This window comes from Brevirhabdus sp. (genome assembly GCF_052826345.1).
Genome location: NZ_JBRBUA010000085.1, coordinates 1 through 49,072, shown reverse-complemented (window position 1 = coordinate 49,072; position 49,072 = coordinate 1). Strand labels below are relative to the sequence as shown.

The following is a 49,072-nucleotide window of genomic DNA, read 5'->3' as shown; positions in this document are numbered from 1 at the left end:
AGCCCAAGCGCGCGACCGAGGATCTGGATCTCGGCCCGCTGGTCGAAACCCATATGACGCGCTGCATCTCCTGCACCCGCTGCGTGCGCTTCACCACTGAGGTCGCGGGCATCACCCAGATGGGCCAGACCGGCGCGGCGAGGATGCGGAGATCACCAGCTATCTGAACCAGACGCTCGATTCGAACCTGCAAGGCAACATCATCGACCTGTGCCCGGTGGGCGCGCTGGTGTCGAAACCCTATGCCTTTACCGCCCGCCCGTGGGAGCTGTCGAAGACGCAGACCATCGACGTGATGGATGCGCTGGGATCGTCGATCCGCGTCGACACCAAGGGGCGCGAGGTCATGCGCATCCTGCCGATCAACCACGACGGCGTGAACGAGGAATGGATTTCCGACAAGACGCGCTTTGTCTGGGACGGGCTGCGCCGTCAGCGGCTGGACCGGCCCTATGTACGCGAGGGCGGCAAGCTGCGCCCGGCCAGCTGGCCCGAAGCGCTGGAAAAGGCGGCGGCGGCGCTGAAGGGGGCCACGAAGGTTGCCGGGCTGGTGGGTGATCTGGCCCCGGTCGAGGCCGCTTTCGCGCTGAAGCAGATGGTCGAGGGGCTGGGCGGTTCGGTCGAATGCCGCACCGATGGCGCGATGCTGCCCGCGGGCAACCGTTCGGGCTATGTCGGCACGGCGACGATCGCCGATATCGACGAGGCCAGGCACATCCAGCTGATCGGCACCAACCCGGCCGTCGAGGCCCCGGTGCTGAACGCGCGCATCCGCAAGGCCTGGCTGAAGGGCGCCAATATCGGGCTGATCGGCGCCGCCGTGGATCTGACCTATGATTATGCCCATGGGGGCACCGACCGCGCCGCGCTCGACAAGATGCTCGACATGGAATTCGGCAAGGTGCTGGAGGAGGCGTCGATCGTCATCGTGGGGCAGGGCGCCTTGGTCGGTGCCGATGGCGAGGCGGTTCTGGCGAGGGCGATGAGCCTGGCCGAACGCACCAAATCCAAATTGCTGGTCCTGCACAGCGCCGCCGCACGCGTGGGGGCGATGGATGTGGGCGCGGTGACCGAAGGCGGCATTGCCGCGGCGCTCGACGGGGCGGATGTGGTCTACAACCTCGGGGCCGATGAGATCGACCTCGCCGAGGGGCCGTTGGTGATTTACCAGGGCAGCCACGGCGACCGCGGCGCGCATCGGGCCGATATCATCCTTCCCGGCGCCGCCTATACCGAGGAACAGGGGCTTTTCGTCAACACCGAGGGCCGCCCGCAGCTGGCGCTGCGCGCGGGCTTCGCCCCCGGCGAGGCCAAGGAAAACTGGGCCGTGCTGCGCGCCCTTTCGGCGGAACTGGGCGCGACGCTGCCCTTCGACAGCCTGATCGCCCTGCGCCGCGCGCTGGTCGAGGCGCATCCGCTGCTTTCGATGATCGACGAGGTGCCGGAAAACGGGTGGCAACCGCTGGAGATCGCCCGGGATGGCGCGGCAACGGGAGATTTCGCCGTTGCGGTCCATGATTTCTACCTGTCGAACCCGATCGCGCGGGCCTCCGCCCTGATGGCGGAGCTGAGCGCCGCCGCGAAGGCACGCGCCGCCCGCGCAATGGCTGCGGAGTAACGGGGATGCGGCAGGACAGGCGCAGAGGGGGCGGGTGGCGTATGGCCGGGCTGGGCCTTGCCGGGGCCGCCACGCTGGCCGCCTGTGCGCCGTCCGGCGGGGCCACGACGGCCGAAAGACGCGCCGCCGCCAGCCGCAACCTGTCGAATGTCGAATTCGTCGGTGTGAGCACCCGGATGATGGACCGCGAACTGGTCAACCTGCGCGTCGGCACGCGCGGCACCCGCGACGGCACCTTGGCAGAGGCCTATGCACGGTGCGCCGCGGCGCAATATGCGTTGATCCGCGGATATGATTTTGCACGGCACGTGCGCACAAATCTGTCGAAAGACGGTGGTATTTGGACGGCGGATGCTGTTTACACCATCTCGCCCGGCTACCCCGCGGGCGCGGTTGCGCTCAACGCCGGCGATGTGGTTGCAGACTGCAAGAGAGACGGGATACCCACGGTATGAGGACCTATGGCTGATTTCTTTTCCACAGGACTGGGCATCGCCCTGATCATCGTGGCGCAATCGCTGGCCGTCATCGGCTTCGTGATGATCTCGCTCCTTTTCCTTGTCTACGGCGACCGCAAGATCTGGGCCGCCGTGCAGATGCGGCGCGGCCCCAACGTGGTGGGCGCCTTCGGCCTGCTGCAATCGGTGGCCGACGCGCTGAAATACGTGCTCAAGGAAATCGTGGTGCCCGCCGGTTCCGACAAGGTCGTGTTCCTGCTGGCGCCTTTGGTTGCCTTCGTGCTGTCGATCATGGCCTGGGCGGTCATTCCCTTTTCCGAGGGCTGGGTGCTGGCCGACATCAACGTGGCCATCCTCTATGTCTTCGCCGTTTCCTCGCTGGAGGTCTACGGCGTGATCATGGGCGGCTGGGCGTCGAACTCCAAGTATCCGTTCCTCGGCTCGCTGCGCTCGGCCGCGCAGATGATCAGCTACGAGGTCAGCATCGGCCTGATCATCGTCGGTGTGATCCTGTCGACGGGGTCGCTGAACTTCAGCGACATCGTGCGTGCGCAGGACGGCGATCTGGGCTTCTTCAACTGGTACTGGCTGCCGCATTTCCCGATGGTGTTCCTGTTCTTCATCTCGGCGCTGGCGGAAACCAACCGCCCGCCCTTCGACCTGCCCGAGGCCGAGTCGGAGCTGGTGGCGGGGTATCAGGTGGAATATTCCTCGACCCCCTTCCTGCTGTTCATGGCGGGCGAATATATCGCCATCTTCCTGATGTGCGCGCTGATCACGCTGCTGTTCTTCGGCGGCTGGCTGTCGCCCATCCCGGGCCTGCCCGACGGCGCGCTGTGGATGGTGGGCAAGATGGCGTTCTTCTTCCTGATGTTCGCCATGGTCAAGGCGGTGGTGCCGCGTTACCGCTATGACCAGCTGATGCGCGTGGGCTGGAAGGTCTTTCTGCCGCTGTCGCTGGCCTGGGTCGTTCTGGTCGCCTTTTTCGCCCATTTCGGGGCCTTCGGCGGCGCCTATGCCCGCTGGGCCGTGGGGGGCTGAAATGGGCTTCAACTATGCCAGTTTCCTGCATCTCGCGAAAATGTCGCGCAGGTTCACCCCTGCGGGACGTACGTTGATGCTGGGACGGCAGAAATTCGACATGCGGGCGAACCGCTGGGTCGACCGCACCCATTTCACCCGCGCGCTCAGGGCGGCGGGGATCGAGGGCGACGTGGTCGAGTATGCGCAGGACGACCGTTATTCCGAGACCGTGTTCCGCAAGCTGGGCCTGGGGGAGGTCGAGACGCTCGACGCTTCCGGCTTCGAGGGGGCCGGGATCGTCTGGGATCTCAACGACCCGGTGCCCGACGAGCTGAAGAACCAGTTCGGCCTGATCGTGGACGGCGGCACGCTGGAGCATGTGTTCGATGTGGCGCAGGCAATGGACAACGTGGCCGAGATGCTGATGCCGGGGGGGCGGTTCGTGTCCTTCACGCCGTTCAACGGCTATCCCGGTCACGGCTTTTACCAGTTTTCCCCGGAACTTGTCTGGACCTATTGGAAATCGACGCGCGGCTTCAGCGTCCACGCCTGCCACGTCGCCGCGCCCAAGGGATGGTATTCCAGAGAGCTGACCGATACGCGGGAGGCGGGGCAGCGGATCCAGTTCGACATCGGCTCGCCCTTGCTGGGGCGTCTGCCCTCGGCACGGCTGCTGATGTGCTACGAGGTTGAAAAGCCCGAGGGCGCCGCGAAAAGCGGCAAGGCCTTGCAGAGCGATTATGAAAAACGGTGGGCTACGGCATGACTCAGATCGACTACACCCGCGCCGCGAAATACTTTTTGCTGTTCGACTTTCTCGGTGGCCTGAAACTGGGGTTCAAGTATTTCTTCCGTCCCAAGGCGACGCTGAACTACCCGCATGAAAAGGGCCCGCTGAGCCCGCGGTTCCGCGGCGAACACGCCCTGCGGCGCTATCCCAACGGCGAAGAGCGCTGCATCGCCTGCAAGCTCTGCGAGGCGATCTGCCCCGCGCAGGCCATCACCATCGACGCCGAGCCGCGCGAGGACGGCAGCCGCCGCACCACGCGCTACGACATCGACATGACCAAATGCATCTACTGCGGCTTCTGCCAGGAAGCCTGCCCGGTGGATGCCATCGTCGAGGGTCCGAATTTCGAGTTTTCGACCGAAACCCGCGAAGAGCTTTACTACGACAAGGCCAAGCTGCGTGCGAACGGCGACCGCTGGGAAGCAGAGATCGCCCGCAACCTGGAAATGGATGCCCCCTACCGATGAGCAGCGCGAAGAACCCTTTCGACCAGATGATGGCGATGAGCCAGGACTGGCTGCGCCAGATGAACCCGGCGCTCGAGAGCTTCACCCCCAAGGGGTTCGAGGCGATGTGGCCCACCATGCCCAAGGACATGATGGAAACCATGATGGGCAAGACCTTCAATCCCGAGGGGCTGGATTCCAAGACCAAGATGCTGTTGACGCTGGGCGGGCTGACCGTGCTGGGCGCCCAGGCCGAGGCGCAGCTGCGCCTGACCGTGCGCCACGCGATCGAGGCGGGAGCGTCCAAGCAGGAAATCGCGGAAACCATCGCATTGATGGGGGTCTTCGGCGGCATTCCGGCCATGACCAAGGCGATGGAGCTGGCCCGCGAAGTGATGGAGCCGGAAGGGGAGAGCAAGGCATGAGCGTCGCGGACCTGGCATTTTACCTGTTTGCGCTGACCGTCGTGTCGGCCGGGCTGATGACGGTGCTGTCGCGCAACCCGGTGCATTCGGTGTTGTGGCTGATCCTGGCTTTCCTGTCCTCCGCGGGACTTTTCGTGCTGGTGGGGGCGGAATTCGTCGCCATGCTGCTGGTCATCGTCTATGTGGGCGCGGTCGCGGTGCTGTTCCTGTTCGTCGTGATGATGCTGGACGTCGATTTCGCCGAGCTGCGCGCCGAGATGGCGAAGTTTCTGCCCATCGGCCTGCTGATCGGCATCGTGCTGCTGATGGAGCTGGGGCTGGTCTTCGGCAGCTGGACCTACGCGGACAATGCGCTCGATCTGCGCCAGGCGGTCGCGCCCGCGCTCGAGGCGCGGCAGAACACCTCTTCGCTGGGGCTGCTGGTCTATACCAAATATGTCTATCTGTTCGAAATCGCAGGGCTGATCCTGTTGGTGGCGATGATAGGCGCGATCGTGCTGACGCTGCGCCACCGCACCGACGTCAAGCGCCAGAACGTTCTGGCGCAGATGTACCGCGATCCGGCCAAGACGATGGAGATGAAGGACGTGAAGCCGGGGCAGGGGCTGTAGCCGCCGCGCCGGTTGACGGGGCGTCGGACAGGGCGCCGCGATGCAGCGGCCGGGCGGGCCGCGTCGACGATGAAGACACGGGAAAAAACCACGGACGCCGCAGGGCGTGAGGGACAAGACAGATGATCGGACTTGAACACTATCTGACAGTCGCCGCGGCGCTGTTTGTCATCGGCATTTTCGGGATCTTCCTGAACCGCAAGAACGTCATCGTCATCCTGATGTCGATCGAACTGGTCCTGCTGGCGGTCAACATCAACTTCGTCGCCTTCTCGGCTTATCTCGATGACATGGTGGGGCAGGTGTTCACGCTTTTCGTGCTGACGGTCGCGGCGGCCGAGGCGGCGATCGGGCTGGCGATCCTCGTGTGCTTCTTCCGCACGCGCGGCACGATCGCGGTCGAAGACGTCAACGTGATGAAGGGATAGGCGGCGATGGAAACGATCATCCTCCTCGCGCCGCTGGTAGGCGCGCTGATCAGCGGTTTCGGCTGGAAGTTCATCGGCGAGAAGGCCGCGACCTGGACCGCGACCGGCATCCTGTTCCTGTGCGCCGTGCTCGCCTGGATCGTCTATCTGCGGTTCGACGGCGTCACCCAGCAGATCAGCATCATGCGCTGGATCGAGTCGGGCACGCTCGCGACGGACTGGGCGATCCGGCTGGACCGGCTGACCGCGATCATGCTGATCGTGGTCACCACGGTGTCCAGCCTCGTGCACCTCTACAGCCTGGGTTACATGGCGCATGACGAGAATTTCCGCGAAGGCGAGGTCTATCGTCCCCGCTTCTTCGCCTATCTGTCGTTCTTCACCTTCGCGATGCTGGCGCTGGTGACTTCCGACAACCTGGTGCAGATGTTCTTCGGCTGGGAAGGCGTGGGCGTCGCCTCCTATCTGCTGATCGGGTTCTACTACCGCAAGCCTTCGGCCAACGCGGCGGCGATCAAGGCGTTCGTGGTGAACCGGGTCGGCGATTTCGGTTTCGCGCTCGGCATCTTCGGGCTCTACTTCCTGGTCGACAGCATCCAGTTTTCCGACATCTTCGCCGCGGCCCCCGATCTCGCGACCCGCGACATCACTTTCATCGGCCTCAGCTGGAACGCGGCAGAGCTGATTTCCCTTCTGCTGTTCATCGGGGCGATGGGCAAGTCGGCGCAGCTTTTCCTGCACACCTGGCTTCCCGACGCGATGGAAGGCCCGACCCCGGTGTCGGCGCTGATCCACGCGGCCACCATGGTCACGGCCGGCGTCTTTCTGGTCACGCGCATGTCGCCGCTGATCGAATTCGCACCCGACACCAAGACGATCATCGTGATCATCGGCGCCAGCACCGCCTTTGTCGCGGCGACGATCGGGCTGGTGCAGACCGATATCAAACGTGTCATCGCCTATTCGACGATGAGCCAGCTTGGCTACATGTTCGTAGCGGCGGGCGTCGGCGTCTATTCCGCGGCGATGTTCCATCTGGTCACCCACGCGTTTTTCAAGGCGATGCTGTTTCTGGGGGCCGGGTCGGTCATCCATGCCATGCACCACGAGCAGAACATGATGAACTACGGCGGGCTGCGCAAAAAGATTCCCTATACCTTCTGGGCGATGATGATCGGCACGCTGGCGATCACGGGCGTGGGCATTCCGATGACGGAAATCGGTTTCGCGGGCTTCTTCTCCAAGGATGCGATCATCGAATCGAGCTGGGGCGCCAAATCGGCGGTGGGCAATTACGCCTTCTGGATGCTGGTGCTGGCCGCGGCGCTGACCAGCTTTTACAGCTGGCGCCTGATGTTCCTGACCTTCTTCGGCACGGCCCGGGGCAATCGGCACACGCATGAGCACGCGCATGAAAGCCCTGGGTCATGCTGATCCCGCTGGGCGTTCTGTCGCTGGGCGCCGTTTTCGCCGGCGCGCTCTGGGCGGAGGCATTTTTCGGCAAGACCGAGGAGGTCAGCAAGTACTTCGGCGTGCCCGTGCCCGAAAGCATGGCGCAGGCAGGCGGGGCCGAGGGCGCGGCCACGGTATCGGCGGTCGACCATGCCGCCGCCGGGACCGGGGGTGTCGATGCCGGGGCAGATCCTGCGGATACGGGCCATGCGACGGCCGCCGACGCGACCGGCGACGCCGCCGGGGCGGAAGGCGGATTCGCGGCGCCGGGTCAGGGCGCGATCTACACCGGGCGCGAGAACACGGTGATGGACACCGCGCATCACGCGCCGGTCTGGGTGAAGATCAGCCCGTTCATCGCGATGCTGCTGGGCTTTCTGCTGGCGTTCCAGATGTATATCCGCAGGCCCGATCTGCCGGGCAAGCTGGCGCGCAATCAGGAACATCTGTACCAGCTGCTGCTCAACAAGTGGTATTTCGACGAGATCTACGACTTTCTGTTCGTGCGTCCCGCGAAATGGCTGGGCAGTTTCCTGTGGCGGCGCGGCGATGGCGATACCATCGACGGCACCATCAACGGCGTCGCGCTTGGCATCGTGCCGTTCTTCACCCGCCTGAGCGGCCGAGCGCAGTCCGGCTACCTGTTCCACTACGCATTCGCGATGGTCATCGGCATTGTCGCCATGATCACCTGGTTTGCGATCGTCTGAGGGTCTGACATGGACAATCTTCTTTCCATCATCACCTTCATCCCGCTGCTGGCGGCGCTGATCCTGGCGCTGTTCCTGCGGGGCGACGACGCGGCCGCGCAGCGCAACGCCAAGTGGCTGGCGATGATCGCCACTTCGGTGACCTTCCTGGTGTCGCTGTTCCTGCTGGCAGGGTTCAACCCCCAGGATCCGGGCTTTCAGTTCGTCGAGGAAGCCGAATGGCTGGGCGGGTTGAAATACAAGATGGGCGTCGACGGGATCTCGATCCTGTTCGTGATGCTGACGACCTTCCTGATGCCGCTGGTGATCGCGTCCTGCTGGGACGTGAAATACCGCGTCAAGGATTACATGATCGCCTTCCTGCTGCTCGAAACGCTGATGCTGGGCGTGTTCTGCGCGCTGGATCTGATCCTGTTCTACCTGTTCTTCGAGGCCGGGCTGATCCCGATGTTCCTGATCATCGGCATCTGGGGCGGGGCGAACCGGATCTACGCTTCGTTCAAGTTCTTCCTCTATACCTTCCTGGGTTCGGTGCTGATGCTGGTCGCGATCGTGGCGATGTATGTCGACGCGGGCACCGCCGACATTCCGACGCTGCTGACCCATCAATTCGGGTCGCAGACCTTCAGCCTGCTGGGCATCCAGGTCGTGGGCGGGATGCAGACGCTGCTTTGGCTGGCGTTCTTCGCCTCCTTCGCGGTCAAGATGCCGATGTGGCCGGTACACACATGGCTGCCCGACGCGCATGTCCAGGCGCCGACGGCCGGGTCGGTGGTGCTGGCGGCGATCCTCTTGAAAATGGGCGGCTACGGGTTCCTGCGGTTTTCGCTGCCGATGTTTCCCGTCGGGTCCGAGGTCATGGCCCCGCTGGCGCTGTGGCTGTCGGCCATCGCCATTGTCTACACCTCGCTGGTGGCGCTGGCGCAGAGCGACATGAAAAAGCTGATCGCCTATTCGTCGGTGGCGCATATGGGCTATGTCACGATGGGCATCTTTGCGGCCAACCAGCAGGGCATCGACGGCGCAATCTTTCAGATGCTCAGCCACGGCTTCATCTCGAGCGCGCTTTTCCTTTGCGTGGGCGTGATCTACGACCGGATGCACACGCGTGAGATCGACGCCTACGGCGGGCTGGTGAACCGGATGCCCGCCTATGCGATGATCTTTCTGCTGTTCACGATGGCCAACGTCGGCCTGCCGGGGACCAGCGGGTTCGTCGGCGAATTCCTGACGCTGGTGGGGATCTTCCAGGTCAATACCTGGGTCGCGCTCTTCGCGACGTCGGGCGTGATCCTGTCGGCGGCCTATGCGCTTTGGCTGTACCGCCGGGTGGTGCTGGGCGATCTGATCAAGGAATCGCTGAAGTCCATCACCGACATGACGCGACGCGAACGCGCGATCTTTGCGCCGCTGGTGGTGATGACCCTGTTGCTGGGCGTCTATCCCAGCCTTGTCACCGATATCATCGGGCCCTCGGTCGAGGCGCTCGTGTCCAACTACCAGACCGCGCTGCTGGAAGGCGGCGATGTTCAGCTGGCAAAACACTGAAGGCCGAAGCGATGTTCCAGATCGATTTTTCCACTGTAATGCCGGAGGTGGTTCTGGCGGTCTTCGCCATGCTCGCGCTGTTGGGCGGGGTCTATACCGGCAAGGACCGGGCAGCACCGGCAATCCTGTGGATCAGTGCGGCGGTGATGATCGCGATGGGACTGTGGCTGGGCGCGTCGGGCACCGCCACGCGGGAGGCTTTTCAGGGGGCCTTCATCGACGACGGTTTCGCGCGGTTCGCGAAGGTGATCATCCTGATCTCGAGCGCCATCGTCCTGTTGATGAGCCAGCCCTACATGCAGCGCAACGACCTGCTGCGGTTCGAGTATCCGATCCTCGTGGTGCTGGCGACGGTCGGCATGATGCTGATGGTCTCGGCGGGCGATCTGATGTCGCTCTACATGGGGCTGGAGCTGCAATCGCTGGCGCTCTACGTGGTGGCCTCGCTCAACCGCGACAGCGCCCGGTCGACCGAGGCGGGGCTGAAGTATTTCGTGCTGGGCGCGCTCAGCTCCGGGTTGCTGCTTTACGGGGCGTCGCTCACCTACGGCTATGCGGGCACGACGCTGTTTTCGGGCATCATCCAGACGGCGGGCGCCGGGCAGCTGCCGCTGGGGCTGATTTTCGGGCTGGTGTTCCTGTCGGCGGGGATGGCGTTCAAGGTCTCGGCCGCGCCGTTCCACATGTGGACGCCCGACGTCTACGAAGGCGCGCCGACGCCCGTGACCGCGTTTTTCGCCACCGCCCCCAAGGTGGCGGCGATGGCGCTGTTCGCGCGGCTGGTGCATGACGCCTTTGGCAACGCGGTGGCGGAATGGTCGCAGATCATCGCCTTCCTGTCCGTCATCTCGATGTTCCTGGGCGCGATCGCGGCGATCGGGCAGCGCAACATCAAGCGGCTGATGGCTTATTCCTCGATCACGCACATGGGCTTCGCGCTGATGGGGCTGGCCTCCGGCACGGTCGAGGGCGTCAAGGCGATGCTGATCTACATGGCGATCTACGTCACGATGAACATCGGCACCTTTGCCTTCATCCTGTCGATGGAACGCGACGGCGAGGCGGTGACCGACATCCGCAGCCTGAACCAGTATTCCAAGCACCAGCCGCTGCGCGCGCTGGCGCTGATGGTGCTGATGTTCTCGCTCGCGGGGGTGCCGCCGCTGGTGGGCTTCTTCGGCAAGTTCTATGTGCTGACCGCCGCGGTCAACGCGGGCTTGGTCTGGTTGGCGGTTGCGGGCGTCGTGGCCTCGGTCATCGCGGCCTATTACTACCTGCGCATCGTGTTCTTCATGTATTTCGGTGAAGAGGCCGAGAAGCTCGACTCCGCCATCTCTCCGGTCAACTGGGCGGCGCTGATGCTGTCGGCGGGGATCATGGTGGTCGGTGTGATCAACCTCTTCGGGGTCGAGGGGCTGGCCGCCGCGGCGGCTGAAACGCTTGTCCAGTAAGCCCGGCGGCGTTCACTGGCCGGACGGCGTAGATCGCCGCATCCTGGCCGAAGTCGACAGCACCAACGCCGAGGCCGCGCGCGTCGCGGCCGATCTGCACCGGCCCACCTGGATCCTGGCGCTGCGCCAGCTTGCCGCGCGCGGGCGGCGCGGCCGGGCCTGGGCGAATCCGCCGGGCAATTTCGCGGCCACCCTGGTGATGCGCCCGGCCGAGGCGCCGGACCGCGTCGCGCTGCGCTCCTTCGTGGCGGCGCTGGCGTTGGATCAGGCGCTGGCGGAGGTTTCGGGCAGGCCGGAGGTATTCACGCTGAAATGGCCCAACGATGTGTTGCTGAGCGGCGGCAAGGTCGCGGGCATCCTGCTGGAAAGCAGCGGGCAGGGCGGGCGCGTCAGCCATCTGTCGGTGGGCATCGGCGTCAACCTGTTGAGCGCCCCGGCCCCCGATGCGGTCGAGCAGGGCGCGACGTCGCCCGTGTCGCTGCTGTCGGGCACCGGCGCCGAGGTCACCCCGCAGGACTTTCTCGATCATCTGGCGCCTGCCTATGCCGCGTGGGAGGCCCGTTTTGCCAGCGAGGGGTTCGCGCCGATCCGGGCCGCCTGGATGGCGCGCGCCGCGCGTCTGGGGCAGGTGATCCGCGCGCGCACGATGCGCGAGCAGTATGAGGGCGTGTTCGAGGGGATCGACCCCCAGGGCGCGCTGCTGCTGGCCGCGGCGGACGGCCGACGCAGCATTTCCGCCGCCGACGTGTTTTTCTAGGGAGGTGCGCCATGCTGTTGGCCATTGACTGCGGCAATACCAATACCGTGTTTTCCATCTGGGACGGCACCCGTTTTCTGGCGACCTGGCGCACGGCCACCATGCACCAGCGTACCGCCGATCAGTATTTCACCTGGCTGTCGTCGCTGATGATCTTCCAGAAGCTCGAAGCGAAGATCGATCAGGCGATCATCAGCTCGACCGTGCCGCGCGTGGTGTTCAATCTGCGGGTTCTCTGCAACCGCTATTTCGACTGCCGCCCGCTGGTCGTGGGACGGCCCGACTGCCTGCTGCCCGTCGACGTGCGCGTCGACGCGGGCACCGCGGTGGGGCCGGACCGGCTGGTCAATACGGCCGCGGGCTTCGATCTTTACGGTGGCGATCTGATCATCGTGGATTTCGGCACCGCGACCACATTCGATGTCGTCGACGACGACGGCGCCTATATCGGCGGCGTAATCGCCCCCGGCGTCAATCTCAGCCTGGAGGCGCTGCACCAGGCCGCCGCGGCCTTGCCGCATGTGGATGTGACACGGCCCGAAAAGGTGATAGGGACAAACACGGTCGCCTGCATCCAGTCCGGTGTGTTCTGGGGATATGTCGGGCTTATCAACGGAATCATAACACGCATCCGCGAGGAACGGGATCGACCGCTGAAGGTCGTGTCCACCGGCGGGCTGGCGCCGTTGTTCAGCCAGGGCGACGCGCTATTTGACGTATTTGAAGATGAGCTGACAATGCACGGACTGACCGTGATACACCAATACAACAAGGAAAACGGCAACTTATGAGCAGCAACCGCCTGATTTACCTCCCTCTCGGCGGCGCCGGCGAGATCGGGATGAACGCCTATGTCTACGGATACGGCCGCGCCAACAAGGAACGGCTGATCCTCGTGGACCTGGGGGTGACCTTCCCCGACATGGATGGCACGCCGGGCGTCGACCTGATCATGCCGGACATCGGCTGGTTGATCGACAATCGCGACCGGCTGGATGCGATCTTCATCACCCACGCGCATGAAGACCACGTCGGGGCCATCGGACTGTTGTGGAACAAATTGCAGGTGCCGGTCTACGCGCGGCCCTTCACCGCGAATATCGCGCGCCGCAAGCTTGAGGAACAGGGCCATGATCCGGCCATCGTCCAGGTCATCGACAGCTATCCCGACATGGTGGAACTGGGCGACCTGAGCGTGGGATTCATGCCGGTGCCCCATTCGATTCCCGAGGCCTCCGGGGTGGTGATTGACACACCCGCGGGGCGTGTGGTCCATACCGGGGACTTCAAGCTCGACGCGACGCCCGTGCTGGGCGATCCCTTCGTGCCGGAAATGTGGGAAGAGGTCGCGAAGCCCGGCATCAAGGCGCTGATCTGCGATTCCACCAATGTGTTCTCTCCGCTGCCCGGCCGGTCCGAGGCCAGCGTCGGCCCCGAGATCCAGAAACTGGTCGCAAGCGCCTCTGGCATGGTGGTGGCGACGACCTTCGCCTCGAACGTGGCGCGCCTGCAGACGCTGGCACGCGCCGGAATCGACGCGGGGCGCAGCGTGGTGCTGCTGGGCCGGGCGATGAAACGCATGGTCGGCGCGGGTGTCGAGAGTGGTATCCTGACGGATTTCCCGCAGACGCTGCAACCCGAGGACGTTCGCGATATCCCGCGCGAAAACCTGATGCTGATCGTGACGGGCAGCCAGGGCGAACGCCGGGCGGCCTCGGCCCAGCTGGCGCGGGGCAAGTACCGCGGCATAAGCCTGAAAGAGGGCGATCTGTTCCTGTTCTCGTCCAAGACGATCCCGGGCAATGAGGTCGGCGTCGGGCGCATCGTGAACGCGCTGTCGGAAATGGGCGTGGATGTGGTGGACGACAGTTCCGGGCTGTACCACGTGTCGGGCCACGCCAACCGCCCGGATCTGGAACAGGTGCACGCGATGATGAAGCCGCAGATGCTGATTCCCATGCATGGCGAGCACCGTCACCTGCGCGCCCACGTGCAGCTGGGCGGGATGCGCGATATTCCGGGCGCGATCGCGCCCAACGGCACCATGCTGGATCTGGCGGGACGCCAGCCGAGAGTTGTCGACCACGTCGAGACGGGACGCACCTATCTGGACGGAAATGTTCTGATCGGGGCGCTCGACGGGGTGGTGCGCGACAGGATGCGCCTGGCGCTCAACGGATCTGTCATGGTCAGCGTCATCATCGACGAGGATGACGAGGTCACGGGCGACGCCTGGGCGGAGACCAAGGGCCTGCCGGAGAAGGGCAAGCACAAGAGGCTGCTGGCGGACGAGATCGAAGAGGCGGTGAACGACGCTCTGGGGCGCGCCAAGCGGAAGGTCATTTCCGACGACGACGCGATCGAGGAAATGGTCCGCCGCGCGACGCATCAGGTCAGCATGGATCAGGTCGGCAAGAAGCCCGAGGTCACCGTGCTGGTCAGCCGTCTGGTCGCCGAATAGCAGCCCCCGCGCCGCCGGGTTTCGGCGGCGCAGCCACCCTCGGGAAACCTGCGTCAAACGAACAGCGCCTGCCGGGTCATGTCCTGGCAGGCGCTGTCGGTTTTGGCGAAGGGGGGCGCGGCAAGCCGCGCGGCATCTCAGCTGGCTTTACGGTCGATAAAGCTCTTGGTGATGAAATCGGGCACATGGTCGCCCATTCCCACCACGCCGTCCTGATGCCTGTTGTCCTGGCGGGATCTGTCGTTCTGTCCTGCGCCACCACGGCCCGAACGCGCGGGCTGGGCGCGCTCATCCGGCTTGTTCTCATCCGTCTTGCGCGTTTCCGATTTGCGCCTGCCGGTCTTGCGTTCGTCGGTCTTGCGCTCGTCGGTCTTGCGCTTCTCGGTCTTGCCTTCGGCTGGGGCACTCTGATCGTCGCGCTTGCGGCTGTCGGATTTCCGGGCAGCGGCGGCTTCGGATTTTTGCCGTGCGGCGCTGTCGTCGGCGTCCTGCGCATCGGCGGCAGCATCGGGGCGTTCGGCGGTTGCCGCCTCGTCGCGCGACTTGCGCGCCGAGGACGACCGCGTTCTGCTACGGCTGCGGCTGGTGGACCGGCCCTCGCGCTTTTCGCCCTCATCGGGGGTGGCGTCGGAGCTGTCTGCCGCCGCGCCGCCGGGGGGCGCCCAGGGCGATTCGGCGCGCGGAATGGTCATTTCGACCAGCGATTCCACGGCCGCGATCAGCTTGTCGTCGGCAGGCGTGGCAATGGTGAAGGATTTGCCCTTGCGCCCGGCGCGGCCCGTGCGGCCGATGCGGTGCACGTAATCCTCGGCGTGGCCGGGAACGTCGAAGTTGAACACATGGCTGACGTTGGGAATGTCGAGGCCGCGCGCCGCAACGTCGGAGCCGACGAGAAACCGGATCGACCCATCGCGGAACCCGGCGAGAACCTCCATCCGGCGGGACTGGTCAAGGTCGCCGTGGATGGGTTCGGCATTGTAGCCGTGCTTTTTCAAGGATTTGGCAACGACATCGACTTCGCTCTTGCGATTGCAGAAGATGATGGCGTTGGTGCAGGCCTCGCCTTCGGCCTCGATCACCGCGCGCAGGATCTCGCGCTTGTCCTTGGCGGCCATGTCCTTGCGCTTGGGGCGGTGGTAGATCAGCGCCTGCTCGATCGTGTCCGAGGTGGTCGCGGCGCGCGCCACTTCGATCTTGGCCGGGTTCGACAGGAAGGTATTGGTGATACGCTCGATCTCCGGCGCCATGGTGGCGGAGAAGAACAGCGTCTGACGGGTGAAGGGCGTCAGGTTGAAGATCCGCTCGATATCGGGGATGAACCCCATGTCGAGCATGCGGTCGGCCTCATCCACCACCATGATCTGCACGCCGGTCAGCAACAGCTTGCCGCGCTCGAAATGATCGAGCAGACGGCCCGGCGTGGCGATCAGCACGTCGACGCCCTGGTCGATCAGCTTGTCCTGTTCCTTGAAGGACACGCCGCCGATCAGCAGCGCCTTGGTCAACTTGGTATGTTTGGAGTAGGTGTCGAAATTCTCGGCCACCTGCGCCGCAAGTTCGCGCGTCGGCGCCAGCACCAGGCTGCGCGGCATCCGCGCGCGGGCGCGGCCGCGTTTCAGCAGGGTGATCATCGGCAGGGTAAAGCTGGCGGTCTTGCCGGTGCCCGTCTGCGCGATGCCCAACACGTCGCGCCCGTCCAGCGCATGGGGAATCGCGCCTTCCTGAATCGGAGTGGGGGTTTCGTAGCCTGCCTCTTCGACAGCCTTCAGGACCTTCGGGTCCAGTTTCAAGTCAGAAAATTTGGTCATATGTATCCGTGCTCTACGGACACTCCTGGCCCGTAACGTCTAAGGGGGCGGAAGGCCCGGTTGGCCGCATCTCGCGCAAGGTCGCCCCGAATGGGCCTGTGGCTACTGCATATATAGGCGCGGGTCAACGCACATGCCAGCAAACTGCACAATCGGGATAATTTCACAGCTTTGTGTACGAAATGTGAACGGTTGCGGCCATCTTGGCAGCCTGGTCCGGCAGGCTAGGTCGTTGCGTGAGCGGCGCAGGATGCGGCCGCCGGCAATACGGAGGGATGAAGATGATCAAGAAAAGCGGATCGGCGAAGTGGACTGGCGGGCTGAAGGACGGCAAGGGCCATGTGTCCACCGAAAGCGGCGTGCTGAACGATCAGCCCTATGGCTTCAACACGCGCTTCGAGGGCAAGAACGGCACCAACCCCGAGGAGCTGATCGGCGCCGCCCACGCCAGCTGTTTTTCGATGGCGCTCTCGCTGATCCTGGGGGAAAGCGACCTTGTTCCCGACAGCATTGAGACGAAAGCCACCGTGTCGCTGGAGGAAAAGGACGGCGGCTTCGCCGTGACCGGGAGCCATCTGGTCGTCACCGCGAAAATACCCGGCGCCGATCAGGCCGCGTTCGAGAAAGCCGCCAAGGCGGCCAAGGAAAACTGCCCCATTTCCAAACTGTTGAACGCGGAAATCACGATGGACGCGACGCTGCAAGGCTGATTGTCACCGACAGGCCCAGGGTCGGGCGCCGTCGCTTCGGGGGCGGCGGGCGCCGCCTATTGCACCATCATTTCCTTGACCGCGCTCAACGTCAGGTCGGGGTGGTCGCGCTCGATGCGGTCGATATCCCACTGAAGACGCGTCAGATAAACGATGTCGCCGTCGTTGTCGTGCGAGATATGGCCCTTGTTGGCGGCGACGAATTTATCCACCGCAGCCTTCGGCCCGCTCACCCAGCGCGCGGATGTGAACTGCGACGGCTCGAACCGGACGGGCAGCCCGTATTCCAGCTCTATCCGGCTGGCCAGAACCTCGAACTGAAGCTGCCCGACGACGCCCACGATGAACCCCGATCCGATGGCGGGCTTGAAGACCTTGGCCGCGCCTTCCTCGGCGAATTGCATCAGCGCCTTTTCCAGGTGCTTGGCCTTCATCGGATCGCCCGCGCGTACGTTTTGCAACAGCTCCGGCGCGAAGGACGGAATGCCGGTGAAGCGCAGCGTCTCGCCCTCGGTCAGCGCATCGCCGATGCGCAGCTGGCCGTGGTTGGGAATGCCGATGATGTCGCCGGCCCAGGCCTCTTCGGCCAATTCGCGGTCAGAGGCCAGAAACAGCACCGGGTTCGACACGGCCATCGGTTTCTTGCTGCGCACATGCGTGAGCTTCATGCCGCGGTTGAAATGCCCCGAGCACAGCCGCACGAAGGCCACCCGGTCGCGATGCTTGGGGTCCATATTCGCCTGAACCTTGAAGACGAAGCCGGAAACCTTTGTTTCTTCGGGAGAAATCTGGCGTGGTTCTGCGTTCTGAACCTGCGGCTCGGGGCCGAATTGCGCGATGCCTTCCATCAGTTCCTTGACCCCGAAGGAGTTGATGGCCGAGCCGAACCAGATCGGCGTCAGCGTGCCGTCGAGCAGCGCCTGCGCATCCAGCGGCGGCAGCAGCGCGCGGGCCATCTCGACCTCTTCGCGCAGCTTTTCCAGCAGATGGGCGGGCACGTGCCTGTCCAGCAGCGGATCGTCCAGGCCTGCGATCTCGATGCTTTCGGCGATCTTGTTGCGGTCGGCGCGGTCCATCAGTTCCAGCCGGTCGCGCAGCATGTCGTAGCAGCCCAGGAAGTCGCGGCCCATGCCGATGGGCCAGCTGGCCGGCGTCACGTCGATCGCGAGGTTTTCCTGAATTTCGTCGATGATCTCGAAGACATCGCGGCTTTCGCGGTCCATCTTGTTGCAGAAGGTGAGGATCGGCAGGTCGCGCAGGCGGCAGACTTCGAACAGCTTTTGCGTCTGGCTTTCCACGCCCTTGGCCCCGTCGATCACCATGATCGCGGCGTCCACCGCCGTCAGCGTGCGGTAGGTGTCCTCGGAAAAGTCGGAGTGGCCCGGCGTGTCCACGAGGTTGAAGCGGAACTCCGCGTAATCGAAGGACATCGCCGAGGCCGAGACGGAAATGCCGCGGTCCTTTTCCATCTGCATGAAGTCGGACCGCGTGCGCCGTGCCTCGCCCTTGGCGCGGACCTGTCCGGCCATCTGGATGGCGCCGCCGTAGAGCAGGAATTTTTCGGTCAGCGTCGTCTTGCCCGCATCGGGATGCGAGATGATCGCGAATGTGCGGCGTCGCGCGATTTCGCGCGGCAGGTCGGGGCGGTTTGGGGTGCGGTCCAGCATAGGCGGCATATAGCGGGGCGGTCCGGCATAGGCAATCGGCCACCGCGCGCGGGGGCAGATGGCCGGATCGCTAATGGCCGCTGGCGCGGCGCAGCAGCTCGGCCAGGTCCATCCCCTCCAGATCGAGCGGCTCCGGCTCCGCTCCTCGACGCGCGGTCTGGGCGAGGGCACCGTGGCTGGCGGTCACCTCTTTGGCCAGATCGCCGGGCATGGCGGCCAGGGTGTGGCTGTTGACCATCAGGCTTTCGGCCGCGATGCCTTCGGCGAAGATGATTTCATGTTCGTCGAGAAGCAGGTGGAAGTAATCGACGAAACCGCCGTCGCGCTGATAGATCGTCTCTCCGTTCACCAGGTATTTGGCCTTTACCAGCACCTCCTGGCGCCCCAGGCCGATCTCGTCGCGGCGCTGATAGATGAACAGGCGGTGATCGGGGCTGAGGATGAGATCCTCGGCGTTGTTCATCGCGCCCTTGCTGATGAACACCGGCGCAAAGGCGCCCATGGCCCGCACCGTCTGCGCGCCGATCCAGCGGATCGGGCGGGCGCCGTGATCGCGGGTCAGAACCCGGTCGCCGATCGCCAGATCCTCGACCCGGCGCTGTGCGCCATTGGCCATCGCGATCTGCGTGCCGCGGGTGAAGCTGACGCAGGCGATTTCCGCCAGATCCATCTTGCCGCTTTGGGCGTCGACGTGGATCAGCGTGTATTCGGTGCGCGGCTTGAGCGCGGCGAGGGGGCGCAGGAACAGCTCCTCCGCGCAGCGAAGCAGCAGGATCTCCACCAGCATCCCGTCATCGCCCATCATCGTGATCCGGCCCGCCATCTCGATCGGCTGGCCTGCCTGGCCCACCTGAGATCCGGGGGCGACGGCCTGCACGTCGGTCAGATCGTCATGGCCCGCGTGCACCAGGATCAGCGGCGCCGCATGCGCGAGCAGCCCGTAGATGTCGCCCGGGTTCAGCTCCGCGATCGTGCTGACGCCGAGGTTCTGATTGGCCCCGAGCACCACGGCGAAATCCGCGGCGGCATAGACCTGACAGCTTTGCGTGGTGGTCGGGGCAACGGGGGTTGGGGCAGGCATGGGCGGGTGCTTTCTTCGGTTAACTCTGTGGTCGGCCTGATCTGCCGGAGCGCGAGGCCCGCACAGCGGGGCGGCCGGGGGCTCAGCCCGGCGCGTGGCAGCTCAACCGATTTGATAATGCAAAAGAAATGCGGCCAAAAGGAGGGAGGAGCAAGGCGATAGATGGCAATTCGGCGGCTGCCCCGGGCGATGCCGCACCGGGCGGCCCACTCGCCTTGCGGCGGTTTCGCAGGGTCGTTTGCGCGTCGGCGCGGGCTTGCACGGCGCGCTGAAACCGCGCAGGTATGTCGCCAAAGCAGGGAGGAAGATCATGGATCTGGGTATCAGGGGAAAACGCGCGCTGGTCTGCGCCTCGTCCAGGGGGCTGGGGCGCGGCTGCGCGGAGGCGCTGGCCGAGGCGGGGGTGGATCTGATCCTGAACGCCCGCACCGAAGGCCCGCTGACCGAAACCGCGCAGACCTTGTCCGACCGATACGGCGTCACGATCATGCCGGTCGCGGCCGATATCACCACCTCCGAGGGGCGCGCGCAGGTGCTGGAGGCCGCCGGATCGGTCGATATCCTTGTCACCAACGCGGGCGGCCCGCCGCCGGGGGTGTGGCAGGACTGGCAGCGCGACCAGTTCATCGCGGCGCTCGATGCCAACATGCTGACGCCGATCGCGCTGATGCAGGCGCTGCTGCCTTCGATGATGGACAACGGCTGGGGCCGGGTGGTCAACATCACCAGCCAGTCGGTCAAGGCTCCCATCGCCGCGCTGGGGCTGTCGAACACGGCGCGGGCCGGTCTGACCGGCTTTGTCGCGGGGACCGCGCGTCAGGTGGCGGGCAAGGGGGTGACGATCAACAATCTGCTGCCCGGCATCCACGACACCGACCGGGCGACCGCGCTCGACGGCACTGTGGCCACCCAGCAGGGTATCACCCCGCAAGAGGCCCGCGCCCGCCGCGAAACGACGATCCCCGCCGGGCGCTACGGCACCGCGCGCGAATTCGGCGCCGCCTGCGCGTTCCTGTGTTCGCAGAACGCGGGCTTCATCGTCGGCCAGAACATCCTGCTGGACGGCGGCGCGATCAACGCCACGCTCTGACCGCGGGCCGTCAGAGGCGGCTGATCTTGAGCTTGGTGATGCGGTTTTCCTTGCGCTCCTGCACCTCGAAGCGGAAGTCGTGAAAGCTGAACACCTGCCCCTGGGTCGGGATCATCTGGGCTTCGTGGATGACCAGCCCGGCGATGGTGTTGGCCTCATCGTCGGGCGGGTTCCAGTCGGTGGCGCGGTTGAGGTCGCGGATCGTCATCGCGCCTTCGACCAGATAGGCGCCGTCCTCGGTCCTGCGGATCGGGTGTTCGGCGTCGACATCGAATTCATCGGTGATCTCGCCCACGATTTCCTCCAGGATGTCCTCCAGCGTGATCAGCCCCTGAAGCGCGCCGTATTCGTCGACGACCAGCGCGAAATGGGTGCGGCGGCGGAGGAACTGACGCATCTGATCGTCGAGCGTGGTGGTTTCCGGCACGAAATAGGGCTTCATCGCCACGTCCATGATCTGGAACCGCTCCAGCGCATCGGGCGAGGCATTGGGCCCGCGCATCAGCCGGTCGATGGCGCGCAGCAGATCCTTGGCGTGAATCACGCCCACGATGTTTTCGGGGTCGTCGCGATAGATCGGCAGCCGGGTGTGTCGGGATTTCAGCAATTGCGACAGGATGTCGTCGGCGCTGTCCTCGGCGTTGATCATTTCGATCCCGCTGCGGTGGAGCATGATCTCCTCCACGGTGCGCTCGCCCAGATCCAGCGCGCCCAGAATGCGGTCGCGGTCTTCCTTTTCGACCACGCCCTCGGAATGACCGAGTTGCAGGGCGCCCGCGATCTCCTCCCGCACGGCGAGGATCTGCCCGTCGGGGTCGGTGGTCACGCCGACCAGCCCCAGCAGCCCGCGCACCAGCGCGCGCACCGCCGAGACCACGGGCGAGAACACCAGCACCACCGCCGCGATGGGCCGCGACACCAGCGCGGCGGCCGTTTCGGCATTGGTGATGGCATAGGTCTTGGGCAGCACCTCGGCAAAGATCAGAACCAGCAGCGTCATCACCAGCGTGGCGACGGCGACACCCGATTCGCCTACCACCCGCGTGAACAGCGCCGTCGCGAGCGACGTCGACAGGATGTTGACCAGGTTGTTGCCCAGCAGCACCGATCCGATCAGCCGCTCGTTGTCTTCGGTGATCGACAGCGCCCGTTCGGCGCCGCGCGATCCCTTGTCGGCCTGGCTGCGCAGCTTGCCGCGCGACGCCGCCGTCAGCGCGGTTTCCGAGCCCGAGAAAAAGGCCGACAGGACCAGCAGCAGAAAGATCGCCCCCGCCGTCAGCCAGAAGCTGCTGTCAAGAAACAGTGTCGTGTCCATAGATCGCTTGTCCCGTAAAGATACCCTGTCTTATGGGAGGACGTGACAAGCGCGCAAGGGCGCGCAAGGGCACGCAAGGACACGCGAGGCCGCAGGACAACGCGCGGCCGGAGCGGGGGGACGGGACAGGGCGATGAAGGTACGCGATCTTGGTGCGCTGGACGGGCCTGTGCTGCTCTACGGCGGGGTCTATTCCAACCTTCGGGCCGGCGAGGCGCTGGTGCGGCGCGCGGGCGCGCTCGGCATCCCGGCCGGGCGGATGATCTGTACCGGCGACATCGCTGCCTATTGTGCCGACCCCGGCGAGAGCGTCGATCTGGTGCGGCGCCGGGGCGGGGCGGTGGTTGCGGGCAATTGCGAACGCCAACTGGCGGCGGGTGCAGGCGATTGCGGCTGTGGCTTTGCCGATGGCACCGCCTGCGATCTGCTGTCGCGCGGCTGGTTCGCCCATGCGGACGGCGCGGTGGGCGAAGAGGCGCGCGCGTGGATGGCGGCGCTGCCCGATGTGGTCCGCTTTTCACAAGGGGGAAGGCGCTACGCCGTGATCCACGGGGGCGTGAAGGATATCAGCCGGTTCATCTGGCCGGACAGCCCCGATGCCGTCTTCGATGAAGAACTCGACGCGTTGCAACGCTTGGTCGGCCCGCTGGAGGGCGTGATCGCGGGCCACAGCGGCATTGCCTTTCAAAGACGCGTCGCGGGGGTCCATTGGGTCAACGCAGGCGTGATCGGGATGCCGCCGCACGACGGCCGCCCCCAGACGCGTTTCGCCGTGCTCACGGACGGGCAGGCGGTGGTGCACCGGCTGGATTACGACTGGCAGGCCGCGCGCGCGGCGATGCAGGCCGCGGGTCTGACCCAGGGCTATCACGATGCGCTGGCTTCGGGCTATTGGCCGAGCGAGGATGTCCTGCCCGCCAGTCTGCGCAGGCCCCCGCGGGCGGCGCGGGTTCAGGGATCGTTCTTGGCCAGCGGGTGATGATCCATCACCAGCGCGGTCAACCGCTCATCCAGCACATGGGTGTAGATCTCGGTCGTGGAGACGTCGGCGTGCCCCAGCAACGTCTGGATCGAGCGCAGATCGGCCCCGTTGGCCAGCAGATGCGTGGCAAAGGCGTGGCGCAGGGTGTGCGGCGTCACCTTGGCCGGATCGATGCCGCCATGCACCGCCAGATCCTTGATCAGCGTGTAAAAGCGGTGCCGCGTCAGATGCCCCAGCTTGCCACGGGACGGAAACAGAAAACGCGAGGCCGGAGCACCTTTTTTCTGCGCGAGCTCGTCGTTGCGGTCGCGCTGCACGATCCAGGCGGACAGCGCGGTGCGCGCGGGCGGTGACAGCGGCACGAGACGTTCGCGCCCGCCCTTGCCGCGGATCAGCAACATGCGCGGATCGCCCCGCGCGGCGCTGACCGGCAGCGAGACCAGCTCGCTCACCCGCATTCCCGTGGCATAGAGCAGCTGCATCAGGCAGACATTGCGCAGCCTGTCGTTGGCGTTGCGCGCGGACAGTTCGGCGGCGCTCAACAGGTTGTCGACCTCTTGCGTGCTGAGCGTCTTGGGCAGGCGCCGGTCGCGGCCGGGTCCGCGGATCTGGATGGCCGGATTATCGCTGCGCCAGTCTTCCTCATAGGCGAATCGGTAGAGCTGCTTGATCGCCGAGAGCCGCCGCGCGCGGGTGGATTTGGCCAGACCCTGTTCATCGCAATGGACCAGATACGCCTCGATGTCGCGGCGCATGGCGAGGGTGTAATCCTGCTGCCTGCGCTCCAGCCAGTCGGCGAAGTCGATCAGATCGCGCGCATATGCCAGCCGGGTGTTTTCGGCCGCGTCCAGTTCCGCCGCCTGCGCTTCCAGAAAGGCGTCGAGCCAACGGCGCATCCTCTAGCCCGCCTCTGTCAGGATCAGTTGCAGCCCGGCGCGCCGCGCCACGTGATCCAGCCCGACGCTGCGCAGCAGTGTCAGCGCCGCCGCGATGTCGCCGGGATCGCTGGCGGCCCCGGTGTTGAGCAATGCGGTCGCGGTCAGGATCGCCTCGCCCACACGCTTTTCGCGCAGCATCCGGCTGAGATCGGGGGGCAGCCGCTTGTCGGGGGCAATCTCCCCGCTCAGGCCCGAGATCACCGCGCCTTCGACATCGTCGGCGCCCTTGGCGCCGGACATCTCGCCCAGGGCGACGGCCTTCAGCAAGGCTTCGACCGGGGTGGCGGAGGTGTGCTCGCGCGCGGCGCGCTCGGCCTCGTCCGTAAGCAGGCGGATGCGGAACACCAGCGGCGCCAGGGCGTCGGGAAGCGCGATTCCCTCAAGCTGCGGCGCGACATAGCGGGCAAAGGGCAGCGACAGCCGCGCCCGCGACATCGCGCGCCAGGCGACGGGCAGGGTTCGGGCGATGGCCTGCGGGTCGCGGTCCTGAAGGGCGCTTTCCAGCGCCTGCTGCGCGCCGACCCTGTCCCACAGCCCGCCAGAGGCCGCGGGCAGCCGCATCATGTAGATCTGTGCCAGCCGCGCGGGGTCCACCGCGTCGCGACGCGCCAGCCGCTCCGCCGCCTCGATCTGCGATTTCCATCCGGATTGGTCGGTCAGATCGGCATGGGCAAAGGCCAGCGGCTGGCCGCGCGATGGCAGCGGCTCGCCGATGGCGGCCAGCATCTTGTATTGCAGCGGTGTGACGGTGTCGGTGACCAGCGGGCCCGCGTTCGGATCGTCGTACTCGGGGTCCAGAAACCGGCGCAGCAAGGCGTCCTCCTCGCGGGAGACGGCGCCGAGCGCCTGCGCGGTTTCCAGCGTCAGCGCGGCCGCGTTCCAGTCGCCGCCGCGCGCCAGACAGAAAATCCGCGCGGGCAGGGTGGGGGCGATCTGGGGCGTGTCGCGCATGACCTGACAGGCGTGATCTTCCTGCCCGGTCAGCAGGCTGATGTCGAACCAGCGCCGGAACAGCGCCGCATCGCCGGTCCCGATATGGTTCAGCAGCGCGGCCGCATCCCCCAGCGCGGCAAAGGACAGAAGCTTGTCGATCCGCTCCAGCAGCAAGAGGTTGCCGCCGTTAGAATCCACCGGCGGATCAAGCTGCGCCAGCAGGATGGATTTGACCAGCCCCCGCGCCGCGGGCAAGGCGCCGATGGCCTGCGCGTTGATCAGCGACACGATCCGCCCTGTCGGCGTCGGCCCCCATAGATCCGGGCTCAGCCCGTAATCGGAGGCGGGCAGCAGCCCGAGCGCATCGGGCGGGGTACGGGGCAGGGGCCGCACGTCGATACTGCCGACGGAGGCATCGCCGCTGACCGGCGGCTCCAGCGCCACGCGCGGCGATTCGACCGACCGGCTGAGCCAGTCGATGGCGGACAGCGGGCTGCCGTCGCTGCGTGCGCCGTCCTGGCCGGGGCCGACGGGTTGCTGTGTCACACCGGCCCCCGCAGAAAGGGTCAGGATCAGCGAGGCAGCGCAGAAGAGGCGCGTTCTAGTTGACATTCAACTGGACCGGCTCGTTGATGACCTCTTGCTGGGGGGACAAATCGCCCAGAAAAGCAAATCCGACGAGCCCGATAAACCCTAGAATCAAAAGGTAAAACAGGATTTTGAAAAGGCGTCCCATTGCTGCTCCATCCGGACTTTGGCTTTATTGTATCTTTTATATATGGCAAATGAGGCAAGTTCACGCCATTCAGGCAAAGAAATTCTTATAAGCGGGACGTCGCCGTTCGTGACACTGCATCTGAAAAAAACGGTTGTCATGGTCGGAATGATGGGTGTCGGGAAGACCGCCGTCGGAACCGCGCTGGCCCGGGATCTGGGTGTGGCCTTCATCGATTCCGACGCCGAGATCGAAAGGGCCGCGAACGCCAGCATCGCCGAGATCTTTGCCCGCGACGGAGAGCCCTTCTTTCGCGACAAGGAGGCGCAGGTGATCGCGCGCCTGCTGCGCGGGCCGCCGAGCGTGCTGTCGACCGGCGGCGGGGCCTTCCTGGCCGAGGCGAACCGCGCGCTGATCTCGGCCGAGGGCGTTTCCGTCTGCCTGCAGGCCGAGCTTGACCTGTTGTGGCAGCGCGTGCGGCACAAGACCACGCGGCCTCTGCTGATGACTTCCGATCCGCGCAAGGCGCTGGAAACGCTTTATGAAGCGCGCGCGCCGATCTATGCGCAGGCCGATCTGATCGTGAAGGCGCGCCATGGCGCCTCGATCGCGCAGACCGCCTGCGCGGTGCACCGCGCGCTGCTCGAAAACCACTATCTGGAGGACGACGCCGAATGAATTGCGAGACGGTGCATGTCGCCCTGGGGGCGCGGTCTTACGATGTGCGCATCGGCGCGGGCCTGATCGAGACCGCGGGGCAGCAGATCGCGCCGCTGCTGGCGCGTCCCCGGGTCGCCGTCATCACCGATGAAACGGTCGCCGGCCTGCATCTGGAGCGGCTGCGCGAGGCTCTCGCCGATCAGGGCATCGCGATGGTGTCGCTGGCGCTGCCCGCGGGCGAGTCCACGAAATCCTGGCCGCATTTCACCCGCGCCGTCGAATGGCTGCTGTCGGAAAAGATCGAGCGTCAGGATCTGCTGATCGCCCTGGGCGGCGGCGTCATCGGCGATCTGGCGGGGTTCGCGGCGGCGGTGCTGCGGCGTGGCATCCGGTTCGTGCAGATCCCGACCAGCCTGCTGGCGCAGGTCGACAGCTCGGTCGGGGGCAAGACCGGGATCAACGCGCCGCAGGGCAAGAACCTGATCGGCGCCTTTCATCAGCCCGCCCTGGTGCTGGCCGATGTGGCTGCGCTGGCCACGTTGCCGCCGCGCGATTTTCTCGCCGGTTATGGGGAAGTGGTCAAATACGGTCTGCTCGGGGATGCTGATTTTTTCGAGTGGCTGGAACGCAACGCGCCCGCCCTTGTCGCGGGCGGCAGCGCGTTGCGTATCGAGGCGGTGCGCCGGTCGGTGCGGATGAAGGCCGATATCGTCGCGCGCGACGAGACCGAACAGGGGGAACGCGCCCTGCTGAACCTGGGCCACACCTTTTGCCACGCGCTGGAGGCCGCGACCGGCTACAGTGATCGGCTGCTGCACGGCGAAGGCGTGGCGATCGGTTGTGCGCTCGCCTTCGAGGTGTCGGCGCGGCTGGGCCTGTGTGCGCAGGAAGATCCGAGTCGCGTCAGGCAGCATCTGCGTGCGACGGGTGCCAAGACCGACCTTGGCGATATCCCGGGCCCCTTGCCGCAGGCGGATACGCTGATCGATCTGATGGCGCAGGACAAGAAGGTCGTCGCCGGGACGCTGCGCTTTGTCATGGCGCAGGGGATCGGGCGCGCTTTCGTCACCAGCGAGGTGCCGCGCGAGGTGCTGCGCGAGGTGCTGACCGACGCCCTGGCCGCGCGCGGGAGGTGACCGGCGGCGCGTGATCCGACGCGGTGCGAGGTTCATGCGCTCCATTCGTCGCGGAGCGCAAGATTTTGTTCATAAACAAAAAAGCCTGCCTGCGTGGGTGCAGGCAGGCCATGGGCTTGCGCAGGTATATGCGTGGGCTCAAAACGGAATTTCGTCGTCCATGTCCGAGGCGGGGCCCGATGGGCCGTCATAGCCGCCGCGCGAGGACTGCCCGCCGCCGGAGCCGCCTTGTCCGCCGCCCTGGTACTCATCGCGGCCGGAGTAGCCGCCGCCGCCGCCGCCTTCACCGCGCCCGTCCAGCAACGTCAGCTCGCCGCGGTAGGGACGCAGCACGACCTCGGTGGAGTAGCGGTCCTGGCCCGATTGATCCTGCCATTTGCGCGTCTCGAGCTGGCCCTCGATGTAGACCTTTGACCCTTTCCTCAGGTACTGCTCCGCGATGCGGGCCAGAGGTTCGGAAAAAATCGCCACGGAATGCCACTCGGTCCGTTCGCGCCGCTCTCCGGTGTTGCGATCCTTCCAGTTTTCGGAGGTCGCAATGCGCAGATTACAGACCTTTCCGCCGTTCTGAAAGGTTCGCACCTCGGGATCGCGGCCCAGGTTGCCGACGATTATCACTTTGTTCACGGACCCGGCCATAAGGTGCCTCCATCGAATCTATATATTGTCGAAGCGTGAGGTTACTTGGTGAAGGACGGATTAAAAACCCGGAATGCTATGCGGAGGAATATCTTCCCGCATTTTGTCGATTGCCCTATCCTGTCGCCACAAATCGACAGGGTCCATAATTTCATGCGATATTTCATTGTTCTAGGGGTATATCTGGCGGCATTCATGCCATTGGATGCCGTCGCCGAATCCATCGGGGCCTCATCCAAGGCGCGTTCGAAGCTCTTCGCCAGCCAAGCCGCGCTGCTCGATTCCCGTCTGTCCAAACAGTATTCTGCCTCCAGCAGATTGCAGCCCAAATCGACCAAATCCACCAAGACCGAGCCGCGCGCCGAGCTGGGCGCGCGCGCCGTGCCTCGCTACAACGGGCAGTACCGGGGTCAGTACATGCCGGTCGCGCGCAGTGCCGCGCGACGTCACGGCGTGCCGGAGGATCTTTTTCTGCGCCTCGTTCAGCAGGAAAGCAACTGGAACCCTAAGGCGGTCAGCCGCAAGGGCGCGATCGGTCTGGCGCAGCTGATGCCTGCCACCGCACGCATCCTGGGGGTCGACCCGCGCTCGCCCCGGGAAAATCTGGACGGCGGCGCGCAGTATCTGCGCAAGCAGTACGACAGGTTCCGCAACTGGTCGCACGCGCTGGCCGCCTATAACGCGGGTCCGGGGGCCGTCAGCAAATATGGCGGCATTCCTCCATATTCCGAGACGCGAAACTATGTGCGCGTTATCATGGGCAGCCCGTAGCACAGAGATTTGGACAAGGCAGATCGCCGCGGCCTCAACCCATCGACGCCGAGGCACGACGCGCCTTGGATTTCAGCCTTGCCGCCAGGGTTTCGATATCGTCGCCCGCGACTTTGGGGACGATGCGATAGGCCGCGTTCACGAAGCAGAACAGCGCAAAACCGAGCAGCCCCACGCAGATGATGCCGACCAGGAACTTGCCGAAGGGCTGCTGCGCCAGGAAAGTGAACGCCTTGCCGACGCCGCCCGCGTTGTCGGGCTGCGCGGTGAAACCGGCATAGATGAAAAACGCGCCGATCAGCACGATCAGGGCCCCCTGCGCCGAGACGCCGAATTTCAGAACCGGATTCCATTGTGCGGTGAAATGGTTAGCGACCAGGTGATCGCGGTAGGTCTCTTTCCACGCCTTGCGCAGGTAGTAGAGCCCGGCCCCGAATGTCGCCACGCCAGCCAGCGCCACGATCCAGCGTCCGGCCGGCACCGACATGACCTTGGCGGTGGCGCGCGCGATCGAGGATTCGTCCCCGCCGCCGGAGGTGAACAGCACCGCCAGCGCCGCGAAACCGATGCCCAGATGGATCGCCCCGGTCACGACCATGCCTGTGCGGGCCGTCACGCCCTTGGCGGTCTGGCCGTAATTTTCCAGATCATAGGCGGCGTCGAACCCGCGCCACACGGCGTAGGCCAGCATCCCGAGGAAAATGAGGCCAAGCCCCAGAGTGCCGAGCGGTGAGTTTTCCAGCGATTGCAGCGCGGTTCCCGTGCCCTCGCCGGAGCCGCCGCGCATGACGGAAAAGATCGAGAACCCCGCCACCACGAGGTAGACGAGACCGCGGCCCGTGTAGCCTGCGCGCATCACCGGCACGGTCCAGGCCAGATTGTCGTTATTGCTCATCCGCCCGGGGCCTCGCCTATGATTGCATTGCTCTGGGGCAACCCGCGCACCACAGGATTCGTTCCCCTGGCTGAAACCTTATTCGGTCGCCGTCGTGATCACGGGGGCCATGTTCAGCAGGATATCCCGATCCAGGTGGCATTTGATCATGTGATCGCCGAAGGTCTGCATCGGCGGGACGCGGGTTTCGCACAGATTGCCGGGCACCTGCGATTTCCAGCGACACCGCGTCTGGAACGGGCATCCCGGCGGCGGCTCCATGGCGGAGGGAATCTCCCCCTCCAGGACGATGCGCTTCTTTTTGATCCGCGTGTCGGCGATCGGCACGGCGGACAGCAAAGCTTCGGTATAGGGGTGATAGGGCGGGGAGAAGACCTCGGCGGTGGCGCCGATCTCGACCACATGGCCCAGGTACATGACCAGCACGCGATCGGCCAGGTAGCGCACGATCGACAGATCATGCGAGATGAACAAAAGGGTGGTCTTTTCGCGCTGCTGGATCTGCATCAACAGCTCTGAAACCGCCGCCTGCACCGAGACATCGAGTGCGGAAACCGGCTCATCCGCCACGACGATGCGTGCGCCGCCCGCGAAGGCGCGCGCGATCCCGACGCGCTGCTTCTGCCCGCCGGACAATTGCCGCGACATGCGCGTGGCAAAGGCGCGGGGCAATCGGACCATGTCCAGCAGTTCGAGCATCCGGCCCCTGCGCTCGGCCTGCGTGGTGCCGACGTCGAACACCTCCAGCGCGCGCTGGATCTGGCGGCCAACGCTCATCGACGGGTTCAGCGTGTCAAAAGGGTTCTGAAAGATCATCTGTATCGCCGAAACGGTCCGTGTGCCGCGTTTCTGGATCGGGGTCGACTGAATCGCGCGGTCGTCGAGCATGACCGTGCCCGCCGTCGCGGTCTCCAGCCCCAGCAATACCTTGGCGAGGGTGGATTTTCCGCAGCCCGATTCGCCGACAATCGCCAGCGTCTCGCGTTCGCGCGCCTCGAAACTGACGGCCTCCACCGCTTTGACGGTCTTTGTCTCGCCGCGCTTTCCGAACAGCGAATTCGCGGCGACCTCATAGTATTTTTGCAGGTTTTCGACGCGCAGCACCACCTCCCCGGGTGTGGAGTCCACAGCTTGATCGGGCCGGGTGACAGGGCCTGTCCAGTCGATCTCATCGTAGCGGATGCAACGGGTATCGTGACCGGCGTTCCCCTCGACGGGCAGCATCGGGATTTTCATCGCGTCGCAGCGTCCGGCGACGAAATGGTCGCAGCGCGGGCCGAAATTGCATCCCGGCGGCCGTTCGTGGGGCAGGGGCAGATTGCCCGGAATGGCGATCAGCGGTCGGCTGCGCTTGTTGGCCCCCGGCAGCGGAATCGATCGGAAAAGGGCCTGCGTATAGGGGTGGCGCATCCGGTCGAACACGGTGGAAACGGACCCGGTTTCAACGGCTTCGCCCGCGTACATCACGCAGATCCGGTCGCAGACATCCATGATCAGGCCGAGGTTGTGCGATATGAAAAGCATCGACGTGCCGTATTTCCGGCCGAGCGCCTTGACCAGCTCGACGATCCCGGCCTCGACGGTGACGTCAAGCGCGGTCGTCGGTTCATCCAGGATCAGCAGGGCCGGTTTGGACATCAGCGCCATCGCGATCACGATGCGCTGCTGCTGCCCGCCCGACAGCTGATGCGGATAGGCGTCCAATATGCGCTGCGGATCGGGCAGGCCGACGTCGCCGATCATCTCCAGCGCCAGGCGACGGGCCTCCTGCGGGGCGGCGGCGGCATGCAGGATCGGCACCTCCATCAACTGTTTTCCCACCTTCATCGCCGGGTTCAGCGAGGCCATGGGCTCCTGGTAGATCATCGCGATTTCAGATCCGCGCAACCGTCGCAGGCCCGCCTGATCCATGGTGACCAGATCCCGCCCCCTGAACCGGATCGTGCCGCCGACGATGCGCCCGTTGGGTCCCAGATCGCGCATGACGCCCAGCGCGACGGTGGATTTGCCGCAACCGGATTCACCCACCAGGCCAAGCGTTTCGCCAGGGCGGATCGTGCAGCTGAAGTCCCTGACGGCCGGGATCTCGTCGCGGCGGGTGAAAAAGCTTATCGACAGCTTGTCGATGTCCAGCAACGGCGCGGTCGTGTCGGGGCCGGGCATTTCATCGTGCGGGGGGGTCGGATCGCTCATCTCAGTCCCTCAGGCTTTCTTCGCGCAGCCCGTCGGCCAGCAGGTTCAGCCCGAGCACGAGGCTCATCAGGGCGAAGGCGGGCACCAGCGCGGGATGCGGATAGATCGACAGCAGCTTGCGCCCGTCATTGATGGTGGAGCCCCAGTCGGGCGATTCCGGTGAGACGCCTAGGCCGAAAAAACCCAGTGTTCCCAGAAGGATCGTCGTGTATCCGATACGCAGGCAGAAATCGACGATCAGCGGGCCGCGGGCGTTGGGCAGGATCTCCCACAGCATGATGTACCAGGGGCCCTCGCCGCGGGTCTGGGCGGCGGCGACATAATCGCGGGTCTGGATGTCCAGCACGATGCCGCGCACGATGCGAAAGACCGTGGGCGAGTTCACGAACACCACCGCGACGAAGACGTTCAACAGGTTCGGGTCCATGTAGAAGACGCCCAGCGGGTCGGCGTTGAACGCGAGCCCCGAATAGGCCCAGAAGCCAAGCACGAGCGTCGCCGCCACCAGCATGTTGCGCAGCATCGGTCTGGTGAAATACCGGCTGTTCCACAGGATCGTCAGAAAGACGATGGGAAACAGGAACAGGATCGCCGCGAGGACGGTCGGGATGCCGGTGAGGCGGATCTCCGGCGTGACCAGCAGGTAGAACAGCAAGATCACCGGAAAGGCGAGCACCAGGTTGGCAAGGAAGGTCAGCAGCGTGTCGAGCCGCCTGCCGAAATAGGCGGCCGACAGGCCCAACGTGATCCCGACGATGAAGGCGAAGAGCGTGGCGGTCGGCGCGATGGCCAGCACACGCCGCGCGCCCATCACCATGCGGCTGAACACATCGCGGGCCAGGTTGTCGCCGCCCAGCAGGTAATATTGGCCCGCGGCCTCGCTTGCCGGAAAGCCCGGCGGCTTGTTCTTCATGCCCGACACCTGCGCCAGCGGGTCGAAGGTGACGATCAGATCGGCGAAGAGCGCCGTGAACACCCAGAACATCACGATCGCAAAGCCCGCCATGCCGATCGGGCTGTCGAAAAGCTTGCCATAGAGGCCCAGCCGCCGCTTGAAACCCACCGACAGCGCGAAGGTGACGATCAGCGCGATCCAGACAGGCAGGAACTGCGACAGCAATTGTCCCGCGATCTGCACCCAGGAGAGTGTGTCCATCCTTGCCCCCCCCTCCTAGGTGATTCTGATGCGGGGGTTGAGGTAGACGTAGCCGATATCGGAAATCAGCTGGGTGACCAGGACCACGATCACCGCCACCACCGACGCGCCCATCAAAAGCTCTATGTCGTTGTTGCTGGCGGCCTGGACCAGGACCCAGCCGAACCCCTTGTAGTTGAACAGCGTCTCGACGATGACCACGCCGTTGAGCAACCAGGGGAATTGCAACATGATCACGGTGAAGGGCGCGATCAACGCGTTGCGCAGGGCGTGTTTCATCACGATGGCGGGAAAGCCCACCCCCTTCAGCCGCGCGGTTCTGATGTATTGCGCGGTCATCACCTCCGCCATCGAGGCGCGGGTCATCCGGGCGATATAGCCGGTGCCGTAAAGCGCGATGGTCAGCACCGGCAAGGCGAAGTTGGTGAATGTCGCTTCGTCCATCGCGCTGGTGGCGGTGCCCTTGAACCACTTCAGCCCCACCGCCGAAGAGGCGAAGACCGCGATGAGGATGACGCCCGAGACATATTCCGGCGTGGCCGTGGTGGCGATGGAGACCGTCGAAAGCGCCCGGTCGGTGCGCGATCCCTCACGCATCCCCGCCAGCACCCCCAGCAGCAGGGCGGCGGGCACCATCACCGCAAGCACCCAGAACATGAGCTTTCCCGTCAGGCCGAGACGCTTGGCGATGATCTCTGACACGTCCTCCCGAAACACGGAGGAATAGCCCCAATTGCCTTGCAGGACGCCGCAAAATCGCGCCTCGGGCCGTCCGCTGTCGGCGCAGCGGCCCGTGCGGCCTTCGGCCTGCGGGTCTTGCCAGCCGGGCACCACGCCCAGCCATTCGCCATAGCGCGTCAGAAGCGGCTGGTCGTAGCCGTTGCGTTGCAGCCAGGATGTCACGTCGGCGTCCGACATGCGGTTGTTGCCTTGCGTCTTGGCAAGTTTTTCCAGGTTCGGCGGCAGGTTGGTCAGGAAAAACACCACGAAAGTCAGGCACAGTGCCGTCAGAAGCATTACCCCCAGCCGTCGCAGCAGGAACAGTCCCATGTGTTTTCCTCTTGATGCGGCGAGGGGGGCGGCCGTCGGCCGGGGTGCCTGCCGGGCTCCGGTGCGGGTTGCCGCCCCCTCCGGTTCAGCTCAGCCCCAGCTTGTAGGGATGAATCTCGAACGCGGGATGCTGCTCGGCCCCGATGACGCCGGGCGCCGCATAGCGGTAGGTCGCGCGCCAGTAGGGCTGAACGATGACGCCGTCGTCGCGCAGGATCTGCTCCAGCTCGGCCATGATCTTGCTGCGTTTGTCGGCATCCGCGATCGACATGGCCTCGGTGAGCTTGCTGTCGAACTCGGGGTTGGCGTAGCCGGTCTCGTTCCACGGTTCGCCACTGCGATAGGCCAGCGCCAGCGACTGAACCCCCAGCGGCCGTCCCGCCCAGTTGGTCACGCTGAAGGGGTACTTCAGCCAGTCGTTCCAGAAGGTGGAGCCGGGCAGCACCGTCCGTTTGACCTGGAAACCGGCATCGCGCAGCTGGGCCGCGGCGGCGTCGGCGGTGTTGCGGCGCCATTCGTCGTCGATGGAAAACAGCTCATGCTCGAAATCGGTGAAACCGGCTTCTTCCATCAGGGCCTTGGCCGCTTCGGGGTCGTATTCGCTGGGGCCGATATCGGCATATTCGGGGTGGATCGGGCAGACATGGTGATCCGCGCCGACCAACCCGTGACCGGCATAGCCCAGCTCCAGCAGCACGTTGTTGTCGATCGCCAGCGCCAGCGCGCGGCGCACGCGCTTGTCGGCATAGGGCTTGCGGCCGTCGACCTCCACCTGCTGGTTGCCGCGCAGCACGACGGTGTTGGCCGTGACGGTTTCCGATTGCTGCCAACCCAGCGCGTCGAACATCTCGGTGAAATCGCCCGGCGTGTCGTACATGGTATCGACGTCGCCCGCGTCGGCGGCGGCGAACCAGGCGGCAGCGTCCTCTCCGTAGTCGATGAACTCGATCCGATCGAGGTACGGGCCACCGTAGACATCCGTGCCCCACCATTCGAAGCCATCGTTCGCGACCAGCACGCCCTTGACGCCGACGTCGAGCGTTTCCGGCAGGAAGGGGCCGGTGCCGATCGGGTCGGCCATCGGATCGCCGCCGGTGAAGCTGCTGTGGACCACGGCGGCGGGATAATCGGAAAAACCGGCGATCAGCGTGATGTCGGGGGCGGGCAGGTGCAGCAGCACGGTGGTGTCGTCAGCCACCTCGACGGCGCCTTCGCGCAGCTTGCCGGTGTCGGGGTCGACCAGCTGTCCCATGCGCGACGCCATCGAGTTGCCCTCGACGCCGCTGTCGCACCATCGTTCGATGTTATGGGCGACATCCTGGGCGGTAAAGGCGTCGCCGTTGGTCCACTTCGCGCCGCCGCGGGTGTTCAGCACGTATTCCGTGGCATCGTCATTGACTTCCCAGCTATCCAGCAGCATCCCGCGGAAGGTGCCGTCGCGGTTGTATTCGACCAGATATTCCAGCCACCCGCGTGAGAAATTGGCCATCTCCGACCAGTCGTAGAGGCGCGGGTCCTTCAGGGCCATGACCTTGCTCTGGATGCGCAGGGTGCCGCCCTTGGCGGGCTCTTGCTGGGCGCGGGCGGGCGCGGTCAGCCCGATCAGCCCGTAGGCGGCCCCGGCCGAGACGCCGAGCGCGGTGGCGCGGGTCAGGAATTCGCGGCGGTCCAGCCGTCCGGCCAGATGTTCCATCGCGTGCATCGTGGCCGCCGGATGCAATCCGGCGCGCTTGAATCTCGATTTTACCATGGGAATACCTTTCTGTTGTGCTTTGTGCCCGGCTTGCGCGGGCGATGCTGTGCACGGTGGGTTCCCGTGTCGTCGGACACGCACCGCGTTCTTGCGCATCTAGCGGTTGATGACGCGATGGAAAGTTCGCTGCGACGCCTTCTCTGCCATTTCGCGCGATTGCGCGGCCTCTGCGCGGTTTCGTACAGTCAGGGTCGGCGGCGGCAGGTGTGGCGCCTTCTCGTGCAGGTGCGGCTGGGGGTGGCCAACAGGGCGCATCAGGCGGCAAGCCCCAGCCGATAGGGATGAATCTCGAAGGTCGGGTGCATCTCGGCCCCGATCACCTTGTCGGCGTAATGGCGGTAGAGCGAGCGCCAGTAGGGCTGTATCACCACGCCCTCCTGCTGCATGATTTCCTCGATGCGCACCATGACCTCGCGCCGCTTGTCGACATTGTCGATCGACAGCGCCTTGTTCAGCAGCGTGTCGAATTCGGCGTTGGAAAAGGCGGATTCGTTCCAGGCCTCGCCCGTGCGATAAGCCAGCGCCAGCACCTGTACGCCCAGCGGCCGCATGTTCCAGTTGGTCGACGAAAACGGATAGGTCAGCCAGCCGTTCCAGAAGGTCGAGCCGGGCAGGATCGTGCGTTTGACCTTGATGCCCGCGTCGCGCAGCTGCGCCGCGACGGCATCGGTGGTGTTCTTGCGCCAATCGTCGTCGATGGAAATCAGCTCATGTTCGAAATCGGCCATCCTGGCGTCTTCGAGCAGTTCCAGCGCGGCGGCGGGGTCGTAGGTCGCAGCCCCGATATCGGCATATTCGGGGTGGATCGGGCAGACGTGATGATTGGCCGCCACGATACCGCGGTCGGCGTAGCCCAGTTCCAGGCAGACCGCGTTCTGGACCGCCATTTGCAGCGCGCGGCGCACGCGTGGATCGGCGTAGGGCTTGATGCCGTCGACCTCGGCCTGCTGGTTGGGACGAATGGTGATGGTGGCGGCGGTCACCACCTCGGAGCGGTTCCAGCCGGTGCTGTCCATGATCTCCACGAAATCGCCGACGGTCTCGTAAAGCATGTCGACCTCGCCCGCCTCGGCGGCCGCCACCCAGGCCGAAGGGTCGGTGCCGTAGTCGATGTATTCGATCCGCTCCAGCGTGGCGCCGCCGTAGTCCGGCGCCCTGTCGCCCCACCAGTCATGATCCGTGTTGCGCCGCAACACGGCCTTGACGCCGACCTCGAGCGTTTCGGGCACGTAGGGTCCGGTGCCGAGCGCCTGTTCGATCATGCGTTCGGGATCGTGATCCTTGTGCACCACGGCGGCGGGGTAGTCGGCCATGCCGGGAATGATCGAGATATCGGGCTTGGGCAGATCCAGCGTGACGGTCAGCGCGCCGGTGGCCTTGATCGCGCCCTGGATCGCCCGGTTTGTGTCCGGGTCGATCAGCGTGGCCATCCGCCCGGCCATGGAGTTGCCCTCCACGGTCTTGTCGCACCAGTATTCGAGGATGCGCACCACGTCTTCGGCGGTGAACTTGTCGCCGTTGTTCCAGGTCACGTCCGGGCGCAGGTTCAGCGTGTAGCGCGTGGCGTCCTCGTTGACTTCCCAACTGTCGAGCAGCATGCCGCGAAACGTGCCGTCGCGGTTGTATTCGACCAGATATTCCAGCCAGCCGCGGCTGAAATTGGCGATCTGGCTCCAGTCGTAGGTGCGCGGATCCTTGAGCGCGCGCACCTCGGTCTGGATGCGCAGCGTGCCGCCCCGGCGCGGCGTGGCGCTTGCGGGCTGCGCGGTGGCGGGGGCGATCCCCGCAAGCGCGTATGCGGTGGCGGAGGTCGCGCCCAGGGCCGAGGCGCGCGCGAGGAATTCGCGCCTGTCAAGCTGACCGGCGCGATGTTCATCGGCATACATGGCGACGGCGGGATGAAGCGGCTTGCCGTTGATGGTGGTCCTGGTCATGTCGTCTCTCCCTCCGCGCGGGTGTCACCTGGATCCCGGCCATTGATCCGACCGGCCAGGGCCCATCTGGTGCCTGCACCTGGTCTCCGTCAGGCTCGTCTGTCTGGCGCGCTCAACTGGCCCGTTCCCTTGGCAATTCAAGTGCTATTCGGCACATCTTTGTGTGACAGGTCAATGACGCGATCGGAATTCGGGGGTGTTGCCCGACGGGTCGCGCGGGCGTGTCCGGTGGCGCGTCTGGTGGCGTATCCGGTCAAGGATGGGTCGGGGACGGGCCGGGAAAGGGATCTGCGGACGCTCGGTTCATCCGAGGCGCGCGGCGTCGATCTGCTGCCAATCGGTCATGCCGGAGCGGAACCAGGTGCGCTGCCGCTTGGCGTAGCGGCGGGTTTCTACGACCGCACGATCCAGCGCGGCGTCGAGTGAAAGCGTACCCTCAATATAGTCTCGTAACTGACTGGCGCCAATGGCTTTGGACGAGGGCGGACTGCCCCCGCCGGCGGTGTGGTCGAGCAAGCCGCGCCGCATGTTCGCGCGCACCTCCTCAAGGACGCCGGCCTCGATCATCCGGTGCAGCCGGGTCTCGATGCGCGGGGTCAGCCATGCGGGCGGGGCCTCCAGCACAAGCGCCGCGCAACCGGCCAGGGGCATCGGCGGCGCGGGCGTGTCGCGGTGCCAGCGGGCCAGCCCGCGTCCGGTGGCGTGCAGCACCTCCCACGCGCGCTGGATGCGGCGGGGATTCTGCCGGTCCAGGCTCTGCGCGGTGGCCGGGTCGCGGCGATCCAGATCGGCCAGCATCGGCGCGGGGCCCTGCGCGGCCAGCCAGGCGTCGGCCTCGGCGCGGATCGCGGGCGGGATCGCGGGCACCTCGGCCAGCCCCTCGGTCAGGGCGCGAAAGTAGAGCCCGGTGCCGCCGACGATGATCGGCCGCATGCCGGGATGATCGCGCCTGATGCGCGCGACGTCCCGCAGCCAGTGACCGACGGAATAGTCATCGGCGCCGTCGACATGCCCGTAAAGGTGATGCGGTGCGCGGGCTTCGTCCCGCGGGTCGGGGCGCGCGGTCAGGATATGCCAGTTGCCGAATACCTGAAGCGCGTCGGCGTTCAGGATCATGCCGCCGCGGTCGCGCGCGATTCGCAGCGCCAGCGCCGATTTGCCCGACGCGGTCGGCCCCGCGATAAGAACGGGCCGGTCGGGGGGCAGGGCGTCGATGATCCGGGCGATGTCACTGTGCATCGGGGTGTCTTGCCGTCTGGACGGCGCGGCTGCAAGCGCGAAGGCGGGCGGGCCGTCGCCGCGCCTGCGGATGTCGGCCCATCGGGCTGTTGGGCGTTGTGCCCTGCCGGGTTTTGCGACATTGTCCCCGCGATTCAATTACCACAGGAGCATCACCATGACGGAGCCAACTTCGACCGGCGAAGGGACCTCCTACAAGAGGGTGATGCTGAAGATCTCGGGCGAGGCGCTGATGGGCCCGCAGGGATACGGGCTGCATCCGCCGACGGTCGAACGCGTCGCCGACGAGGTGCAGCGCGTGCATGAGATGGGCGTTGAGATCTGCATGGTGATCGGTGGCGGCAACATCTTTCGCGGCCTGCAGGGCAGCGCGCAGGGGATGGAGCGTACGACCGCCGATTACATGGGGATGCTGGCCACGGTGATGAACGCGCTGGCGATGCAGGCGGCGCTGGAAACCCGCGGTGTGTGGACCCGCACGATCAGCGCCATCCCGATGGACCAGGTGTGCGAGCCCTACATCCGCCGCCGCGCCGTGCGCCATCTGGAAAAGAAGCGCGTGTGCATCTTTGCCGCCGGCACCGGCAATCCCTACTTCACCACCGACACCGCCGCCACCCTGCGCGCGAGCGAGATGAAGTGCGAGGCGATCTTCAAGGGGACCAAGGTGGACGGCATCTACGACAAGGATCCGATGATCCACGCCGATGCCAAACGCTATGACCGGGTCAGCTATGACGACGTGCTGCAAAAACGGCTGAAGGTCATGGACGCCTCCGCCATCGCGCTGGCGCGCGACAACAATCTGCCGATCATCGTCTTTTCGCTGGACGAGCCCGGCGGGTTGAAGGGTATCCTTGAAGGGCGAGGCACCTATACAATCGTGCACGGTTGAGGGTATACCGGCCGAAATTACCTGCAACGCTCGGAAATTGACGGAAGTAGACATGGCAGACAACGATCTGGAAATCGACCTGGACGAGTTGCAACGACGCATGGACGGAGCCATGAGCGCGCTGCGTCAGGAGTTTCAGTCGCTGCGCACGGGGCGGGCCTCGGGCTCGATGCTGGATTCGATCACGGTCGATGCCTACGGGCAGCCCACGCCGATCAACCAGGTGGGCACCGTCAACGTGCCGGAGCCGCGGATGATCACCGTGACGGTCTGGGACAAGCAGCTGATCGGCAAGGTGGAAAAGGCGATCCGCGAAAGCGGGCTCGGAATCAACCCGGTAGGCGACGGCATGGTGATCCGCCTGCCCATCCCGGAGCTGAACGAGGAACGCCGCAAGCAGCTGAGCAAGCTGGCCGCGCAATATGCCGAAAGCGCGCGCGTTGCGATCCGCAATGTGCGCCGCGACGGCATGGACCAGCTGAAGAAGGCCAAGGCCAACGGCATGGGCGAGGACGACCAGAAGATCTGGGCCGACGAGATCCAGGAGCTGACCGACAAGGCGATCGCGCGCATCGACGAGACGCTCGAACACAAGCAAGAAGAGATCATGCAGGTCTGACATGTAGTGCCGCGGCGCAAGCCGCATCCGAAGGATAGTGTGGTGCCCCAAAGCAAAGTGACGAGCGCGAACCATGTCGCCATCATCATGGACGGAAACGGCCGCTGGGCGCAGCAGCGCGGCCGTCCCCGTCTGTTCGGCCATCAGGCCGGTGCGCGCCGGGTCCGCGAGATCGTGGAGGCCTGTCCCGATCTGGGGGTCGAGTATCTGACGATCTTCGCCTTCTCGACCGAGAACTGGAAGCGCACCCAATCCGAGGTCGCGGGGCTGATGTCGCTGTTCCGGCGCTATATCGCCAAGGAGATGCAGTCCTTCATGCGGATGGGCGTCTGCGTGCGCTTCATCGGCGATCGGGTGCGGCTGGATGAGAAGCTGCGCCAGCTGATGGACGATGTCGAGCATCTGACGCGCAACAACGGCCGCACCAATCTGACCATCGCGCTGAATTACGGCGGCCGCGACGAGGTCGCCCGGGCCACCCAGCGTCTGGCGCGCGAGGTCGCCTCCGGCAAGCTGTCGCCCGACGCGGTGGATGAAACGACGCTGGCGCGGTTTCTGGACACCTGCCTTCTGCCCGACCCCGATCTGGTGATCCGCACCTCGGGCGAGGCGCGGATTTCCAATTTCCTGCTGTGGCAGTCGGCCTATGCGGAATATGAGTTCATCGACACGCTCTGGCCCGATTTTACCGCCGATGTCTTCGCGCAGGTCCTGTCGCAGTTCGGTCGCCGCGAACGTCGCTTCGGCGCCGACGTGGCATGAGGGCAGCCGGCCGATGGGATGACCTGGCCACCCGCATGGGCTCGGGGCTGGCGATGGTGGTCATTGGCACGCTCGCGATCTGGGCGGGCGGTCTGTGGCTGCTGGCGCTAACCGCGGGCGTGACGGGGCTGATCGTGTGGGAGCTGTCGCGCATGGTCGCGCCGTCCTCGGTCTATCGCGCGATGATTTACGGCTGTCTTTCGGCGCTCGTCATCGCGGTCTCACCCTATGTCGGTGCGGAGTGGAGCGTGCCGCTGGTGGCCGCGCTCGCGCTGGTGGCGGCGCTGCGGATGCCGCGCGACCGGGCGCTGTTCGGCCTGTTCCTTCTGGCGATCCTGGCCTCGGGCTACGCGCTTGTCACGCTGCGCGCGCATAACGGAATGCTGTGGCTGTTCTGGGTCGTGGCGGTCGTCGTGGTCACGGATGTGTTCGGCTATTTCGCGGGCCGCTTCATCGGCGGGCGCAAGTTCTGGCCGCGGGTCAGCCCGAACAAGACCTGGGCGGGCACCATGGCCGGATGGATCGGCGCCGCCGGGGCAGGGATGGCCTTCATGGCGGCGACCGGCGGCAGCGTTAACCTGATCTGGGTCAGCGTGCTGTTGTCCATGGCCTCCCAGACGGGGGACATTTCGCAAAGCGCGATGAAGCGGCGCGCAGGCGTCAAGGACAGTTCGGCCCTGATTCCGGGGCATGGCGGGCTGTTCGACCGCTTCGACGGCGTGCTGGGGGCGATGCTGTTCCTGCTGCTGCTGGCGCTGGTCTTCGATCTGCCGCAGGTTCGCAGTTGAGCCGCAAGATCACGATCTGCGGGTCTACAGGGTCGATCGGACGCAATACGGTCGATCTGATCGCCCGCGCCCCTGATCGGTATCAGGTGGTGGCGCTGACCGCGGGGTCGAACGTGGAATTGCTGGCGCGGCAGGCACGGCTGCTGCGGGCGGGTGTCGCCGTGATCGGCGATGCCGGGCGTTACGACGATCTGAAACAGGCGCTTGCCGGAACCGGGATCGAATGCGCCGCCGGGGCCGAAGCCGTGGCGGAGGCGGGTGCGCGTCCGGCCGACTGGGTGATGTCGGCCATCATCGGCGCCGCCGGGTTGCCGCCCGGGCTGGCCGCGTTGCGGCAGGGGGCGACGCTGGCGCTGGCCAACAAGGAAAGCCTGGTCGCCGCGGGTCCGTTGATCCTGGCCGAGGCGCGGCGCCATTCGGCCAGGATCCTGCCCGTGGACAGCGAGCATTCCGCCGTTTTCCAGGCCTTGACGGGCGAGGATATCGCCGCCGTGGAACGGGTCATCATCACCGCCTCCGGCGGGCCGTTCCGCGACTGGACCGCCGCGCAGCTGGCCACGGCCACGCCCGCGCAGGCCTCCGACCATCCCAATTGGGACATGGGCGCGCGGATCACCATCGACAGTGCCTCGATGTTCAACAAGGCGATGGAAATCATCGAGACACATGAATTTTTCGGCATTGATCCCGACCGGATCGAGGTGCTGGTGCATCCGCAGTCGCTGGTTCATGCGCTGGTCGGTTTTTGCGACGGCGCGCTGATGGCGCATGTGGGGCCTGCCGATATGCGCCACGCGATCGGCTATGCGCTGAACTGGCCGCGCCGCGCGCCGCTGCCGGTCGAGCGTCTCGATCTCGCGCGGATCGCCACGCTGAGCTTCGAGCCGCCCGATCCCTGCCGTTTTCCCGCCCTGCGCCTGGCGCGCGAGGTGATGGCGGCGGGCGGGCTGTCGGGTGCCGCGTTCAACGCTGCAAAGGAAACCGCGCTGGATCTGTTTGTCGAGGGTCAACTGGGTTTCACCGCGATGGCTTCGCTGGTAGAAACCGTTCTCGACAGGCTTTCAGCCGAAACGCGCCTTGGTGGTGCCGAATTTAGCCTTGATGATGTGCTTCATATAGATACGTCGGCCAGGACATTGGCGCGTCGCCTGGGTGAAGGCAAAGGTTTGGGGAATAAGTGATGTTGAGTGAATTGATCCCGTCCTTCGGAGGACTTGTCGGAACGCTGGGCGCCTTCGTGATCGCGCTGAGTGTGATCGTGGCGATCCATGAATACGGCCATTACATCGTCGGGCGCTGGTGCGGCATTCACGCCGAAGTGTTCTCGCTGGGGTTCGGGCCGGTGCTTCTGTCGGGCTTCGATAAGCGCGGCACCCGCTGGCAGCTGGCGGCGTTGCCCTTCGGCGGTTACGTCAAGTTCCTGGGGGACAGCGACGCGGCCTCGGGCAAGGACGGCAAGCAGATCTCGCAGATGTCGCCCGAAGACGAAAAGCGCACGATGCACGGCGCCGCGCTCTGGCGGCGTTCGGCCACGGTGGCGGCGGGGCCGGTGTTCAACTTCATCCTCTCGATCGCGATCTTCGCGGGCGTGATGTTCGCGCAGGGCATGGCGGTGGAAACGCCCACGGTCGGTTCGCTCAAGCAATTGCCGCAGGCCGTCGACGGGTTGCAGCCGGGTGACGAGATCGTCGCGGTTGCAGGCCAGCCCGTGGTGGGCTTCGGCGATATCTACGATCTGGGCGACAAGCTGCCGCTGGGGCCCACGCAATACACGGTGCGCCGCGACGGGCGCGAGATGACGGTGGAGGGGCCGTTCCCGATGCCACCGCGCATCGATCAGGTGCACCCGAAATCGGCCGCGATGGACGCGGGCTTGCAGGTGGGCGATGTGATCTTGTCGATGAACGGCGCGCCGGTGAGCGCGTTTCGCGAGATGCGCCAGCGGGTCGAGGCGGCGGGCGGCAAGCCCATGGTGCTTGAGGTCTGGCGCGACGGCACGATCTTCGAGGCGACCCTGACGCCGCGCCGGGTGGATCTGCCTGTCAACGGCACCGGGTTCGAAACCCGCTGGCTGCTGGGCATTTCGGGCGGCCTGTTCTTCGAGCCGCGCACCGAGCGCCCCGGCCCCTTGCAGGCCATCGGCTTCGGCGCCCAGCAGACCTGGCAAATCGTCACGTCCAGCCTCTCGGGGCTTGCGCATATGGTCACGGGCGCAATCAGCTCGTGCAACCTGCAAGGCCCGCTCGGCATTGCCGAAACCTCGGGTGCCGCGGCCAGCCAGGGGGTTGTCAGCTTCATCTGGTTCATCGGTGTTCTGTCGACGGCCGTGGGGCTGCTGAACCTGTTCCCGATTCCGGTGCTGGACGGCGGCCATCTGATGTTCCACGCGGTGGAGGCGATCACCCGCAGGCCGCCCAACGACCGGGTGCTGCAGGTCTTCTTCGCCGCGGGGCTGACGTTGCTGTTGCTGCTGATGGTCTTCGCGCTGTCCAACGACATCTTCTGCCCCTAGGGCAGAAGGGCTGCGCGCCGCTGGCGGTTCAGGCCGCGTCGAATGTCACGAAAGCTGCGCGGGGCGGTCACATTGCCGCCCCATTTCCGCCTGAATTCCGTTTTAAGCTGCTGACCAACGGCGCGCGCGGTCTGCGCATGGAAGGGAGGCGATGATGCAAAAACTTCAATACGGTTATCGCGGAATGGCGTTTCTTATCGGCCTCAATCTCGACCGGATGCTCTGGCCCGCGGCGATCGCCGCGGCGCTTGTCGGCGCGCATTACCTCGGCAGCCTCTGACCGGGCGAAACCTCCTCCTCATGAACCGACCCGCGGCTGTTGCAGAGATGCGTCAGCCGCTTTTCTTGGTTTTGACAAGGTAGTGGTTAGCCGCTACTCAGATCTCAATGAGGACAGGGCAAGGGGCAAAAATGAAACCGTCGTCCACGCGTATGCGCAATAAGCCTGGAAAAGGGCTCCGCGCCCTTAGAAACAGCGTCGTTCTTCCGGTGGCGGGCGCGCTTGCCATGTTGATCATGCCGGTCGATCCGAGCTGGTCGCAGAGTTTCCGTTTCGATTCAGTGCAGATCGACGGGAACCAGCGGATCGAGGACGCGACCATCCTGTCGTATTCCGGCATCAACCGCGGTCAGGCGCTGTCGGCGGGCGAGGTGAACGCCGCCTATCAGCGGATCGTGGATACTGGCCTGTTCGAATCCGTCGAGATCGTGCCGCAGGGCAGCCGTCTGGTGATCAAGGTGGTCGAACGCCCCGCGATCAACCGCATCAGCTTCGAGGGCAATGCACGGATCAAGGACGATGCGCTCAGCGGGATCATCACCTCGACCGAGCGCAAGGTCTTCAGCCCCGCCCAGGCCGAGCAGGACGCCCAGGCGATCGCCGACGCCTACCGGCAGGAAGGGCGTCTGGCCGCGACCGTGACCCCCAAGATCATCCGCCGGAGCGACAACCGCGTCGATCTGGTGTTCGAGATCACCGAAGGCCGCGTCGTGTCGACCGAGCGGATCAGCTTTGTCGGCAACCGGTCCTATTCCGACCGCCGTCTGCGGCGCGTGCTGGAATCGAAACAGGCGGGGCTGTTGCGCGCGCTCATCCGCAACGACACTTTCGTGGCTGACCGCATCGAATTCGACAAGCAGCTGCTGACGGATTTCTACCAGTCGCGCGGGTTCATCGATTTCCAGGTGCTCGACGTCACCTCCGAGGTCACGCGCGAACGCAACGCCTATTTCATCACCTTCAACGTGCGTGAGGGGCAGTCCTACGATTTCAACAAGATCACCGTGACCAGCGAGGTGCCGGGCGCCGTGCCCGCCGAATTCCTGGCCGCCAGCAAGATCGACCGTGGCGACACCTATTCGCCCACCGCGATCGAGACCACGATCGCGCGGATGGAACGTCTGGCGGTGCAGCGCGGCTTGAACTTCGTCCGGGTCGAGCCGCAGATCACCCGCAACGAGGCGTCGCAGACGCTGGATGTGAATTTTGCGCTGGTCAAGGGCCCCCGCGTCTTTGTCGAGCGTATCGACATCGAGGGCAACAATACCACGCTCGACGCGGTGATCCGGCGCCAGTTCCGCATCGTCGAGGGCGATCCCTTCAACCCCCGTGCGATCCGCCAGGCCGCGGAGCGCATCCGGGCGCTGAACTATTTCGAGACGGCCGACGTCACCGCGCGCGAAGGCGCCACGCCCGAGCAGGTCATCGTCGATGTGAATGTCGTCGAGGCCCCGACCGGCAGCCTTTCGTTCGGCGCGAATTATTCCGTCGACAACGGGATCGGCCTTACCATCGGCTTTTCGGAGCGGAATTTCCTGGGCCGGGGACAATTCCTGTCCTTCAACGTCACTGCCGGGACCAGCAATCAGGAATACAGCTTCGGCTTCCGCGAACCGGCGCTGCTGGGGCGGGATCTGACCTTCGGCATCGACGCGTCCTACAAGGAAACGCAGGGCTACAACTCGAACTTCGACACCAAGCTGGCGTCGTTCTCGCCCTCGATCGCCTTTCCGGTCAGCGAGGACGGGCGGCTGGAGCTGCGCTATCGCTTCCGCTACGACGAGATCCTGAACGTGTCGACCGACAGTTCGGCCATCTTGCAGCGCGAACAGGGCACCGCCTCCGTCAGCGAACTGGGCTATACCTATTCCTACGACACCCGGCGCACCGGGCTCGACCCCAATGCCGGGATCCTGTTGCAGTTTTCGCAGGATTTCGCGGGCGTCGGCGGCGATGTCAGCTATGTGCGCACCACCGCACGCGCGGTCGGCGAGAAAAAGATCGCGCGGGAGGAAGTGACCCTGCGCGCCGCGCTTGAGGTCGGAGCGCTGAACACGCTGTCGGGCAACACCCGCATCACCGACCGGTTCAACCTGTCGTCGCGCCAGCTGCGCGGGTTCGAGCCCGCTTCGGTCGGGCCGCGCGATCTCACGGCGGTCAACCAGGACGCCCTGGGCGGCAATTACTTCGCCGTCGCCCGGATGGAGGCCGAGTTCCCCGTGGGTCTGCCGGAAGAATACGGCATCACCGGGGGCGTCTTTCTCGACGTGGGCAGCGTCTGGGGGCTGGATGACACCGCAGGCTCCGGCGGCACCGTCGACGACAGCGCCAAGCTGCGCTCCGCGGTCGGGGTGTCGGTGTTCTGGCGCACCGCCATCGGCCCGCTGCGGTTCAATTTCGCCACGCCGCTGGCCAAGGAAGACTACGACAAGACCCGTGCCTTCGATCTGACGATCTCGACCGAGTTCTGATCATGCGCGCGGCGGCGGCATTGTGCCTGAGCGCGGCGCTGCCCTTCGGGGCGGCGCTGGCGCAGCAGGGCAACCCGGTGCGCGTGCTGCCGGGGGGCGAGCAACTGGCGCAGGGCATTCCGCAAAGCCCGGTCCTGACGCTCGATCAGGACCGGCTGTTCCGTCAGTCTCTGTTCGGGCAACGCGTGCTCGCCGACCTCGAAGCGGAGACAAAGGCGCTCTCGGCCGAGAACCGCCGTATCGAGGGCGAGCTTGCGAAAGAGGAAAAGGAACTGACGGTGCGGCGCGAAACCATGCCGCCTGCGGAGTTCAACAAGCTTGCCGACGCCTTCGACAAGCGGGTCGTCGGCATCCGCGCCGCGCAGGATGCCAAGGCGCGCGCGATTTCGCAGATTTCCGACAAGGGCCAGCAGGCGTTTTTCGAACGCGCCTTTCCGGTGCTGGCCGAGGTGGTGCGCCAGACCGGCGCCTTTGCCATCCTCGACAGCCGGGCCATCGTGATTTCGGCAAACACCATCGACATCACCGATCAGGCGATCCAGCGCGTGGATCTGGTCCTGGGCGATGGCACGCCGACGATCACCATGGAAGACCCCGGCGCGGTCGACGCCCCCGCCGCGCCAGAGGCGCCTGCGGCCGCGCCGCAGACGCCGGTTGATGGTCCTGTCGGCGGTCCTGCGGGGGGCGCTGTCGGGGGAGGCGTCGGTGGTGCGCCTGACCGCGCGCCCGCGGGGGGCGGGGCCGATGCGGCCCCCGTCCTGCCCGATGCGCCCGCGGCACCCGCGCCGCAGTGACATCGCGCGCTTGTTCCCGTGGGGACGACTTGCTAGGCAGTCAGCAGAGCCGCCACGCGCCCGGCGCGGTGCAATGAATTGCGGTGCCCCAGCGGTGCAAGAGGACATGACATGAGCCAGACCGAGCCGAAATTCGCTGATATCGACCTGATCCAGCGCATCATTCCGCATCGCTATCCGTTTCTGCTGGTCGACAAGGTGCGCGATATCGTCGGCTATGACAGCGCGGTCGGGATCAAGAACGTCACCTTCAACGAGCCGCATTTCCAGGGCCATTTCCCCGGCGCCCCGATCATGCCCGGCGTCACCATCGTCGAGGCGATGGCCCAGACCGCCGCCGTCATGGTGGGGGTGGAGCTTGACCTGGCGGATAAGGATTTTCTGGTCTATTTCATGGCCATCGAAAGCTGCAAGTTCCGCCGCAAGGTGGTGCCGGGCGACGTTCTGGAAATGCACGTCGAGACCCGCCGCGGCGGCGGCAAGGTGTGGAAATTCCACGGCCGCGCCACCGTCGAGGGCGAGCTTGCCTGCGAGGCAGAGTTCACCGCAATGATGGACATGCCCAAAAAGGGATGATCGCTGTGCAGAAAATCCACCCCAGCGTTCTGATCCATCCGACAAGCGTCGTGGCCGAGGGCGCGCAGCTGGGCGAAGGCTGCGAAATCGGCCCGTTCTGCAACGTGGGTGCCGAGGTGACGCTGGGCGCGCGCGTGATCCTCAAGAGCCACTGCGTCGTGACCGGCGCGACCGAGGTGGGCGATGACACGGTGATATTTCCCTTCGCCGTGGTGGGCGAAATTCCCCAGGATCTCAAGTTCTCGGGCGAGAAGACCCGCCTGGTGATCGGATGCCGCAACCGCATCCGGGAGGGGGCCACGCTGAACACCGGGACCCAGGGCGGCGGCGGCATCACGCGGGTGGGCGACGATTGCCTGTTCATGACGGGCGCCCATGTCGGCCATGACGCGCAGGTCGGCAACCGGGTGGTCATGGCCAATCAATCCGCGCTGGCGGGGCATTGCATCGTGGGCGACGACGTGATCATCGGCGGGCTTTCGGGCATTCATCAGTTCGTGCGCCTTGGCCGTGGCGCGATCATCGGCGCGGT

43 protein-coding genes and 2 pseudogenes are annotated in these 49,072 nt (G+C 65.4%); 31 read left to right on the top strand and 14 right to left on the bottom strand.

What is annotated here, in order from left to right:
- The 14 genes and pseudogenes from ACU0BR_RS10295 to ACU0BR_RS10230 form a co-directional block, all read left to right on the top strand.
- Window positions 1-1,618: pseudogene (locus ACU0BR_RS10295) on the top strand (molybdopterin-dependent oxidoreductase); the annotation flags it as partial.
- A gap of 41 nt (window positions 1,619-1,659) precedes the next feature.
- Window positions 1,660-2,073, top strand: coding sequence for a hypothetical protein (locus ACU0BR_RS10290; RefSeq protein WP_446156749.1), 414 nt, complete (start codon window positions 1,660-1,662; stop codon window positions 2,071-2,073).
- Window positions 2,074-2,079: 6 nt separating this feature from the next.
- Complete coding sequence (nuoH, locus tag ACU0BR_RS10285) at window positions 2,080-3,117, top strand: NADH-quinone oxidoreductase subunit NuoH (RefSeq protein ID WP_446156748.1); 1,038 nt, start codon at window positions 2,080-2,082, stop codon at window positions 3,115-3,117.
- A gap of 1 nt (window position 3,118) precedes the next feature.
- Window positions 3,119-3,865, top strand: coding sequence for a hypothetical protein (locus ACU0BR_RS10280; protein ID WP_446156747.1), 747 nt, complete (start codon window positions 3,119-3,121; stop codon window positions 3,863-3,865).
- Entirely contained in the window at window positions 3,862-4,356 is a 495-nt protein-coding gene (nuoI, locus tag ACU0BR_RS10275; RefSeq protein ID WP_446156746.1) for an NADH-quinone oxidoreductase subunit NuoI, read from the top strand. Before ACU0BR_RS10280 ends, nuoI begins: the two co-directional genes overlap by 4 nt.
- Window positions 4,353-4,760 (top strand): carboxymuconolactone decarboxylase family protein, encoded by a 408-nt coding sequence (locus ACU0BR_RS10270; protein ID WP_446156745.1) that lies wholly within the window; start codon window positions 4,353-4,355, stop codon window positions 4,758-4,760. The genes nuoI and ACU0BR_RS10270 overlap by 4 nt, the downstream gene beginning before the upstream one ends.
- The gene (locus ACU0BR_RS10265; protein WP_446156744.1) at window positions 4,757-5,371 is read left to right on the top strand and encodes an NADH-quinone oxidoreductase subunit J; all 615 of its coding nucleotides are present in this window, start codon (window positions 4,757-4,759) and stop codon (window positions 5,369-5,371) included. The genes ACU0BR_RS10270 and ACU0BR_RS10265 overlap by 4 nt, the downstream gene beginning before the upstream one ends.
- Before the next feature lie 122 nt (window positions 5,372-5,493).
- Entirely contained in the window at window positions 5,494-5,799 is a 306-nt protein-coding gene (nuoK, locus tag ACU0BR_RS10260) for an NADH-quinone oxidoreductase subunit NuoK (protein ID WP_446156743.1), read from the top strand.
- 6 nt (window positions 5,800-5,805) lie between these two features.
- Window positions 5,806-7,961 (top strand): annotated as a pseudogene (gene nuoL, locus ACU0BR_RS10255) (NADH-quinone oxidoreductase subunit L).
- 9 nt (window positions 7,962-7,970) lie between these two features.
- Window positions 7,971-9,509, top strand: coding sequence for an NADH-quinone oxidoreductase subunit M (locus ACU0BR_RS10250; RefSeq protein ID WP_446156742.1), 1,539 nt, complete (start codon window positions 7,971-7,973; stop codon window positions 9,507-9,509).
- Window positions 9,510-9,520: 11 nt separating this feature from the next.
- A complete protein-coding gene (gene nuoN / locus ACU0BR_RS10245) occupies window positions 9,521-10,960 on the top strand; it encodes an NADH-quinone oxidoreductase subunit NuoN (protein ID WP_446156741.1) in 1,440 nt (479 codons plus the stop codon).
- A complete protein-coding gene (locus ACU0BR_RS10240; protein WP_446156740.1) occupies window positions 10,950-11,717 on the top strand; it encodes a biotin--[acetyl-CoA-carboxylase] ligase in 768 nt (255 codons plus the stop codon). Before nuoN ends, ACU0BR_RS10240 begins: the two co-directional genes overlap by 11 nt.
- 11 nt (window positions 11,718-11,728) lie before the next feature.
- Complete coding sequence (locus ACU0BR_RS10235) at window positions 11,729-12,508, top strand: type III pantothenate kinase (RefSeq protein ID WP_446156739.1); 780 nt, start codon at window positions 11,729-11,731, stop codon at window positions 12,506-12,508.
- Window positions 12,505-14,178 carry a ribonuclease J gene (locus ACU0BR_RS10230; protein WP_446156738.1) on the top strand — a complete coding sequence of 558 codons (1,674 nt, stop codon included), beginning with the start codon at window positions 12,505-12,507 and terminating at the stop codon, window positions 14,176-14,178. The genes ACU0BR_RS10235 and ACU0BR_RS10230 overlap by 4 nt, the downstream gene beginning before the upstream one ends.
- Window positions 14,179-14,315: 137 nt before the next feature.
- On the opposite strand, the gene ACU0BR_RS10225 is transcribed toward ACU0BR_RS10230, so the two are convergent.
- Window positions 14,316-15,986, bottom strand: coding sequence for a DEAD/DEAH box helicase (locus tag ACU0BR_RS10225; RefSeq protein ID WP_446156737.1), 1,671 nt, complete (start codon window positions 15,984-15,986; stop codon window positions 14,316-14,318).
- Window positions 15,987-16,267: 281 nt separating this feature from the next.
- Between ACU0BR_RS10225 and ACU0BR_RS10220 the strand changes: the two genes are divergently transcribed.
- A complete protein-coding gene (locus tag ACU0BR_RS10220; protein ID WP_446156736.1) occupies window positions 16,268-16,696 on the top strand; it encodes an OsmC family protein in 429 nt (142 codons plus the stop codon).
- Window positions 16,697-16,752: 56 nt separating this feature from the next.
- Here ACU0BR_RS10220 and ACU0BR_RS10215 read toward each other — a convergent pair whose 3' ends face one another.
- Both ACU0BR_RS10215 and ACU0BR_RS10210 read right to left on the bottom strand, forming a co-directional pair.
- Window positions 16,753-18,363 carry a peptide chain release factor 3 gene (locus ACU0BR_RS10215; RefSeq protein WP_446156750.1) on the bottom strand — a complete coding sequence of 537 codons (1,611 nt, stop codon included), beginning with the start codon at window positions 18,361-18,363 and terminating at the stop codon, window positions 16,753-16,755.
- Window positions 18,364-18,433: 70 nt separating this feature from the next.
- Window positions 18,434-19,444, bottom strand: coding sequence for a Hint domain-containing protein (locus tag ACU0BR_RS10210; RefSeq protein WP_446156735.1), 1,011 nt, complete (start codon window positions 19,442-19,444; stop codon window positions 18,434-18,436).
- A gap of 310 nt (window positions 19,445-19,754) precedes the next feature.
- Here ACU0BR_RS10210 and ACU0BR_RS10205 point away from each other — a divergent pair, with 310 nt between their 5' ends.
- Window positions 19,755-20,534 (top strand): SDR family oxidoreductase, encoded by a 780-nt coding sequence (locus ACU0BR_RS10205; RefSeq protein ID WP_446156734.1) that lies wholly within the window; start codon window positions 19,755-19,757, stop codon window positions 20,532-20,534.
- 10 nt (window positions 20,535-20,544) lie between these two features.
- Here the strand turns inward: ACU0BR_RS10205 and ACU0BR_RS10200 are convergent, their stop codons facing one another.
- Window positions 20,545-21,849 carry an HlyC/CorC family transporter gene (locus ACU0BR_RS10200; protein WP_446156733.1) on the bottom strand — a complete coding sequence of 435 codons (1,305 nt, stop codon included), beginning with the start codon at window positions 21,847-21,849 and terminating at the stop codon, window positions 20,545-20,547.
- Window positions 21,850-21,982: 133 nt separating this feature from the next.
- Here ACU0BR_RS10200 and ACU0BR_RS10195 point away from each other — a divergent pair, with 133 nt between their 5' ends.
- Window positions 21,983-22,828, top strand: coding sequence for a metallophosphoesterase family protein (locus ACU0BR_RS10195; protein WP_446156732.1), 846 nt, complete (start codon window positions 21,983-21,985; stop codon window positions 22,826-22,828).
- Here the strand turns inward: ACU0BR_RS10195 and ACU0BR_RS10190 are convergent.
- Both ACU0BR_RS10190 and ACU0BR_RS10185 read right to left on the bottom strand, forming a co-directional pair.
- A complete protein-coding gene (locus tag ACU0BR_RS10190) occupies window positions 22,801-23,727 on the bottom strand; it encodes a site-specific tyrosine recombinase XerD (RefSeq protein WP_446156731.1) in 927 nt (308 codons plus the stop codon). The genes ACU0BR_RS10195 and ACU0BR_RS10190 overlap by 28 nt on opposite strands.
- 3 nt (window positions 23,728-23,730) lie before the next feature.
- On the bottom strand, window positions 23,731-25,248 hold the full coding sequence (locus ACU0BR_RS10185; protein WP_446156730.1) for a hypothetical protein: 1,518 nt from the start codon (window positions 25,246-25,248) through the stop codon (window positions 23,731-23,733).
- A gap of 298 nt (window positions 25,249-25,546) precedes the next feature.
- On the opposite strand from ACU0BR_RS10185, the gene ACU0BR_RS10180 reads away from it, so the two are divergent.
- Both ACU0BR_RS10180 and aroB read left to right on the top strand, forming a co-directional pair.
- Window positions 25,547-26,095, top strand: a complete 549-nt coding sequence (locus tag ACU0BR_RS10180; protein WP_446156729.1) for a shikimate kinase — start codon at window positions 25,547-25,549, stop codon at window positions 26,093-26,095.
- Entirely contained in the window at window positions 26,092-27,213 is a 1,122-nt protein-coding gene (gene aroB, locus ACU0BR_RS10175) for a 3-dehydroquinate synthase (protein WP_446156728.1), read from the top strand. The genes ACU0BR_RS10180 and aroB overlap by 4 nt, the downstream gene beginning before the upstream one ends.
- Window positions 27,214-27,351: 138 nt before the next feature.
- Here aroB and ssb read toward each other — a convergent pair whose 3' ends face one another.
- On the bottom strand, window positions 27,352-27,852 hold the full coding sequence (gene ssb, locus ACU0BR_RS10170; RefSeq protein WP_446156727.1) for a single-stranded DNA-binding protein: 501 nt from the start codon (window positions 27,850-27,852) through the stop codon (window positions 27,352-27,354).
- A 195-nt stretch (window positions 27,853-28,047) separates the two neighbouring features.
- On the opposite strand from ssb, the gene ACU0BR_RS10165 reads away from it, so the two are divergent.
- Complete coding sequence (locus tag ACU0BR_RS10165) at window positions 28,048-28,623, top strand: lytic transglycosylase domain-containing protein (RefSeq protein ID WP_446156726.1); 576 nt, start codon at window positions 28,048-28,050, stop codon at window positions 28,621-28,623.
- A 34-nt stretch (window positions 28,624-28,657) separates the two neighbouring features.
- Here ACU0BR_RS10165 and ACU0BR_RS10160 read toward each other — a convergent pair whose 3' ends face one another.
- The 7 genes from ACU0BR_RS10160 to miaA form a co-directional block, all read right to left on the bottom strand.
- On the bottom strand, window positions 28,658-29,518 hold the full coding sequence (locus ACU0BR_RS10160; RefSeq protein ID WP_446156725.1) for a DUF1206 domain-containing protein: 861 nt from the start codon (window positions 29,516-29,518) through the stop codon (window positions 28,658-28,660).
- A gap of 78 nt (window positions 29,519-29,596) precedes the next feature.
- On the bottom strand, window positions 29,597-31,711 hold the full coding sequence (locus ACU0BR_RS10155) for a dipeptide ABC transporter ATP-binding protein (RefSeq protein WP_446156724.1): 2,115 nt from the start codon (window positions 31,709-31,711) through the stop codon (window positions 29,597-29,599).
- A 1-nt stretch (window position 31,712) separates the two neighbouring features.
- A complete protein-coding gene (locus tag ACU0BR_RS10150; protein WP_446156723.1) occupies window positions 31,713-32,867 on the bottom strand; it encodes an ABC transporter permease in 1,155 nt (384 codons plus the stop codon).
- 15 nt (window positions 32,868-32,882) lie between these two features.
- Window positions 32,883-33,917: an ABC transporter permease gene (locus tag ACU0BR_RS10145; RefSeq protein ID WP_446156722.1), complete on the bottom strand. Its 1,035-nt coding sequence runs from the start codon at window positions 33,915-33,917 to the stop codon at window positions 32,883-32,885.
- An 85-nt stretch (window positions 33,918-34,002) separates the two neighbouring features.
- Window positions 34,003-35,667, bottom strand: coding sequence for an ABC transporter substrate-binding protein (locus ACU0BR_RS10140; RefSeq protein WP_446156721.1), 1,665 nt, complete (start codon window positions 35,665-35,667; stop codon window positions 34,003-34,005).
- Between the two features lie 257 nt (window positions 35,668-35,924).
- On the bottom strand, window positions 35,925-37,604 hold the full coding sequence (locus ACU0BR_RS10135; protein ID WP_446156720.1) for an ABC transporter substrate-binding protein: 1,680 nt from the start codon (window positions 37,602-37,604) through the stop codon (window positions 35,925-35,927).
- Window positions 37,605-37,907: 303 nt separating this feature from the next.
- Window positions 37,908-38,843: a tRNA (adenosine(37)-N6)-dimethylallyltransferase MiaA gene (miaA, locus tag ACU0BR_RS10130; RefSeq protein WP_446156719.1), complete on the bottom strand. Its 936-nt coding sequence runs from the start codon at window positions 38,841-38,843 to the stop codon at window positions 37,908-37,910.
- Between the two features lie 157 nt (window positions 38,844-39,000).
- Here miaA and pyrH point away from each other — a divergent pair, with 157 nt between their 5' ends.
- The 11 genes from pyrH to lpxA all read left to right on the top strand — a co-directional run.
- A complete protein-coding gene (gene pyrH, locus ACU0BR_RS10125) occupies window positions 39,001-39,738 on the top strand; it encodes a UMP kinase (protein ID WP_446156718.1) in 738 nt (245 codons plus the stop codon).
- A 52-nt stretch (window positions 39,739-39,790) separates the two neighbouring features.
- Window positions 39,791-40,357, top strand: a complete 567-nt coding sequence (frr, locus tag ACU0BR_RS10120; RefSeq protein ID WP_446156717.1) for a ribosome recycling factor — start codon at window positions 39,791-39,793, stop codon at window positions 40,355-40,357.
- A 39-nt stretch (window positions 40,358-40,396) separates the two neighbouring features.
- On the top strand, window positions 40,397-41,119 hold the full coding sequence (gene uppS, locus ACU0BR_RS10115) for a polyprenyl diphosphate synthase (protein WP_446156716.1): 723 nt from the start codon (window positions 40,397-40,399) through the stop codon (window positions 41,117-41,119).
- Window positions 41,116-41,907 carry a phosphatidate cytidylyltransferase gene (locus ACU0BR_RS10110; RefSeq protein ID WP_446156715.1) on the top strand — a complete coding sequence of 264 codons (792 nt, stop codon included), beginning with the start codon at window positions 41,116-41,118 and terminating at the stop codon, window positions 41,905-41,907. The genes uppS and ACU0BR_RS10110 overlap by 4 nt, the downstream gene beginning before the upstream one ends.
- Window positions 41,904-43,088: a 1-deoxy-D-xylulose-5-phosphate reductoisomerase gene (gene dxr, locus ACU0BR_RS10105; RefSeq protein ID WP_446156714.1), complete on the top strand. Its 1,185-nt coding sequence runs from the start codon at window positions 41,904-41,906 to the stop codon at window positions 43,086-43,088. The genes ACU0BR_RS10110 and dxr overlap by 4 nt, the downstream gene beginning before the upstream one ends.
- Complete coding sequence (rseP, locus tag ACU0BR_RS10100) at window positions 43,085-44,419, top strand: RIP metalloprotease RseP (RefSeq protein WP_446156713.1); 1,335 nt, start codon at window positions 43,085-43,087, stop codon at window positions 44,417-44,419. Before dxr ends, rseP begins: the two co-directional genes overlap by 4 nt.
- A gap of 154 nt (window positions 44,420-44,573) precedes the next feature.
- On the top strand, window positions 44,574-44,699 hold the full coding sequence (locus tag ACU0BR_RS10095) for a hypothetical protein (protein ID WP_446156712.1): 126 nt from the start codon (window positions 44,574-44,576) through the stop codon (window positions 44,697-44,699).
- Window positions 44,700-44,830: 131 nt separating this feature from the next.
- A complete protein-coding gene (gene bamA / locus ACU0BR_RS10090) occupies window positions 44,831-47,170 on the top strand; it encodes an outer membrane protein assembly factor BamA (protein WP_446156711.1) in 2,340 nt (779 codons plus the stop codon).
- 2 nt (window positions 47,171-47,172) lie between these two features.
- On the top strand, window positions 47,173-47,964 hold the full coding sequence (locus ACU0BR_RS10085) for an OmpH family outer membrane protein (RefSeq protein ID WP_446156710.1): 792 nt from the start codon (window positions 47,173-47,175) through the stop codon (window positions 47,962-47,964).
- Window positions 47,965-48,075: 111 nt separating this feature from the next.
- Window positions 48,076-48,540: a 3-hydroxyacyl-ACP dehydratase FabZ gene (fabZ, locus tag ACU0BR_RS10080; RefSeq protein ID WP_446156709.1), complete on the top strand. Its 465-nt coding sequence runs from the start codon at window positions 48,076-48,078 to the stop codon at window positions 48,538-48,540.
- Window positions 48,541-48,545: 5 nt separating this feature from the next.
- On the top strand, window positions 48,546-49,072 hold a 527-nt coding region (lpxA, locus tag ACU0BR_RS10075), incomplete at its 3' end, for an acyl-ACP--UDP-N-acetylglucosamine O-acyltransferase (RefSeq protein WP_446156708.1).

Excerpts from the sequence above, each read along its gene's own strand:
- ACU0BR_RS10290 (WP_446156749.1), top strand. The coding sequence starts at position 1,660 with ATGGCCGGGCTGGGCCTTGCCGGGGCCGCCACGCTGGCCGCCTGTGCG.
- nuoH (WP_446156748.1), top strand. The coding sequence starts at position 2,080 with ATGGCTGATTTCTTTTCCACAGGACTGGGCATCGCCCTGATCATCGTG.
- ACU0BR_RS10280 (WP_446156747.1), top strand. The coding sequence starts at position 3,119 with ATGGGCTTCAACTATGCCAGTTTCCTGCATCTCGCGAAAATGTCGCGC.
- nuoI (WP_446156746.1), top strand. The coding sequence starts at position 3,862 with ATGACTCAGATCGACTACACCCGCGCCGCGAAATACTTTTTGCTGTTC.
- ACU0BR_RS10270 (WP_446156745.1), top strand. The coding sequence starts at position 4,353 with ATGAGCAGCGCGAAGAACCCTTTCGACCAGATGATGGCGATGAGCCAG.
- ACU0BR_RS10265 (WP_446156744.1), top strand. The coding sequence starts at position 4,757 with ATGAGCGTCGCGGACCTGGCATTTTACCTGTTTGCGCTGACCGTCGTG.
- nuoK (WP_446156743.1), top strand. The coding sequence starts at position 5,494 with ATGATCGGACTTGAACACTATCTGACAGTCGCCGCGGCGCTGTTTGTC.
- ACU0BR_RS10250 (WP_446156742.1), top strand. The coding sequence starts at position 7,971 with ATGGACAATCTTCTTTCCATCATCACCTTCATCCCGCTGCTGGCGGCG.
- nuoN (WP_446156741.1), top strand. The coding sequence starts at position 9,521 with ATGTTCCAGATCGATTTTTCCACTGTAATGCCGGAGGTGGTTCTGGCG.
- ACU0BR_RS10235 (WP_446156739.1), top strand. The coding sequence starts at position 11,729 with ATGCTGTTGGCCATTGACTGCGGCAATACCAATACCGTGTTTTCCATC.
- ACU0BR_RS10230 (WP_446156738.1), top strand. The coding sequence starts at position 12,505 with ATGAGCAGCAACCGCCTGATTTACCTCCCTCTCGGCGGCGCCGGCGAG.
- ACU0BR_RS10225 (WP_446156737.1), bottom strand. The coding sequence starts at position 15,986 with ATGACCAAATTTTCTGACTTGAAACTGGACCCGAAGGTCCTGAAGGCT.
- ACU0BR_RS10220 (WP_446156736.1), top strand. The coding sequence starts at position 16,268 with ATGATCAAGAAAAGCGGATCGGCGAAGTGGACTGGCGGGCTGAAGGAC.
- ACU0BR_RS10215 (WP_446156750.1), bottom strand. The coding sequence starts at position 18,363 with ATGCTGGACCGCACCCCAAACCGCCCCGACCTGCCGCGCGAAATCGCG.
- ACU0BR_RS10210 (WP_446156735.1), bottom strand. The coding sequence starts at position 19,444 with ATGCCTGCCCCAACCCCCGTTGCCCCGACCACCACGCAAAGCTGTCAG.
- ACU0BR_RS10205 (WP_446156734.1), top strand. The coding sequence starts at position 19,755 with ATGGATCTGGGTATCAGGGGAAAACGCGCGCTGGTCTGCGCCTCGTCC.
- ACU0BR_RS10200 (WP_446156733.1), bottom strand. The coding sequence starts at position 21,849 with ATGGACACGACACTGTTTCTTGACAGCAGCTTCTGGCTGACGGCGGGG.
- ACU0BR_RS10195 (WP_446156732.1), top strand. The coding sequence starts at position 21,983 with ATGAAGGTACGCGATCTTGGTGCGCTGGACGGGCCTGTGCTGCTCTAC.
- ACU0BR_RS10190 (WP_446156731.1), bottom strand. The coding sequence starts at position 23,727 with ATGCGCCGTTGGCTCGACGCCTTTCTGGAAGCGCAGGCGGCGGAACTG.
- aroB (WP_446156728.1), top strand. The coding sequence starts at position 26,092 with ATGAATTGCGAGACGGTGCATGTCGCCCTGGGGGCGCGGTCTTACGAT.
- ssb (WP_446156727.1), bottom strand. The coding sequence starts at position 27,852 with ATGGCCGGGTCCGTGAACAAAGTGATAATCGTCGGCAACCTGGGCCGC.
- ACU0BR_RS10165 (WP_446156726.1), top strand. The coding sequence starts at position 28,048 with ATGCCATTGGATGCCGTCGCCGAATCCATCGGGGCCTCATCCAAGGCG.
- ACU0BR_RS10160 (WP_446156725.1), bottom strand. The coding sequence starts at position 29,518 with ATGAGCAATAACGACAATCTGGCCTGGACCGTGCCGGTGATGCGCGCA.
- ACU0BR_RS10155 (WP_446156724.1), bottom strand. The coding sequence starts at position 31,711 with ATGAGCGATCCGACCCCCCCGCACGATGAAATGCCCGGCCCCGACACG.
- ACU0BR_RS10150 (WP_446156723.1), bottom strand. The coding sequence starts at position 32,867 with ATGGACACACTCTCCTGGGTGCAGATCGCGGGACAATTGCTGTCGCAG.
- ACU0BR_RS10145 (WP_446156722.1), bottom strand. The coding sequence starts at position 33,917 with ATGGGACTGTTCCTGCTGCGACGGCTGGGGGTAATGCTTCTGACGGCA.
- ACU0BR_RS10140 (WP_446156721.1), bottom strand. The coding sequence starts at position 35,667 with ATGGTAAAATCGAGATTCAAGCGCGCCGGATTGCATCCGGCGGCCACG.
- ACU0BR_RS10135 (WP_446156720.1), bottom strand. The coding sequence starts at position 37,604 with ATGACCAGGACCACCATCAACGGCAAGCCGCTTCATCCCGCCGTCGCC.
- miaA (WP_446156719.1), bottom strand. The coding sequence starts at position 38,843 with ATGCACAGTGACATCGCCCGGATCATCGACGCCCTGCCCCCCGACCGG.
- pyrH (WP_446156718.1), top strand. The coding sequence starts at position 39,001 with ATGACGGAGCCAACTTCGACCGGCGAAGGGACCTCCTACAAGAGGGTG.
- frr (WP_446156717.1), top strand. The coding sequence starts at position 39,791 with ATGGCAGACAACGATCTGGAAATCGACCTGGACGAGTTGCAACGACGC.
- ACU0BR_RS10110 (WP_446156715.1), top strand. The coding sequence starts at position 41,116 with ATGAGGGCAGCCGGCCGATGGGATGACCTGGCCACCCGCATGGGCTCG.
- ACU0BR_RS10095 (WP_446156712.1), top strand. The coding sequence starts at position 44,574 with ATGCAAAAACTTCAATACGGTTATCGCGGAATGGCGTTTCTTATCGGC.
- bamA (WP_446156711.1), top strand. The coding sequence starts at position 44,831 with ATGAAACCGTCGTCCACGCGTATGCGCAATAAGCCTGGAAAAGGGCTC.
- ACU0BR_RS10085 (WP_446156710.1), top strand. The coding sequence starts at position 47,173 with ATGCGCGCGGCGGCGGCATTGTGCCTGAGCGCGGCGCTGCCCTTCGGG.
- fabZ (WP_446156709.1), top strand. The coding sequence starts at position 48,076 with ATGAGCCAGACCGAGCCGAAATTCGCTGATATCGACCTGATCCAGCGC.